The 52,967-nt window shown below is 70.2% G+C and carries 71 protein-coding genes and 4 pseudogenes (2 of these 75 cut by a window edge); 60 read left to right on the top strand and 15 right to left on the bottom strand.

Annotated elements, in window-relative coordinates:
• Both ACYVIP_RS01340 and ACYVIP_RS01335 read left to right on the top strand, forming a co-directional pair.
• A protein-coding gene (locus ACYVIP_RS01340) for an AurF N-oxygenase family protein (RefSeq protein WP_460391048.1) crosses the window boundary here: on the top strand, nt 1-742 show its 3' portion. The gene continues 155 nt to the left of window position 1, outside the view; 742 of the gene's 897 nt are visible here — the last part of the coding sequence; its start codon lies beyond the left edge, outside the window; its stop codon occupies nt 740-742.
• 21 nt (nt 743-763) lie between these two features.
• Entirely contained in the window at nt 764-1,783 is a 1,020-nt protein-coding gene (locus ACYVIP_RS01335; protein ID WP_460391046.1) for an RtcB family protein, read from the top strand.
• Nucleotides 1,784-1,826: 43 nt separating this feature from the next.
• Here ACYVIP_RS01335 and ACYVIP_RS01330 read toward each other — a convergent pair.
• Nucleotides 1,827-2,510 (bottom strand): annotated as a pseudogene (locus tag ACYVIP_RS01330) (tyrosine-type recombinase/integrase); the annotation flags it as partial.
• Nucleotides 2,511-2,997: 487 nt separating this feature from the next.
• Between ACYVIP_RS01330 and ACYVIP_RS01325 the strand changes: the two are divergent.
• A complete protein-coding gene (locus ACYVIP_RS01325; RefSeq protein WP_460391044.1) occupies nt 2,998-3,606 on the top strand; it encodes a hypothetical protein in 609 nt (202 codons plus the stop codon).
• Nucleotides 3,607-3,677: 71 nt separating this feature from the next.
• Here ACYVIP_RS01325 and ACYVIP_RS01320 read toward each other — a convergent pair whose 3' ends face one another.
• A complete protein-coding gene (locus ACYVIP_RS01320) occupies nt 3,678-4,091 on the bottom strand; it encodes a helix-turn-helix transcriptional regulator (RefSeq protein WP_460391042.1) in 414 nt (137 codons plus the stop codon).
• A gap of 177 nt (nt 4,092-4,268) precedes the next feature.
• Between ACYVIP_RS01320 and ACYVIP_RS01315 the strand changes: the two genes are divergently transcribed.
• From ACYVIP_RS01315 to ACYVIP_RS01070, 50 genes and pseudogenes are all read left to right on the top strand, one after another.
• A complete protein-coding gene (locus tag ACYVIP_RS01315) occupies nt 4,269-4,637 on the top strand; it encodes a helix-turn-helix domain-containing protein (RefSeq protein WP_460391040.1) in 369 nt (122 codons plus the stop codon).
• Nucleotides 4,634-4,852, top strand: a complete 219-nt coding sequence (locus ACYVIP_RS01310; RefSeq protein WP_460391038.1) for a helix-turn-helix domain-containing protein — start codon at nt 4,634-4,636, stop codon at nt 4,850-4,852. Before ACYVIP_RS01315 ends, ACYVIP_RS01310 begins: the two co-directional genes overlap by 4 nt.
• The gene (locus ACYVIP_RS01305) at nt 4,849-4,983 is read left to right on the top strand and encodes a hypothetical protein (RefSeq protein ID WP_460391036.1); all 135 of its coding nucleotides are present in this window, start codon (nt 4,849-4,851) and stop codon (nt 4,981-4,983) included. Before ACYVIP_RS01310 ends, ACYVIP_RS01305 begins: the two co-directional genes overlap by 4 nt.
• 74 nt (nt 4,984-5,057) lie before the next feature.
• Complete coding sequence (locus ACYVIP_RS01300) at nt 5,058-5,498, top strand: DUF732 domain-containing protein (RefSeq protein WP_460391034.1); 441 nt, start codon at nt 5,058-5,060, stop codon at nt 5,496-5,498.
• Nucleotides 5,498-5,701, top strand: coding sequence for a hypothetical protein (locus tag ACYVIP_RS01295; protein WP_460391032.1), 204 nt, complete (start codon nt 5,498-5,500; stop codon nt 5,699-5,701). Before ACYVIP_RS01300 ends, ACYVIP_RS01295 begins: the two co-directional genes overlap by 1 nt.
• Nucleotides 5,702-5,727: 26 nt before the next feature.
• Nucleotides 5,728-6,255, top strand: a complete 528-nt coding sequence (locus ACYVIP_RS01290) for a hypothetical protein (protein WP_460391030.1) — start codon at nt 5,728-5,730, stop codon at nt 6,253-6,255.
• Entirely contained in the window at nt 6,255-7,439 is a 1,185-nt protein-coding gene (locus ACYVIP_RS01285; protein WP_460391028.1) for a RapZ C-terminal domain-containing protein, read from the top strand. Before ACYVIP_RS01290 ends, ACYVIP_RS01285 begins: the two co-directional genes overlap by 1 nt.
• Complete coding sequence (locus tag ACYVIP_RS01280) at nt 7,436-7,627, top strand: hypothetical protein (protein WP_460391026.1); 192 nt, start codon at nt 7,436-7,438, stop codon at nt 7,625-7,627. Before ACYVIP_RS01285 ends, ACYVIP_RS01280 begins: the two co-directional genes overlap by 4 nt.
• A complete protein-coding gene (locus ACYVIP_RS01275) occupies nt 7,620-8,075 on the top strand; it encodes a hypothetical protein (protein WP_460391024.1) in 456 nt (151 codons plus the stop codon). The genes ACYVIP_RS01280 and ACYVIP_RS01275 overlap by 8 nt, the downstream gene beginning before the upstream one ends.
• Nucleotides 8,075-8,296, top strand: a complete 222-nt coding sequence (locus ACYVIP_RS01270; RefSeq protein WP_460391022.1) for a hypothetical protein — start codon at nt 8,075-8,077, stop codon at nt 8,294-8,296. The genes ACYVIP_RS01275 and ACYVIP_RS01270 overlap by 1 nt, the downstream gene beginning before the upstream one ends.
• 3 nt (nt 8,297-8,299) lie before the next feature.
• Nucleotides 8,300-8,722: pseudogene (locus tag ACYVIP_RS01265) on the top strand (putative metallopeptidase); the annotation flags it as partial.
• Nucleotides 8,723-8,974: 252 nt separating this feature from the next.
• Nucleotides 8,975-9,217: pseudogene (locus ACYVIP_RS01260) on the top strand (DNA translocase FtsK); the annotation flags it as partial.
• Nucleotides 9,218-9,354: 137 nt separating this feature from the next.
• The gene (locus ACYVIP_RS01255) at nt 9,355-9,582 is read left to right on the top strand and encodes a hypothetical protein (protein ID WP_460391020.1); all 228 of its coding nucleotides are present in this window, start codon (nt 9,355-9,357) and stop codon (nt 9,580-9,582) included.
• Nucleotides 9,567-9,929 (top strand): DUF4326 domain-containing protein, encoded by a 363-nt coding sequence (locus ACYVIP_RS01250; RefSeq protein WP_460391018.1) that lies wholly within the window; start codon nt 9,567-9,569, stop codon nt 9,927-9,929. The genes ACYVIP_RS01255 and ACYVIP_RS01250 overlap by 16 nt, the downstream gene beginning before the upstream one ends.
• Nucleotides 9,926-10,378, top strand: a complete 453-nt coding sequence (locus tag ACYVIP_RS01245) for an ASCH domain-containing protein (RefSeq protein WP_460391016.1) — start codon at nt 9,926-9,928, stop codon at nt 10,376-10,378. Before ACYVIP_RS01250 ends, ACYVIP_RS01245 begins: the two co-directional genes overlap by 4 nt.
• Nucleotides 10,375-10,938 (top strand): hypothetical protein, encoded by a 564-nt coding sequence (locus ACYVIP_RS01240; RefSeq protein ID WP_460391014.1) that lies wholly within the window; start codon nt 10,375-10,377, stop codon nt 10,936-10,938. Before ACYVIP_RS01245 ends, ACYVIP_RS01240 begins: the two co-directional genes overlap by 4 nt.
• 145 nt (nt 10,939-11,083) lie before the next feature.
• Nucleotides 11,084-11,683, top strand: a complete 600-nt coding sequence (locus ACYVIP_RS01235; RefSeq protein ID WP_460391012.1) for an HNH endonuclease — start codon at nt 11,084-11,086, stop codon at nt 11,681-11,683.
• Nucleotides 11,680-11,913, top strand: coding sequence for a hypothetical protein (locus tag ACYVIP_RS01230; RefSeq protein WP_460391010.1), 234 nt, complete (start codon nt 11,680-11,682; stop codon nt 11,911-11,913). The genes ACYVIP_RS01235 and ACYVIP_RS01230 overlap by 4 nt, the downstream gene beginning before the upstream one ends.
• Nucleotides 11,906-12,985, top strand: coding sequence for a DUF5131 family protein (locus ACYVIP_RS01225; protein ID WP_460391008.1), 1,080 nt, complete (start codon nt 11,906-11,908; stop codon nt 12,983-12,985). Before ACYVIP_RS01230 ends, ACYVIP_RS01225 begins: the two co-directional genes overlap by 8 nt.
• Nucleotides 12,982-13,143 carry a hypothetical protein gene (locus ACYVIP_RS01220; protein WP_460391006.1) on the top strand — a complete coding sequence of 54 codons (162 nt, stop codon included), beginning with the start codon at nt 12,982-12,984 and terminating at the stop codon, nt 13,141-13,143. Before ACYVIP_RS01225 ends, ACYVIP_RS01220 begins: the two co-directional genes overlap by 4 nt.
• Nucleotides 13,140-13,715, top strand: coding sequence for an RNA polymerase sigma factor (locus tag ACYVIP_RS01215; RefSeq protein WP_460391004.1), 576 nt, complete (start codon nt 13,140-13,142; stop codon nt 13,713-13,715). The genes ACYVIP_RS01220 and ACYVIP_RS01215 overlap by 4 nt, the downstream gene beginning before the upstream one ends.
• Complete coding sequence (locus tag ACYVIP_RS01210; RefSeq protein WP_460391002.1) at nt 13,712-14,188, top strand: hypothetical protein; 477 nt, start codon at nt 13,712-13,714, stop codon at nt 14,186-14,188. Before ACYVIP_RS01215 ends, ACYVIP_RS01210 begins: the two co-directional genes overlap by 4 nt.
• Before the next feature lie 5 nt (nt 14,189-14,193).
• Nucleotides 14,194-14,661: a DUF6248 family natural product biosynthesis protein gene (locus tag ACYVIP_RS01205; RefSeq protein WP_460391091.1), complete on the top strand. Its 468-nt coding sequence runs from the start codon at nt 14,194-14,196 to the stop codon at nt 14,659-14,661.
• 172 nt (nt 14,662-14,833) lie between these two features.
• Nucleotides 14,834-15,880 carry an HNH endonuclease gene (locus ACYVIP_RS01200; protein ID WP_460391000.1) on the top strand — a complete coding sequence of 349 codons (1,047 nt, stop codon included), beginning with the start codon at nt 14,834-14,836 and terminating at the stop codon, nt 15,878-15,880.
• Complete coding sequence (locus ACYVIP_RS01195; RefSeq protein WP_460390998.1) at nt 15,877-16,125, top strand: zinc finger domain-containing protein; 249 nt, start codon at nt 15,877-15,879, stop codon at nt 16,123-16,125. Before ACYVIP_RS01200 ends, ACYVIP_RS01195 begins: the two co-directional genes overlap by 4 nt.
• Nucleotides 16,118-16,705, top strand: coding sequence for a hypothetical protein (locus ACYVIP_RS01190; RefSeq protein ID WP_460390996.1), 588 nt, complete (start codon nt 16,118-16,120; stop codon nt 16,703-16,705). The genes ACYVIP_RS01195 and ACYVIP_RS01190 overlap by 8 nt, the downstream gene beginning before the upstream one ends.
• Nucleotides 16,702-17,613 (top strand): hypothetical protein, encoded by a 912-nt coding sequence (locus tag ACYVIP_RS01185; protein ID WP_460390994.1) that lies wholly within the window; start codon nt 16,702-16,704, stop codon nt 17,611-17,613. Before ACYVIP_RS01190 ends, ACYVIP_RS01185 begins: the two co-directional genes overlap by 4 nt.
• A gap of 146 nt (nt 17,614-17,759) precedes the next feature.
• The gene (locus ACYVIP_RS01180; protein ID WP_460390992.1) at nt 17,760-18,047 is read left to right on the top strand and encodes a hypothetical protein; all 288 of its coding nucleotides are present in this window, start codon (nt 17,760-17,762) and stop codon (nt 18,045-18,047) included.
• 203 nt (nt 18,048-18,250) lie between these two features.
• Nucleotides 18,251-18,511, top strand: coding sequence for a hypothetical protein (locus tag ACYVIP_RS01175; RefSeq protein WP_460390990.1), 261 nt, complete (start codon nt 18,251-18,253; stop codon nt 18,509-18,511).
• On the top strand, nt 18,508-18,837 hold the full coding sequence (locus ACYVIP_RS01170; RefSeq protein WP_460390988.1) for a hypothetical protein: 330 nt from the start codon (nt 18,508-18,510) through the stop codon (nt 18,835-18,837). Before ACYVIP_RS01175 ends, ACYVIP_RS01170 begins: the two co-directional genes overlap by 4 nt.
• Nucleotides 18,838-19,061: 224 nt before the next feature.
• Entirely contained in the window at nt 19,062-19,514 is a 453-nt protein-coding gene (locus tag ACYVIP_RS01165) for a hypothetical protein (RefSeq protein ID WP_460390986.1), read from the top strand.
• On the top strand, nt 19,465-21,093 hold the full coding sequence (locus tag ACYVIP_RS01160) for a hypothetical protein (RefSeq protein ID WP_460390984.1): 1,629 nt from the start codon (nt 19,465-19,467) through the stop codon (nt 21,091-21,093). The genes ACYVIP_RS01165 and ACYVIP_RS01160 overlap by 50 nt, the downstream gene beginning before the upstream one ends.
• 29 nt (nt 21,094-21,122) lie before the next feature.
• Nucleotides 21,123-21,389, top strand: coding sequence for a hypothetical protein (locus ACYVIP_RS01155; protein ID WP_460390982.1), 267 nt, complete (start codon nt 21,123-21,125; stop codon nt 21,387-21,389).
• Nucleotides 21,386-22,864, top strand: coding sequence for a hypothetical protein (locus ACYVIP_RS01150; protein WP_460390980.1), 1,479 nt, complete (start codon nt 21,386-21,388; stop codon nt 22,862-22,864). Before ACYVIP_RS01155 ends, ACYVIP_RS01150 begins: the two co-directional genes overlap by 4 nt.
• The gene (locus tag ACYVIP_RS01145; RefSeq protein WP_460390978.1) at nt 22,854-23,294 is read left to right on the top strand and encodes a hypothetical protein; all 441 of its coding nucleotides are present in this window, start codon (nt 22,854-22,856) and stop codon (nt 23,292-23,294) included. The genes ACYVIP_RS01150 and ACYVIP_RS01145 overlap by 11 nt, the downstream gene beginning before the upstream one ends.
• Nucleotides 23,295-23,404: 110 nt before the next feature.
• Complete coding sequence (locus ACYVIP_RS01140) at nt 23,405-25,990, top strand: phage major capsid protein (protein WP_460390976.1); 2,586 nt, start codon at nt 23,405-23,407, stop codon at nt 25,988-25,990.
• A 79-nt stretch (nt 25,991-26,069) separates the two neighbouring features.
• On the top strand, nt 26,070-26,477 hold the full coding sequence (locus tag ACYVIP_RS01135) for a hypothetical protein (RefSeq protein WP_460390974.1): 408 nt from the start codon (nt 26,070-26,072) through the stop codon (nt 26,475-26,477).
• The gene (locus ACYVIP_RS01130) at nt 26,477-26,755 is read left to right on the top strand and encodes a hypothetical protein (RefSeq protein ID WP_460390972.1); all 279 of its coding nucleotides are present in this window, start codon (nt 26,477-26,479) and stop codon (nt 26,753-26,755) included. The genes ACYVIP_RS01135 and ACYVIP_RS01130 overlap by 1 nt, the downstream gene beginning before the upstream one ends.
• Nucleotides 26,755-27,714 (top strand): hypothetical protein, encoded by a 960-nt coding sequence (locus ACYVIP_RS01125; protein WP_460390970.1) that lies wholly within the window; start codon nt 26,755-26,757, stop codon nt 27,712-27,714. The genes ACYVIP_RS01130 and ACYVIP_RS01125 overlap by 1 nt, the downstream gene beginning before the upstream one ends.
• Complete coding sequence (locus tag ACYVIP_RS01120; RefSeq protein WP_460390968.1) at nt 27,714-28,181, top strand: hypothetical protein; 468 nt, start codon at nt 27,714-27,716, stop codon at nt 28,179-28,181. The genes ACYVIP_RS01125 and ACYVIP_RS01120 overlap by 1 nt, the downstream gene beginning before the upstream one ends.
• Before the next feature lie 64 nt (nt 28,182-28,245).
• Nucleotides 28,246-28,686 carry a hypothetical protein gene (locus tag ACYVIP_RS01115; protein WP_460390966.1) on the top strand — a complete coding sequence of 147 codons (441 nt, stop codon included), beginning with the start codon at nt 28,246-28,248 and terminating at the stop codon, nt 28,684-28,686.
• Between the two features lies 1 nt (nt 28,687).
• A complete protein-coding gene (locus tag ACYVIP_RS01110) occupies nt 28,688-29,659 on the top strand; it encodes a phage tail tube protein (protein WP_460390964.1) in 972 nt (323 codons plus the stop codon).
• Nucleotides 29,660-29,677: 18 nt separating this feature from the next.
• Nucleotides 29,678-30,244 carry a hypothetical protein gene (locus ACYVIP_RS01105; protein ID WP_460390962.1) on the top strand — a complete coding sequence of 189 codons (567 nt, stop codon included), beginning with the start codon at nt 29,678-29,680 and terminating at the stop codon, nt 30,242-30,244.
• An 11-nt stretch (nt 30,245-30,255) separates the two neighbouring features.
• Nucleotides 30,256-30,642: a hypothetical protein gene (locus ACYVIP_RS01100; protein WP_460390960.1), complete on the top strand. Its 387-nt coding sequence runs from the start codon at nt 30,256-30,258 to the stop codon at nt 30,640-30,642.
• Between the two features lie 168 nt (nt 30,643-30,810).
• Nucleotides 30,811-33,219: a hypothetical protein gene (locus tag ACYVIP_RS01095; protein ID WP_460390958.1), complete on the top strand. Its 2,409-nt coding sequence runs from the start codon at nt 30,811-30,813 to the stop codon at nt 33,217-33,219.
• Nucleotides 33,219-35,762: a carbohydrate binding domain-containing protein gene (locus tag ACYVIP_RS01090; RefSeq protein WP_460390956.1), complete on the top strand. Its 2,544-nt coding sequence runs from the start codon at nt 33,219-33,221 to the stop codon at nt 35,760-35,762. Before ACYVIP_RS01095 ends, ACYVIP_RS01090 begins: the two co-directional genes overlap by 1 nt.
• A 75-nt stretch (nt 35,763-35,837) precedes the next feature.
• Nucleotides 35,838-36,284, top strand: a complete 447-nt coding sequence (locus tag ACYVIP_RS01085) for a hypothetical protein (protein WP_460390954.1) — start codon at nt 35,838-35,840, stop codon at nt 36,282-36,284.
• Nucleotides 36,284-36,553, top strand: coding sequence for a hypothetical protein (locus ACYVIP_RS01080; protein ID WP_460390952.1), 270 nt, complete (start codon nt 36,284-36,286; stop codon nt 36,551-36,553). The genes ACYVIP_RS01085 and ACYVIP_RS01080 overlap by 1 nt, the downstream gene beginning before the upstream one ends.
• A 2-nt stretch (nt 36,554-36,555) precedes the next feature.
• Nucleotides 36,556-37,455, top strand: a complete 900-nt coding sequence (locus ACYVIP_RS01075) for an N-acetylmuramoyl-L-alanine amidase (RefSeq protein WP_460390950.1) — start codon at nt 36,556-36,558, stop codon at nt 37,453-37,455.
• Between the two features lie 2 nt (nt 37,456-37,457).
• Nucleotides 37,458-37,805, top strand: coding sequence for a hypothetical protein (locus tag ACYVIP_RS01070; RefSeq protein ID WP_460390948.1), 348 nt, complete (start codon nt 37,458-37,460; stop codon nt 37,803-37,805).
• 303 nt (nt 37,806-38,108) lie between these two features.
• Here the strand turns inward: ACYVIP_RS01070 and ACYVIP_RS01065 are convergent, their stop codons facing one another.
• The 6 genes from ACYVIP_RS01065 to ACYVIP_RS01040 all read right to left on the bottom strand — a co-directional run bounded on the left by ACYVIP_RS01065 (nt 38,109) and on the right by ACYVIP_RS01040 (nt 40,359).
• Nucleotides 38,109-38,414 carry a helix-turn-helix domain-containing protein gene (locus ACYVIP_RS01065; RefSeq protein WP_460390946.1) on the bottom strand — a complete coding sequence of 102 codons (306 nt, stop codon included), beginning with the start codon at nt 38,412-38,414 and terminating at the stop codon, nt 38,109-38,111.
• A gap of 81 nt (nt 38,415-38,495) precedes the next feature.
• Nucleotides 38,496-39,101, bottom strand: a complete 606-nt coding sequence (locus ACYVIP_RS01060) for a hypothetical protein (RefSeq protein WP_460390944.1) — start codon at nt 39,099-39,101, stop codon at nt 38,496-38,498.
• Nucleotides 39,098-39,433 (bottom strand): hypothetical protein, encoded by a 336-nt coding sequence (locus ACYVIP_RS01055; RefSeq protein ID WP_460390942.1) that lies wholly within the window; start codon nt 39,431-39,433, stop codon nt 39,098-39,100. The genes ACYVIP_RS01060 and ACYVIP_RS01055 overlap by 4 nt, the downstream gene beginning before the upstream one ends.
• A 289-nt stretch (nt 39,434-39,722) precedes the next feature.
• Nucleotides 39,723-39,962, bottom strand: a complete 240-nt coding sequence (locus ACYVIP_RS01050; protein ID WP_460390940.1) for a hypothetical protein — start codon at nt 39,960-39,962, stop codon at nt 39,723-39,725.
• Entirely contained in the window at nt 39,959-40,159 is a 201-nt protein-coding gene (locus ACYVIP_RS01045) for a hypothetical protein (protein ID WP_460390938.1), read from the bottom strand. The genes ACYVIP_RS01050 and ACYVIP_RS01045 overlap by 4 nt, the downstream gene beginning before the upstream one ends.
• Before the next feature lie 5 nt (nt 40,160-40,164).
• Nucleotides 40,165-40,359: a hypothetical protein gene (locus ACYVIP_RS01040; protein ID WP_460390936.1), complete on the bottom strand. Its 195-nt coding sequence runs from the start codon at nt 40,357-40,359 to the stop codon at nt 40,165-40,167.
• A 155-nt stretch (nt 40,360-40,514) separates the two neighbouring features.
• Here ACYVIP_RS01040 and ACYVIP_RS01035 point away from each other — a divergent pair, with 155 nt between their 5' ends.
• Complete coding sequence (locus ACYVIP_RS01035) at nt 40,515-41,366, top strand: helix-turn-helix domain-containing protein (RefSeq protein ID WP_460390934.1); 852 nt, start codon at nt 40,515-40,517, stop codon at nt 41,364-41,366.
• Nucleotides 41,363-41,551, top strand: coding sequence for a DUF397 domain-containing protein (locus ACYVIP_RS01030; RefSeq protein ID WP_460390932.1), 189 nt, complete (start codon nt 41,363-41,365; stop codon nt 41,549-41,551). The genes ACYVIP_RS01035 and ACYVIP_RS01030 overlap by 4 nt, the downstream gene beginning before the upstream one ends.
• A gap of 46 nt (nt 41,552-41,597) precedes the next feature.
• Here the strand turns inward: ACYVIP_RS01030 and ACYVIP_RS01025 are convergent, their stop codons facing one another.
• Both ACYVIP_RS01025 and ACYVIP_RS01020 read right to left on the bottom strand, forming a co-directional pair.
• The gene (locus tag ACYVIP_RS01025; protein WP_460390930.1) at nt 41,598-41,930 is read right to left on the bottom strand and encodes a hypothetical protein; all 333 of its coding nucleotides are present in this window, start codon (nt 41,928-41,930) and stop codon (nt 41,598-41,600) included.
• Between the two features lie 65 nt (nt 41,931-41,995).
• Nucleotides 41,996-42,739, bottom strand: a complete 744-nt coding sequence (locus ACYVIP_RS01020; RefSeq protein ID WP_460390928.1) for an SGNH/GDSL hydrolase family protein — start codon at nt 42,737-42,739, stop codon at nt 41,996-41,998.
• Between the two features lie 330 nt (nt 42,740-43,069).
• On the opposite strand from ACYVIP_RS01020, the pseudogene ACYVIP_RS01015 reads away from it, so the two are divergent.
• Nucleotides 43,070-43,459 (top strand): annotated as a pseudogene (locus tag ACYVIP_RS01015) (RtcB family protein); the annotation flags it as partial.
• Nucleotides 43,460-43,525: 66 nt separating this feature from the next.
• Here ACYVIP_RS01015 and ACYVIP_RS01010 read toward each other — a convergent pair.
• The 4 genes from ACYVIP_RS01010 to ACYVIP_RS00995 are packed head-to-tail and all read right to left on the bottom strand — an operon-like array spanning nt 43,526 to nt 48,156.
• Nucleotides 43,526-46,165 (bottom strand): VIT domain-containing protein, encoded by a 2,640-nt coding sequence (locus ACYVIP_RS01010; protein ID WP_460390926.1) that lies wholly within the window; start codon nt 46,163-46,165, stop codon nt 43,526-43,528.
• Complete coding sequence (locus tag ACYVIP_RS01005) at nt 46,162-46,770, bottom strand: MerR family transcriptional regulator (protein ID WP_460390924.1); 609 nt, start codon at nt 46,768-46,770, stop codon at nt 46,162-46,164. Before ACYVIP_RS01005 ends, ACYVIP_RS01010 begins: the two co-directional genes overlap by 4 nt.
• Nucleotides 46,771-46,823: 53 nt before the next feature.
• A complete protein-coding gene (locus tag ACYVIP_RS01000; protein WP_460390922.1) occupies nt 46,824-47,174 on the bottom strand; it encodes a metallopeptidase family protein in 351 nt (116 codons plus the stop codon).
• 4 nt (nt 47,175-47,178) lie between these two features.
• On the bottom strand, nt 47,179-48,156 hold the full coding sequence (locus ACYVIP_RS00995; RefSeq protein WP_460390920.1) for a septum formation family protein: 978 nt from the start codon (nt 48,154-48,156) through the stop codon (nt 47,179-47,181).
• A 76-nt stretch (nt 48,157-48,232) separates the two neighbouring features.
• On the opposite strand from ACYVIP_RS00995, the gene serS reads away from it, so the two are divergent.
• On the top strand, nt 48,233-49,492 hold the full coding sequence (gene serS / locus ACYVIP_RS00990) for a serine--tRNA ligase (RefSeq protein ID WP_460390918.1): 1,260 nt from the start codon (nt 48,233-48,235) through the stop codon (nt 49,490-49,492).
• A 201-nt stretch (nt 49,493-49,693) separates the two neighbouring features.
• Nucleotides 49,694-50,632: a DMT family transporter gene (locus ACYVIP_RS00985; protein ID WP_460390916.1), complete on the top strand. Its 939-nt coding sequence runs from the start codon at nt 49,694-49,696 to the stop codon at nt 50,630-50,632.
• Here ACYVIP_RS00985 and lhgO read toward each other — a convergent pair.
• On the bottom strand, nt 50,629-51,807 hold the full coding sequence (gene lhgO / locus ACYVIP_RS00980; RefSeq protein WP_460390914.1) for an L-2-hydroxyglutarate oxidase: 1,179 nt from the start codon (nt 51,805-51,807) through the stop codon (nt 50,629-50,631). The two genes, ACYVIP_RS00985 and lhgO, sit on opposite strands and share 4 nt — an antisense overlap.
• A gap of 234 nt (nt 51,808-52,041) precedes the next feature.
• Between lhgO and ACYVIP_RS00975 the strand changes: the two genes are divergently transcribed.
• Nucleotides 52,042-52,200, top strand: coding sequence for a hypothetical protein (locus ACYVIP_RS00975; RefSeq protein ID WP_460390912.1), 159 nt, complete (start codon nt 52,042-52,044; stop codon nt 52,198-52,200).
• A 71-nt stretch (nt 52,201-52,271) separates the two neighbouring features.
• On the top strand, nt 52,272-52,967 hold the 5' portion of the coding sequence (locus ACYVIP_RS00970; RefSeq protein WP_460390910.1) for a lipopolysaccharide biosynthesis protein. The gene runs 612 nt beyond the window's last position; the window shows 696 of its 1,308 coding nt (coding positions 1-696); the start codon lies at nt 52,272-52,274; its stop codon lies off the right edge, out of view.

Genomic DNA, 52,967 nt, shown 5'->3' with positions numbered 1-52,967 from the left:
GTATGGCACGGAGTTGTGGGAGCGGCTCACGCCGGAGCAGCGGATCGAGTTGTCGAAGCACGAGATCGCGAGCATGGCCAGCGTGGGGTTGTGGTTCGAGATCGTGCTGATGCAGTTGTTGGCGCGCTACATCTATGACCTCGACCCGACGACCGCGCACGCGCAGTACGCGCTGACGGAGTTGGGGGACGAGACCCGGCACTCGATCATGTTCGCCAAGGCGGTCAAGAAGACCGGTGCTCCGGCATACGGGCCGAACAGGGTGGTCCGGGCGTTGGGCCGGGTCTTCGGCGGGGTTGCCGGCGGGCCGCCTATGTTCGCCTCGGTGCTGGTCGCCGAGGAGACAACCGACCGGGTGCAGCGGTCGATGATGGATGACCCGGAGATCCAGCCGATGATCCGGATGGTGAATCGGATCCACGTGATCGAGGAGGCTCGGCACGTGCGGTTCGCCCGCGAGGAGGTCGTGCGCGGGTTGGCGGGTGTCGGGCGCGTTCGGCTGGAGTTCTACCGGTTGGTCACCGCGGTGACGGCCTACGCGGTCGTGGACTGCATGGTGCACCCGAAGGTCTACGCGGCCGTGGGTATCGATCCGCGCGAAGGGCGTCGAGTGGCGTTGGCGAACCCGCATCACCAGGAGCATCGCCGGTGGATGTCGGAGAAGGTGGTCGAGTTCCTGACCGAGGTGGGACTGATCGGCGGTCCGTCGAAGGCGATCTGGAAACACGGATATATGATTTGAGTTCGCTTCTAGGGTGGAACCATGCCATCCACGACGGTTTCCGGCCAGCACGTTGATATTCGGCTGTGGACTCGACCCGAGTCGGTCGAGCCGGAGGCGATGCGGCAACTGCGCAATATCTCGGCCCTGCCGTGGACGTTCAAGCACGTTGCCGTGATGCCGGATGTGCATTACGGCAAGGGCGCGACCGTCGGCTCGGTGATCGCCATGCGTGATGCGGTGTCGCCGGCGGCGGTCGGCGTTGACATCGGTTGCGGCATGACCGCGGTCCGGACGTCGTTGCGCGCTGAGGACCTGCCGAGCGACCTGAGCCGGCTGCGGTCCACTGTGGAGCGTGTGGTCCCGGTGGGGCGCGGCCAGCACAAGACGACGGCGTTCACTACCCGGGATGCCGGTGACTGGGATGCCTTCTGGCGCCAGTTCGAGGAGTTGACGCCGACCGTTCGGGCCACCGCCGGCCGTGCCCTGCACCAGATGGGCACGCTGGGCGGGGGCAACCACTTCATTGAGATCTGCCTCGACACGCAGGGGCAGGTCTGGGTGATGCTGCACTCCGGCTCGCGCGGGATCGGGAACATCCTTGCCCAGCACCACATCGAGGTGGCGCAGGGGCTCGCGCACAACAGCTCGCTGCCGGACCCGGACCTCGCGGTGTTCCTGGCCGGCACGCCGCAGATGGCCGCGTACCGGCATGACCTGTACTGGGCCCAGGACTATGCGCGGCGCAACCGGGCGGTGATGTTGCGGCTGGTGTGCGACGTGCTGCGTCGGCAGTTCCCGGTGGTGTCCTTCGATGAGCCGATCTCGGCCCACCACAACTATGTTCGGTGGAGCGCGCGACCTGCATGTTTGTCGATTGCTGAGGATATCGGCGGATTGCGGCGAGTCGTTACATGTGCACTGGTCAGGTGGCGTTTCGGACGGACTGGATCACGGCGCCTCTCGGCGGCTGTTTTTTCAAGGCTGCCCCATCGGTTGCCCCATGATCTTGGTTCTGCCCCAGGCCGCCGTCGAGCATCACCAGCTGCGGGTACTGGCTGAGGGCTGCGGACAACTTCACCCGCGCGGCTGGCGTCTGCTGCACGTACTCCTGCGCCTGGGTGAGCGTGGCGTGACCGAGGATCTCGGCGATCTGAAAGGCGTCCAGCCCGCCCTCGGCGGCCCGTGTGGCGAATCCACGGCGCCCGGTGTACGGGCTCCGTCGCTCGATTCCGGCGCGCTCGGCAGCGTTCTTCATGTGGTACGCGATCGTGTCCGGGTGCATGATGCGCCGGCGTTCGGTGAGAAACACGACGGTGCTGTTACAGGATGAACCGTCGCTGTGCGGCACGTTGCATCCGGCGCCAAGGTCGCGTCCATGAAGGCGTCGCTTCGCGATCTCGATTGCCTTGTCGGTCAGGGGGACCATCCGGACATCCTCATCCTTGGGGTACGACCTGATGATCCGCCGACCCGGGACGAACACTTCCGCTACGAGCATCCAACCGCGCTCGAGGTCGAGTCTGTCGGCGTGCAGGCCGGCCAGTTCGCTTGGCCGCAGGCCGGTCTCGAGGGTGTAGTCGATCGCGTCGGCGACGTCGGCACGTAACTTGCCAGTCTCGCGGTAGGCGGTCGCGGTGGTGGGCGACAGGTAGGGCTTGGGCTTCTTGGGCCGCTTCGGAAGCTTGATGCCCGCGCAGGGTGACGCTTCGAGAACTCCCTCTGTCAGTGCGGCCTTGATCGATACGTTGAACACCGAGAAGATCCGGTGTACGTACCCGGGGGACATTCCAATGCGCACACGAAGTTCGCCTTCGTTTACCCACTCGTCGAGCTTCTGGAACGTGATCTTGTTGAGGGGAACGGAACCCCACTTCGGCCGGAGGTACACGGCGACAATGTTCCGCTCGGTGGCGGCGGTGTCGCTGTCAGGGAACGTGCGTTTCGCGGACAGCAGGTCCCACCACTCGCCCCACTTGATGGTCGCGGGCAACGCGCCGGCCGCGGCCGCCGCCCGCCGCCTGGCGGAGGATTCTTTTTCGGCGCCGGCATGCCGAGCATCGGTCTTGCGGCTGTAATTGACGGTGCGACCGTCAGCGTCCTTGACGTAACACTTCTTCCCGCCGGAGTCCCGATAGCCGGCTCGGTATCCCCCGCCGGGGAGCGGGTCAGCCCATGCCATGGCGGCCTCCCTGCTGGGTTAGACGGGCTCGTGGCCACCGACGCAGAGGTCGAGGATCCATGGGACCTCGATCGCGATCAGGCAGGCGCTGCTGGTGCCCGTGGTCGTCGACGTGGTGGTGGTCGAGCTGGTCGGCGCGTTGCTGCTCGTCGGCCTGGTGGTCGACGTGGCTCCGCCACCTGACGGTGAGGTGGTAGGCAGACCACGGTCGACCGGGCCAGGGCTGACGGGCGGCGTCCTGGTCGACCGCGCGCTGGTGGTGTTGACCGGCGGTCGAACCGGCGTGGGCGCCGAGGACGGCCCAGGCGGTGGCGCCGGTGTGATCGACCGATGGGGTGACGCCGGCGGCGGGCTGGGCATCGCGTTGTCGGCCGGCTGGTTGGTGGACAGCAGCGCTGCGAGCGCGATCCCGCTGGCCGCGGCCACTGTGGCGGCGGCCGGGGCTGGGTGCGTCTTTGCCCAACTGATCAGCGCCGTTGCTACGCCTACGAGCGTCGCTACTGCTGGCACGATTCGTAGGTGTCGACGCCGGTGGTCGTTCGGGGCGTCGCTGTCCTCGGCGCCGTTCTGGATCATCTTCTTGAGCTCGTTGTGTGCAGCCGCCCGCTTGCGTGCAGACTCCCGGATCTGGGCCTTGAGTCTCTTGGTTGTTCGGGCCTGCAGGATCACTGCTGCCCCCAACGCAAGCGCTACGACCGCGTAAATGACGTCGCGCATTCCGGCATGCTGGCGTGTGCACGTGCATATGCCGGTGATTTGTAACCCGATCGAGTCTCATTTCGTGGCCGAATCACCCTGGTGGACTATGCGGATTTCGTTCTGCTTCCGCTTGTACTCCCTGCGTAGCTGTAGGTGTTCGTTGATCTCCTCGGCGGTGTACTCGGCGTCGATCATGAATTCGGCGAAGCGGCGTTCGTCGTCGTTGCGCACCTGGATTCCGCGCTCGGGAGCGGACGGGATGATCAGTTCCTGTCCGGCCCGAAGTCGGTCCAGGCTGCCGATGGGCCAGCCGAACAGTTTCTCGACGGCCGCTTCGATGCCTTCGTCGATGGCGATGCCGGTCTCGAGTTTCCCGATGGTGTTGCGCACGGCCCCGACGGCATCAGCGACGTCTTTCTGGGTCATGTCGCGCTCGTTGCGCGCCGCCCGTAGGTACTTCCGTACCAGTGGATGCCTCACTGTGCCCATGGGGACACAGTGGGCGACGTCGGCGGTGGTCGCCAAATGGCCATTGCGGGCGCTCGTGTGCTTACGCGAGCGTCGCTGTGCTCTCGTGTGCATTGCCCTCATGTGACCAATAGTGCCTGACGTTGACCAATACGGCAAGTGACTGGCATTTGTTGACATTGATGGGCATTTGTGGGCATGATGTTCGTCATGGAAGAGGTGACCCCACTACGGGTGCGAGGAAGGGCCATCCGCGAGGCCTACGCGCGGATGGGTCTCACCCGGGCTGAGTTCGCGAACAAGGCAGGCATCCGAGCTCGAACGCTGACGAACGTGACCAACGTCGTCGGCCGACCAACCGCCTGCTCGCTGGCCAACGCGGCCAAGATCGCCAACGCGCTGGGCTGGACCGTCGAGGACGTACTGGACAGAAGTGGACAGCCCCGGCCGACGGAGCGCGACGACCAGGAGCGACCACAGGACACCCGTCCGGCCGACAAGCCCAAGGCCCCGCCGTCGCCCCCCAAGGGGCCCAGGCGGGACACCGAGGCGAGGCCGAGTCAGTGAGCGCCCCGACGGGCTGGCTGACCCTCGACCAGGCGGCGGAGTACACGGGTCGCCACCGGGAGACCGTCCGCCGCGCGGCCGTCCAGTTCGACCGTGACCCGACCAAGGGCCTGCGCGGGTTTCAGCGCAAGTCGAGTGCCTGCTGGCGGTTCAAGGTCGAGGACCTGGACCGCTGGGTGATGGGCCAGGCGCCGAAACGGGTGCGCGCGGCGTGACCGTGATCGACCCGGATGACCCGGAAGTCCAGCGAGTGATTCGCGAGGCGGCTCGGCGCGCGCGGGTGCAGGACGCCCCTGCTCAGCCGGTGGTGGATGACCTGCGGGAGCAGCTCGAGCAGGGCGAGTGATCAAGAAAGAGAAGTGCGGGCCGGCGCTTTCCCCGCCGACCCGCGTGACCACCAGAGAACCCAAGGAGTCCTGAATGATCGAGTCCAAGAGTAACCGCCGGTGGGCGGTGATCGGTGCGGTGGTGACGCTGGCGCTGGTCGTCGTCCTCGGCCTGGTGTCGGGCGAAGACGGCGGGTCGGTGCCGGGCGCGGCGGGATCGGCGCTGAACCTGACGGCGGCGGTGGATCCGTCGACGGACCAGCTGGACAGCACGCCGCCACTGGGGGCGCCGCTGGGGGCGGAGGAGTCGTTCCTGGAAGCGACCAGCTCGGAGGTGGACTACCTCGACCGGCTCGACAACCGCGGCGTCGACGTCACCCCGTGGGAAAGCCTGATCGGGCGCGGTTACGACACGTGTGCCACGGACATGCTCACCGCGATCGCCGACCTGCGCGCGTTGGGCTACTCCCACCGTGACGCCGGCTCGATCCAGGCCGCGGCCGCCGCGACGCTGTGCCGGGCGGGCGGTCGGTGATGGCGAAGAAGAAGGCGCCGGCGTGGGACTCCCGCGCGATGCAGCGGGCGATCAGCAAGCACGACAAGAAGTACGCCAAGGCGCACGGCCTGCCGCGCCCGCCCAAGCCACCGAAGCGCTCCCGCAGTTGCCTGCCGGTGGTGCTGGTGCAGCCCGCCGTGCCGACCGTGGCGGCGCTCGCGGCCGCGAAGGGCTGGGGCTGATGATGATCGAGACCAGGAGTGGTCGTGTGCCACCAGTCATCGCCCGTGATGCGGTGGAGCAGTACTGGCCGTACGACGGCCCGCACACCGACGACTCGCTGTCGGGTGCGGCCGAGGCGGTGGAGCGCCTGACCCGTTACCTGGCCAACGCGACGTGGTCGCCGCGGCTGGAGCACCCGGGCCCGGCACTGTTCCGCGCGGTGTCGAACCTGGCGGGGGCGATGTCCCACCTGGACCAGGTGCTGCACCAGGTGAGCGTGTACGCGTCCGGTCCGCTGGCCGGCGACGCGTCGCTGTACGACGACCGGCGCGACCGGCCGGCGGCGGACACCGCGAGCGACATGGCGGTGTCCCTGGAGTTGGCCCGCGAGGCGGCCCGGCAGGTCGCCGCCCGGCTGGCTCTGGCCTGCCGCGCCGGTGTCCACCTCGGCCACGACGAGTCGCCGGCCCGCCGGCGTCCGCGCGTGCACGAGGGCCTGGTCACCTACCGCACCCCGGCGGATCGCCGGTGGCGGACGCGCCCGGTCCGCGAGGCCGGTCAGGCGGTGGCGTGATGAGGACACAGGACTACGTGCGCGAGTTCGCGGTCAGGCAGGGCTGGTCGTGGTCGGAGGCCGACGGGGAGGTCACGATCACCAAGCCGGGGTATGAGGCTGTGGTCCGGTTCGCGCACGGGGGCGCGATTCGGTCGGCGCGGACCTCGGCCGGCGAGATCACCGCTTCGGCCAAGCGGGACCAGCTGATCGCGTGGCTGCGGTCCCCATCCCGGTCGGTGGCCGTACGGGACACGATCACGATCACGTCGTTCGGGTACCGCCACGGCGGCCCGCCGGCCGACTCGGTGGCGGTCGACGTGCGCGAGGGTCTGTTGGACCCGCACATCGACCCGGCGCTGCGGGAGCTGACCGGTCACGACGAGGCCGTGCAGGAGAGGGTCCACGCGACCCGGGGCGTGGACCAGGTGGTCCGCGCGGTGGCGACGCTGGCGGCGAACCTGGTGGGTGTCGGTGTCGGTGTCGCGGTGTCGGTCGGGTGCGCGGGCGGTCGGCATCGGTCGGTGGTGATCGCCGAGGCGGTCGCTGCTCTGCTGCGCACCTGCGGTCAGGCCGTGGTCGTGGCGCACCGCGATGTGCACCTCCCGGTCGTCCAGCGGGACGTCGCCGGGCCGGTTGCCGAGCGGGAGAGCACCGCGTTGCCGGACCGGCGCCCGCTGACCGTCGCCGACCGCGAGCGGCACCTGGTGGAGATGACCGAGCGCGAAGCGGACGCCCGCTGGCTGGTCGCCGAGGCCCAGTGGCACCGGCAGCTGGCCGAGGGCGCGCTCGACGTCGCGCTGCTCACCTCCCGCGACCGGGAGGTGGCCGACCTGACCGCCGCCCGGGACCGGGCGGTCGCCGAGGCGGTGCGGCTGGCGGAGCTGGCGCACGCCCGGCACCTGGTGTCGCGCCGAATCTATGACGACCTGGTGGTCGCGTTGCAACGCGCCGAGATCGAGCACGGCGAGGCGGTGCGCGCGATCGCCGCGCTCGAGGCCTGCCGGCGGGAACGCGACGAGATGGCCGAGAGCTGGCTGACGACGAAGGACGTCGCCGAGTACGCGCTGCTCCACGAGAAGACGGCGCTGAAGCTGCTGATGAGTGGCGAGATCGTCGGTTCGCAGCCGACCGGCGAGAACGGCAGATGGTACGCCCGCAGGTCTGATGTGGACCGGTGGATCAAGGGCGAGGTGCCCAGGTGAGCGCGGCGGCGCGCCGGGAGGCGCTGCGTCTGCTGGTGCTGTCGGCGATCCCTCGGACCCTGCGCGGGACCCGTCGCGTGGTGTTCGTCCTGGCTGCCGTGGCTGTGGTCGCGGTGGCCGGGGTCGGCATGTACGCGCTGGCCTACCTGATGGTGTCGACGGCAACCGGAGGTGGTCCCCGTGGCTGAGCGTGAGCACTTCACCGACGACGTGACCGAGGCGATGATCGACGACGGTGTGGCGGCGATCGAGTCGGTGACCGTGGGGCTGTACCTGGGTCTGGATCGCATGGTGGTCGACGGCCAGCCGGCCAAGCGGGTGTTGGTGTACGAGGCGATCTCCGGCGTGGTGCGCGGCCGGCGGATCGTCGAGCTGCCGGCGCCCGACGAGGCGCACGACAACGAGACGTTCGTGTGGCGGGTGTCCGGTGAGGATCGGTGGTCGTCGACGGTCGAGGCCTACGTGGACGAGGTCGGTCCGGTCGTGGTCTGCGACCGCGGCGAGCTGGGCGCGGTGAACGCCCGCGCGCTCGGCCTGGCGCTGCTGGCCGCCGCCGAGCGCGCCGAGGACCTGGTCGCCGAGTCGCCCGACGCCGGAGCCGACGCACCGGAGTCGACGTCGGGTGGTGCCCGGTGATGGACCCGGTGCTGACGGTCCGGGTCCACCCGGCCGACGACCCTGCCTCGCCGACGGCCCGGCGGGTGGTGCGGACGAACCGCTCGTCGCACCCGTGGTTGGTGCTGACCGCACCCTCGCTGGACCCGCGGTTGTCCCGGACGGACGCCGAGGTGCGGGCGTGGCCGGTGCAGCCGTTGGCCGAGGCGCAGCGCGCGGTGACCGTCGAGATGGAGGGCTGACCCTTGGCCAGGACTGAGTACTGGCGCGCTCCCGAGGTGGCGAAGATCGCCGACGGGCTGATCGTCAAGCACCACAAGGATCTCAACCGCACCGACGTCACGATCCGGTACCTGTTCCGTGATCCGCCAGCGAAGTCCCGTGGCCGGGTGGTGCTCGGCAAGGCCCGCAAGATCAGTGGCCTGTACGCCGCCCTGGTCGGCCTGGAGCACGCCGACCGGCTCGGTGACGAGCCGGCCGACTTCTTCGTCGTCGAGATCGCCCACGGCCCGTGGGTCGGGATGACCGAGCGGCAGCGCGTCGCGCTGGTCGACCACGAGCTGAGCCACCTGGACGTCGAGCTGTCGGAGGACGACGACCGCGTGCTGGTCACCAGGGGCCACGATGTCGAAGAGTTCGCCGCGGTGGTGAAGCGCCACGGCCTGTGGCGCGAGTCGATCGCCGAGTTCGCCGCGGTGGCCAAATCGGCCCAGCTCGCGTTCCCGATCAACGCCGGCTCGGCGGGCGACAAGCTGCGCCACGGTCGCGGCGTCCTGATCGGCCACGCCGGCAACCTGGCCGAGGACCTGAACGCGCGGACCGACGAGCACGACCCGCTGGCCGCCGAGAACATCGTGGCCACGGTCGCCGACATGCAGACCGACCTGGCCGTCGAGCACGGCCTGATCAAGGTGCCCGACGACCCGACCCCACTGGACGACCTGGAGCTGCTGGCGCAGGCGGCCGAGCTGGTGGTGGCGTCGCAGTTCGCGTCGACGTCGATGCTGCAGCGCAAGCTGTGGGTGGGGTTCGCCAAGGCTGCCCGGCTGATGGACCACCTCGAGCAGCTCGGCGTGGTCGGCCCCCAGGAGGGCACCAAGGCGCGCGACTGCCTGGTGGCCCCTGAGCAGCTTGCCGGCGTCCTGCAGCGGATCCGGACCGGGGCCGCCGTGTGCTGCGACCTCCACACCGCCACCTGCGAGCCGCCGGCCGAGCTGTGCTGTGAGCACTGCACCGAGGCGCGGCACCCCGAGCACCCGGACGGCGTCGACTGCGTGCTGGTCGCCGAGGGGGGCCTGTGATGGCGAAGAAGTCCGACCCGCCGAAGCCCGATCCCTACGCGGACCAGCGACACAACCACGTCCCCGGCTGCTACCGGATCCTCCTCGCCTGCGCCAAAACCGAGCACGCGCATGTCGACGGCGTCGCCTGCTACAAGAAGGACGGCACCCTCAAATGCCACATGACCGAGCACCGACACCACCAGGTCAACTGCTACGGCACGAGCCTGAAGTGCGGCTACCTGTGACCCCGGCCCGGATCCAGCGTCGCCGTACCCGGGGGTGGCGGATGCCGGCCGGCGCGGTCGCGGTGGACCGGACGACGCGGTTCGGCAACCCGTTCTCGGTCGCCGACGCGGTGGAGGCGGGGTACGAGAACCCGCAGCGGGCGGTCGTGTCTCACTTCCGCGCCTGGGTCAGGGGGAGCGGGGACTACCCGGACGCCTTCCAGGTGAAGGGTCGCCTGCTGAGCCGGAAGTGGATCCGCGAGCACCTCGGCGACCTGGCCGGCAAGGACGTCGCCTGCTGGTGCGGCCCGGATGACCCGTGCCACGCCGACGTCCTGCTCGAGCTGGCCAACGGCGGTGCGTCGTGAAGGCGCTGACGATTCGCCAGCCGATGGCGTGGGCCATCGCGACCGGCTACAAGGCCGAGGAGAACCGCACCTGGGCGACTTCTCACCGCGGCCTGCTGGCGATCCATGCCGGCAAGTGGGACCCGGCCTACGCCCGTGCGGTGCGGGAGGTCCTGGTCGACAAGGGCGTGCTGGCGTCGATGGACGCCCAGGTGACCGAGCGCCGCGACCTGCTCGTCACGGGCGCGGTCGTCGCGGTGGTCAACCTGGCCGGCATCTGCAGCATCGGTGACTCCGCGCGCTGCCGGTGCGGGGCGTTCGCGGCGATCGGTCAGCACCACTGGCGGCTGCGCGACGTCGAGCCGCTCGCCGACCCGGTCCCTGCCAAGGGCCGCCTGCAGCTGTGGGACATCGACCTCCCGGGCTACGAGCTGGCCGACCGTGAGCGGGCAAGGGGGCGAGTCCGGTGACGACGTGGGTACGCGTGCCGAAGTACGCGCGCGAGTTGGCGCTCGGGGACCGGCTGGAGGACTGCCCGGACGGGTGCCAATGCTCGGGCGGCGGCTGGCAGATCCAGCACCTGCGCATCGACCATCGTCATCACGACGGCCAGCCGCGGAGCCCGGATGGCGGCCGCGTGGTCGTCGAGCCGTGCACGGATCTGCCGGCGCGTGAGTGGCGCCTGGGTGACGTGGTCACCACGTTGGTCGACGTCGACCGGATCGCGCCGATCCGGTCGCACGCGGCCCGGATCACGTCCTCGGAACTACGGGTGCAGGGCTGGTACCGCCGGTACACCCGGCACGACGTGGCCTGTTCGTGCGGGTGGCACGCCGACGAGTCGCCGATCGTGGTGATGGGCGCGGCGTTCGCGCGCCAGCTGTGGATGGAGCACCGGGCGTCGGCGATCAGCGCGCTGCTCGCCCCGCAGCGCGAGAGCTGGGGGCTGCCCAGCTCGGCGGCGGTGCTGCGGGAGACCGACCCCGGCGCCCGCTGGCCGCACCGTGTCGCGATGAGGCGGGCCCGGTGAGGCGCCGCCTGCTCGCCCGCTGGCGCTGCCACCGCTCCCTGAGGTGCTGCCAGTACGTCGATGACCCGCAGTGCAACAGCTGGAACGACCCTCACCCGCGCGCCCGCGCCCGGTTTCGTCGACCGGCTCGGCGGGGGTGGCGGCCGTGAAGCGTTCGCCGATGTCGCACCGGCGCACCGTCCTGCGCTCTGGTGACCCGCTGAAGCGACGGAAGAACCTGGCGCGTCGGTCGGCCGGGCTGCGGGCGCGGGCGACCAAGCCGGGTCTGCGCGCAGTCGAGCGGGCGGCCCGGCAGGCGGTGTACGCGCGGTCGGGCCGGCTGTGCGAGGGCCCGTGCGGGGCACGCCGGGCGCTGGACTGGCACCACCGGCAGCGCGACGGCCAGGGCGGCGCGTGGAGCCCGCAGAACGGGATGCACTTGTGCAGGCCGTGTCACCGGTGGATCACCGAGCACCCGGCCGAGGCGCGTGCCCGGGGCTGGCACGTCTGGTCGCACGAGAACCCGGCCGACGTGCCGGTGTGGCGCCGGCAGGACGCCTGGGTTCGCCTGACGCCCGCCGGCGGCCTGGCCGAGGTCGAGGACTACCCGGGCAGCACCGACCGGCAGTGCTTCGCGCTGATCAGCTGCTTGGACGACATCTTGCGCTGCGAGCGCGGCGAACTGCACGACGGGGACCACATCAACGGGCTGGTGCGCCGGCCTGTCACGGACGAGGAGCGGATGGCATGGCGGATCACGGCGTGACGGAAGAGATGATCGGCAGGGCGGCCGAGGCGATCAGGCTGCGGTGCGCGGCCGACGAAGAGTTCGTGCTGACCTGGGTCCCGCTGGTCGCGCCCGACGACGGCATGATCGTCGCCGAGGGTGAGCCGGTCGAGATCCCGCTGAACGAGCACTGGGTGCTGCCCGGCGGTGAGGCGATCGGCGAGTTCCGTCTGTCCACCCGGGAGGCGCCGGGGATGTCCGGTGGCTGACCGCAGCGGTATCGAGTGGACGGACGCCACCTGGTCGCCGACGCTGGGGTGCGCCAGGGTGTCTCCGGGCTGCGACAACTGTTACGCGATCCGGACCGTGCATCGCTTGGCGCACAACCCAAACCCGAAGATCGAGGCGGCCGCCGAGGGTCTGACCGCGTACCGGCCGGGTGTCGGTCTGATGTGGACCGGCGCGGTGCGCACGCTGCCGGCCCGGCTCGACCTCCCACTGTCATGGCGCAAGCCGCGCATGATCTTCGTGGACTCCCAGAGCGACCTGTTCCACGACCACGTCCCGGACGAGTTCATCGCCCGTGTGTTCGCGGTGATGTCCCAGGCGCCCCAGCACACCTTCCAGATCCTCACCAAGCGACACGGGCGAATGCGGTCCCTGCTGTCCAGCGAGGACTTCCGGAGCGACGCCCACTCCCGCGCGATCGACCTGGTGCAGAACCGGACAGTCGAGCACGCGTTCCGCTGGCCGCTCCCGAACGTCTGGATCGGCGTCAGTGTCGAAGACCAGCAGAGGGCGAACCTCCGGATCCAGACCCTGCTGGACACCCCGGCCGCCGTGCGGTGGCTGTCCTGCGAACCGCTGCTCGGCCCCGTCGACCTGAAGCGCACGGCAGCGCTCGGCGGCGACGTGCTGACCGATCTCGGCGTGCCAGGGACCACGAAAGTCGACTGGGTGGTGGCCGGCGGCGAGTCCGGTCCGGGTGCTCGCCCGATGCACCCGGCCTGGGCGCGCTCGCTGCGCGACCAGTGCGTGGGCGCGAGGGTGCCGTTCCACTTCAAGCAGTGGGGCGCGTGGGCGCCGATCGGCCCGCTCTACGGCGAGGGCGACGAGGTCGAGGACGCGCACATGGAGGCGGTGCACCTCGAGGTGCACGGGCGCCGCCAGGTCGCCCAGGTGGAGCCGGACGGCACGGTCGTCGACCCGCGCGAGTACCAGCCGGGCGCGGGCACGTGGCTGATGGCCAGGGTCGGCAAGGGCAAGGCCGGCAGGCAGTTGGACGGCCGCACCTGGGATGAGTACCCCTCGGTCTCCGCAGGGGCGGGCGGTGCCGGATGACGCTGCCGCTGTTCGACATCGACCTGAGGTGGCACGGCACGAGCGTCGGCCTGGCGCGGCACGAGCTGGCCGGCGAGGAACTGTGCTGGGCGTGTCGCGAGTGGCGCGACGAGCTCGTGGCCGCGGGCGTCGTGGTGCAGCTGGCGGTGAGCGAGTGACCGATCTGGACATGGACATCCTGCACCGCGCGGTGGCCGGCGACCACCGGGCGCTGGCCGAGCTGCTGGTCTGGCTGCGCCCGGTGGTCGGTCGGTACTGCGCCCGGCGGATCCCTCGGTGGGGTGACGTCGCCGTCGACGACGTCGTGCAGGAGTCCCTCGTGTCCATCGTCGGCTCACTGCCGAAGTTCGAGCCCCGCGCGGTGGAGCACTTCCTGGGCTGGGTGTGGGTGATCGTCCGGTGTCGGGTGTACGACGCGTACCGCGGCCAGCCGCCGGAGACGCCGGTGGCGGACCTGGACGACGTGGCGACCCACGTGGTGGCGACCCACGTGTCGCCGGAGCGGCTGCACGAGGGTCGAGAGGAGCTCGCCGAGCTGGCAAAGGTATTGGGTCGGCTGAAGCCGACCCAGCGCGCGGTTGTCCGCCTGCGGGCCGAGGGCCTGTCGGTCAGCGAGAGCGCGGCCGCGCTCGGCATGACCACGGCGTCGGTGCGGGTGACTCATCACCGGGCGATGACGGTGCTGCGGGCGTGGCGGCGGGCGACCGAGGGCGAGGTGGGCGCGCCATGAGCGCGGCTGTGGGCCGGTCACGCAAAGGGCCCCGGCAGCTCACGCCTGACGAGCTCGTCAGGCTGCGCCTGGCGGTCGGTGTCCCGCCCGAAGGTCCCACATCGGCCCAGCGGAAGACGTGGGCTGTCGAGAACCGCGGCGACCGCAACGACATCAAGCCGGTCGTCGAACCGGCCGATGTAGAACCGACCGCCGATCGCCTGCGTGAGGCCAAGCAGCCGAGCGCCGCCCTGAAGAAGGCGCGCGACGACCGCGACTCGGCACGGGCCCAAGTGTCCGCCCTGCAGACCGAGCTGGACCGGTGGGCCTGGGCGCTCGTTGACGCCAACAGCCAGATCGTTGATCTCGCCGCGCGCCTCGAGCTGGCCGAGCGCGAGCGCGACCAGGCCGCCGCGCGCATCGCCGACACCGCCGACCGCTGGAACGACGTGTGGCCGCGCGTGCGGGCCGAGCTGGACGGGTGGGGCATGTGATCACCATGTCGCCGACCGAGGCCGAGTGGGTCCGCGAGCACGTCTGGCCGAAGGTCATGCGCCAGGCGTACAAGCAGACACCCGCCTACTTCCACGACTGCGCGTGCAAGTGGGGCATGTGCGGGAACTGCGCACGCGGCGACTGCAAGCACGGCGGCCAGCGCTCCTGCACACACCAGCCCCCACGCGGATACGCGCCGTTCCCGTCCTACGAGTGCACCATCACCAACCGCAAGTGGCAGGTACTCGCCCTGCCTGACCCGTTCCACCACCCGCACCGGACCGCGATCGGCTGGCACCGCACCCACGCGGCCATGGTGTGGCTCGCCGACCGCCGCTGCATCTGGTCCTGCCCGTGCCCGTGCCGCACGGGCCCGGCCGCGCCGCAACCGGTCGTGCTGGTGGCCACGCGTCCGCCACGCGTCCCGCCGGATCAGCTGTCCATGTTCGACGTGATCGCCGGGGCCGGGTGATGCCACAGCCCCGTACACCACGGCCGCCGCGAGACATGATCTTGGTCTCGCGGCGCTGCCGTATGTGCCACCAGCGGTCTGCGGTGTCCTGCGAGCCAGGCCCTGCAGTCGGGTCGGCGCGGGCCCGATCCGTTGGTATGGCTGGACATGCGCACCGTGGCGGGTGGTGCTGATGCCGTACTCGCTGATCGCCGACCAGCTTGGCCGCGACCCTCGGTGGGGCGCGATGGCTGACGGCAAGAGGGCGCTGCGGGACGCCCTGGGCTGGTCCTACGTCCGCATGATGTGCGAGACCGCGTCCCACGTGGACGACGGGTATCTGACCCATGAGCAGGCGCTGTCGTGCTGCGACGGCCGCCGCCAGGTCCTCGAGCTGCTGACGACCCCGATGCTCGGCAGGCCGCCGATGCTGCACCGGCCGGGTCAGCAGTGCGCGGCGAAGAACTGCCTCGACAGCTCCCCGCCGTGGGTGGCCGGCTACGCCTACCGCCTGTGCGGATACTTGAAGCGGAACCCGAGCAAGGCGGAGAAGGACCGCAGCGACGCCCAGAAGGCCGACAGCCGAGACGCCGTGCTGCGCCGGGCCGTCTACGAACGCGACGGCGGCTGCTGCCGCTACTGCCGATCTGGGCCGCTCGCGCTGAAGGGCATGGGTCGGGCGAAGGACCGCCGTCGCGCGCTGCAGTTCGACCACCCCGACCCGGACCGGGCCGCCGAGGGCGGCGACAACTACCTGACCGCCTGCGCCCGCTGCAACGAGGAGAAGGGCCACCGCACGCCGGCCGAGGCCGGCATGCGCCGGCTGCCCGCCCCGACACCCGTCCAGGCCGCATGGTGGGCCGAGCGCGGCGAGCAGCTGTTCGACAGGCCCGAGGACGGCCAGGAGAGCCCCGCCGACAACGCGCCCGACAACCCGCCGGACAACCACCACGACAACGCCCCGGACAACCAACAAGGCGTTGTCGACAGCGTTGTCCACACGGTTGTCCGCAACACACCCAGTGGTGTGCACGCACATGTTGAAACGCCTGGTCAGGGACAAGACAACGGCCAGGACAACCCGCCGGAAGGGTCCGGGTCGGGTCGGGTCGGGCAGCACGCTGTCGGTGGCTCCCTCGGCCCCGGCGGGCAGCCAGTACGCGACGCCTCGAGCCCAGACATCTACCACCGCCGGTCCCGCGCACCCGTAGGCCATGACCAGCCCCGGGGGTCGCCATGACCAAGCGCACCCCGCTGCAGCGCTGGAAGGAGGACCGGCTCGCCGACCGGATCGACCTCCGGGACCTGGCCCAGGAAGTGCCGTGCTCGTACTGCCAGGCCGAGATCGGCGAGCCCTGCGTGTACCCGGCCGGCAGCTGGCGAGGCATGCCACTCGGGCGGATGGATCACCCGTGCCGGATCGACGAGGCACGACGACAGCGTGCGGCCAGAACGGCCGCGACGGAAGGGGACGAGGATGGATGAGGTACGCCCGCCGGGCGAACCATCAGCGGCGGACGTGGTGGAGTTCGCCGAGGAACGCGGGTTCGAGCTCAACGACTGGCAGCGCCAAGCGATCCGTGCGCTGTACGACGGTCAACCGTCCGGCCGGATCGCGTTCCGGCGTGAGCGCGCGATCGTCTCGTCGATCCCGCGGGCGACCTTGGGGTCGGACCGGGTGATCCTCGACGAGATCACGAAGTGGGCCGAGCTGCTGCCGGACGAGCCTGCGACCGCTCGGCCGGTGGAACTCACCCGGGCCGAGTTCGATGCGCTGAGGGCGAGCAACCCGCCGATCGGGCGCCCGTGGTCGCCGGCGCTGAACGTGCTCGCGGGCCTGCCGATCGTGCTGGTGTGTGCGCGGCCCGGCTGCCGCAAGCGGTTGGTCGACTGGCTCGACCGGGAGTACTGCTCGGTCGAACATCGAGAGGCGGCCACGGCCTGCATGCCGTTCCGCGGCTTCACCGCGCATCTGGTGATCGTCGACGAACTCGCCGAGTTCGGGGCTGCCCCGCCGTCCCGGCGCGGGTGGCTGCGTCGGGCGATCGGCCGGGTGATCAGGTGAGCGACCGGATCGAGCGGCCGTGCTCGGCACCGGGCTGCGGCCACGTGCACGAGCTGCAGTGCGCGCTGATGTCCATCGCATCGGGAGGTCTCCGTAGGGTCGGCAATCTGCGACGGACGGCGCCGTACGGGTGGCCCGGTGTGGAGATCCTCGACGAGGCGTTCCACGAGCGGGCCGGGCTCTGGGACGAGCTGCAGACCACGCTGGCTCGACTGAGCAGGTCGACCGGCTCGTCGTCGCCTGTCGGCAAGGCCAGCGAGACCCCGATCCTGTACCACGCCCAAGCGTCGGCGGTGGCGCACCGGCTGCGCAACGAGCTGTCGACGTGGGCCCGGTCCCTGGCCGAGGATGATCCGGACCTGGTGCTGCCAGCCGACCATCCGCCGGCGGTCGCGCGCTGGCTCGCGGACCAGCTCGGCGGCTCGTTCGTCTCGGCCGAGATGGCCAGTGGGATCCGCGCGGCGGTCCGGGACGCTAGGCGAGTGATCGATCGAGCACCCGACCGGGTGTATGCAGGCCCGTGCCTGGAGCCGCTCGAGGACGACGTCGCCGAGGATGTCGAGCCACCGCGGTGCCAGGGTCAGTTGTACGCGCTGATGGGCAAGGGAACGGTCCGATGCCACAGCTGCGGCGCGGTGCACAACGTGGAAGTCCGGCAGGAGTGGCTTTCTCGCACGCTCGGGGAGCAGCTGGTGTCGGCGGCCGAGGCGGCGCCGGTGTTGTCCTGGTTGTTGGGCAAGGAGATCACCCGGAACAACATCGCGGCCTGGAAGAGGGACGGCCGGGTCGAGGTGCACGATGGCCGGTGGCCGTACCGGTTCAGTGACCTGCTGGTGCTTGGCCGGGAGATGCGAGCTCGGCGACGACACCCCGGTCGGGAGGTGCCTGCCGTGACGTCACCGCCGTGATCGCTTATCATCGCGATCAGCAGGCGGATGATCTCTGCCCGCACCCTCGATCTACGAAGCCAGTCAGCTGGAGATCGGCACCAGCACGGTGGCCCTGGGTCCTCGAGACCCGGGGCCACCGTCATGCCCGGGGGAGGTGACTCCCGGTGCCACGTCGAGGTACCACCACCGAGCGCGGGTACGGCGCTGAGCACCAGCAGTTGCGCGCCGAGCTGCTGCCCTGGGCCTATGGCCGGCCGTGCCCCCGGTGCGGTGACCTGATGCACGAGGGCCAAGAGCTGGACCTCGGCCATGACGACGAGGACCGCGCCGAGTACCAGGGCATGGAGCACGCGACCTGCAACCGCAGTGCCGGGGCGGCCAAGGGCAATCGGCAGCGGGGGCAGGCACGACCTGCTCGTCGACAACTGAGCGTGAGCGCCTACGACCTGTAAGTGCGCTCGGGCGTTCAAGTCGGGGCTCGAGACCATGATCAACTCTTGATCAACATGTGGGTCCCACTGAAAGTCCCTCCCACCTGCGGCTTCCTGACCCCGGGGCCAGGCGCCTTTTTTCCCCCCGTGACAACCGGCCAGGCTGACTGGCCAGGTAGACGATCTTGATCGAGCTTGTTTATGCAGGCCAGAAGGGGTGTTAGGTGCGCGCAGGTCTGATCCCGAGCGACGAGATCCCGGCGGGTGCTCACCGGATCGTCATGGCCCCGCCCGACGGCGACCTCACCAGGACCGACATCGCGGCTGCGGAGATGCTCGTCGTGCGCGGCCTGCACGGGCTGGAGTACTCCGCGCGGATGATGCTCGAGCCCGCTGAGCGTGAGGCGATCGCCGCCGGCGCCCCGGTGTGGCTGACCTTCGTCGGCAGCGTGCCGCCGTTCGCGGCCGAAGTGGCGGAGCAGTGACCACCCAGGACGAGGTGGCGGTCGTCGTGCTGGAGGCGATCGTCCGGGTCGACGCCCTGCAGCTCTATGTCCGGCAGCTCGAGGTTTACGCCGCGCGGACGCGGGTCGAACTCGCCGACGCACGCGCCGAGCTGGCGGAGCTGGCGGCACAGATCGCCGGGGTCGATCCGTGTGAGGTGTGCGGTCGGCCGCGCACGGTGCACGTGTGCGGCGGCTGCTCGCCGAACCCGATCACCCCCGGCAAGGGGTGCGACAACTGCCGGCACACAGGCTGGAACCAGACGCCGTGCCTCCCGCTGTCGGGGTCGTCGACGAGGTCCTCGTGAGCAAGGGCGAGAGCACCGGCCGGACCCGCCGGTACCGAGAGCGGCTGGCGAAGTGCGAGGACGGCGACCACTCGCTATGCGGCCCTCGGACCCGGTGCCCGAAGGTCGGCAAGCCGGCCGCCGGTGGCCAGTCGGCAGGCCCGGTGACGGGTGCTGGTGACGTGACGGGCGACGTCACAACTCCCTCCAGCGATCGAGTCACAGACCTACTGCCACCAGCAGGTTTGGGTGCTCGCGGGTCACGGCTCTGGGCGGAGTGGAGCGGCCACCGGTGGGCGCCCGGCCACCTGATCACGCTCGAGGAAGCGTGCCGTGCGGCGGACCTCCTCGAGCGCCTACACCTGCTGCTCGCCCAGGACGGGACCGCGTGGCTCGAGCTGGCCCGCAACGATGCCGAGTCCGACGAGGACACCACCGAGCTGCGCGTGGTGGTCAACGGGCTGATGGTCGAGATCCGTCAGCAGCAGGCCAACTTCCGCCAGCTCGTCGCCGAGCTGCGCCTGTCGGGCCGGTCCGGGTCGACGACCAACCAGCCCGCCGTGCCGACCGCGGGCGCCGAGCCGGCCGGGGTCGAGCCCGGCGACGGATCGGCGGTGACCGCGCCGGCCGCCGACGAGGGAGGCCTGGGTGACCTCATCGACGCTGCTGACCGATTCTCGCCCGCGTCCGAGGGTTGAGGGCTACCCCGAATTCAGGGCGAGCAAGGGTGAGCTGGCGGTCAAGCTCGCCGCCCGGGCCGGGCTGATCCTCGACCCCTGGCAGCAGGAGTCGCTGCGGATCATGATGGCCGTCCGCCCGGACGGCCGCTGGGTGTGCCGGCACTACTGCGAGTGGGTACCGCGGCAGAACGGCAAGGGCGCGATCATTGAAGCCCGGACGCTGGCCGGGTTCCTGCTGCTCGGCGAGCAGGAGATCGTCTGGTCGGCGCACGAGTTCAAGACGGCGAACAAGGAGTTCGTCCGTCTGAAGAAGCTGGTCAGGAAGCTCGGCACCGAGGTGCGGCCGGGAGACCCGAGCCTGCTGGACATCCCGATCCGGCCTGGACAGCCGCCGATCAGGGTCAAGGTCTCGTCGGGTAACGACAACAAGGGGTTCACCCGGCTCGACACGGGCGCGACGATCCTGTTCGTCGCCCGTAGCGACGGCAGCGGCCGCGGCTTCAGCGGTGACTTGATCGTGTTGGACGAGTCGTTCGCGCTCACCCCCGAGCACCAGGACGCGATGCAGCCGACCATGCGCGCCCGCCCGAACCCCCAGGTCGTCTACGTGTCGACCCCGCCGTTGAACGGCAATTCCGGCGAGATCATGTTCGAGATGCGGGCCCGCGCGGAGGCGGAGGACTTCAAGCGTCTCGGCTACCGGGACTGGGGTGCCGCCGGCGACCTGGACCACCTCGAGCAGATCGACCTCGACGACCGGGCGCTGTGGGCGGCGACGAACCCGGCCTACGGGATCCGGATCGACGATGAGGACGTCGAGGACGACCGCCGGACCATGACGTCGCGGGGTGGCAGGGGGTTCGCCCGGGAGTGCTTGGGCATCTGGCCATTGCCGGTCGGTGTGGCCGGCGGCTCGATCGCGAAGGCGGACTGGGAGACGCTGCTCGATCCGATGTCGACCCGGGACCGCAGCGCCGGCCTGGCCATCGGCGTGGACCTGTCGCTGCACCGGGACTACGCCGCGATCTTCCTGTTCGGGCGCCAGCCGGACGGGCGTGGCCACGCCAGGATCGTCGACTATGTGGCCGGCACCGACTGGGTTGTGCCCCGTCTCGAGGTGCTCGCCGAGCTGCACGAGCCGGTCACCATCGCGATGGGCCGCAACACGTTCACGTTCCTCAAGACGCAGCTGACGGCGGCGAAATTCACCGAGCCGGTCGACCCGAAGAAGCCGAAGAGGGGCGATCTCGCGGTGATGACCGCGGCCGACCAGGCGGCCGCCTGCACCCAGCTGATCCAGGCGACCCGCCTGCACACGTTCCGGGTGAAGCCGGACGAGGAACTCCCGGAGATCCTCAACGACGCCGTCGCCGGCGCGAAGACGCGACGCACGGGCGAGACGATCGCTTGGGCGCACAAGTCCGAGGACGACGAGACGTCCCCGGTCGGCGCGATGACCGCGGCCCGGTGGGGCTTCTACGAGCGCATCGGCGCCGTCAAGGACTACGGCCCGGCCACGGCGCCGTCACCACCGCCGACGACCGCCGGCACCGACGTCCGCGAGATCTTCCGCCCGATCGGGCGGCTGAACATCTAGCGCCTGAACATCTGAGGAGGTGGTCCCCCGTGGCCGCGAGTGAGATCCGGATCAGGGTGCCGCACCCGTCCAGTGCGCTGCTGAACAACATGCTCGGCGCGCTCGGCCTGGTCGCGATGGTGATCGCGGTCGGCGGGCTGGCCGGCTGGCTGTGGGGCCTGCTCGCCAGCGGGATCGTCGCCGTCACGATCAGCCTGGTCGGCTCCACCTACGCCGCGCCCGAGCTGGCCGCCGCCGAGGAGTCTGATGCGGTCGAGCCGGCGTCGCCGGTCGCCGCGGTGCCGAGGTCGGCGTGAGGCCTCTGCTGCTGCCCCGTCGGGCCGCGCCGGCGCGTGTGGCGCGGGCGACGGAGGCGACTCCCGCTCAGGTGGTGGCGGTCGGTGCGTCGGGTGCCGGCATGTACGGGGATCCGGTCGACAACGACGGCGGTCCGTGGCGGCCGTTGGGTAGCCGTGGACGGGAGATCCCGTACTGGACGCAGGAGAAGGCGCGGACCTACTCGGTCGCGGCGTACCGGCTCAACCCCATGGCTAAGGCGATCATCGACACCTACACCTCGTTCTGCGTCGGCGACAGTGGGGTCAAGTTGGACGTCACCAACCCGCTGGTCGACGTGATCGCCCAGGAGTTCTGGAAGGACCCGATCAACAACGTCGGACTGGCCGAGAAGCAGACGTTGGGTCTGCGGTCGATGATGCTGCTCGGCGAGACCCTGCGGAAGTTCATGGTCGGGCCGGTGTCCGGTGTCGTGCGCTACGCCCCGCACGACCCGACTGTGATCACCGAGGTGTTCAACCGTGACGGCAACGCGGCGTGGCCGGAAGGGGTCGGCATCGGGACCGACACCGTGTGGACGGTGGCCGGCCTGGACGAGCGCACGGGGCTGCGCGACGGGGAGTGCGCGTGGTGGACCCCGTTCAAGGCGATCGAGACCGACGAGAGGTCGCAACCGTTCCTCAGCACGGTGTCGGACTGGTTGGACGCCTACGACAGCGTGCTGTCGAGCCTGGTGGACCGCACGGCGCTGATGCGCTACCTCGTGTGGGACGTCACCGTCGACGGTGACGACGATGCGGTGCAGGCGTTCATCAAGGCGCGCGGTGGTCTGCACGTACCGCGGTCTGGCGGGGTCGAGGTCCACAACGACAAGGTCAAGTGGGAGCCCAAGATGGCCACCACCGGCGCCTATGAGGACTCGGCCGCGGCCAAGTCGGTGCTCACCCTGGTGGCTGGCGGCGCAGGCCTGTCCAAGGTGTGGCTGGCCGAACCGGAGGATGCCAACCGGGCGACGTCGCTGACGATGGCTGAGCCGGTGCGCCGCCGGATCCAGGGCGTACAGGGCGCCTGGGTGGGCTACCAAGCCGAGATGGTGCGCTACGCCGTCGACCGCGCGGTCGCAGCGAAGCGCCTGCCGGCCAAGGTCGAGCGGATCGACCCGAAGACCGGCACGAAGACGATGGTGGCGGCCGCCGACACGGTCACCGTGACCGGCCCGTCGATCGCTGCGGCCGACTCGCAGATCACCGCCAAGGTGTTGCTGTCCCTGTCCGCCGCGCTCGAGCGGTTCCAGAAGATCGGCGCGCTTACCCCCGAGGCGGCGCAGGTCGCCGCGAAGAAGGCGTGGGAGGACTACATGGGCGTGCCCTACAGCGCCGACCTCGGCAAGCCGGACTCGAACCCGGACGACATCGCCGGCGAGGTCGAGAAAGCCAACAAGCCCAAGCTGCGTGCCGTCGGCGCGCACCAAGGAGGAGTCACCGATGCTCGATGAGGTTCGCACCTGGGCCAGCTGGGCGCTCGGCATGAAGCCCAGCGAGGTGGTCGATGCCGCCGAGGTGCCCGACGCTGACCCGCCCGCCGTGGTGGTGCAGACCCACGACGGCCAACGCACCCTTGTCACGGTGCACGCCGACGACGCCGTCGAGGTCGCGCCCTACGACGGCCCGATGCCCAGCGGCACGACCGAAGGCGCCCAGGACAACGCGGATAACGGCGAGGACGGCGAGGCGGGCGATCAGTCGGACGGCGACCCGAGCGCCGTCGACGAGGTGCCGGTGCCGGACGGCAACGCCGAGATCGTGCTCGCCTGGGTCGACCAGGACGCCGCCCGCGCCGCGCGGGCGCTCGAGGTCGAGCGAGCGGGCAAGGGCCGCACGACGCTGATCGCCCAGCTCGAGAAGCTGGCCGACCCGCCGGCATGACCCCTACGCGCTGGCCGTTGACGTGCGCGGACCCGACGTGCGCGACCTGTGCCCAGGACCGCGCCACGGCCGGGTTCCGCGGCGAACAGATCGAGGAGGTGGCGGGACGGATGACAACCTGCCCGAAGTGCGAGCACCAGTTCGACCCCGCTCCGGTGCGCGTCACTGAGTCGGTAACCGCGGTGCCTGTCGGCCGGGCGGTGTTCGCCGACCCGGCGCACCGGTTCCCGATCGGCACCGAGGTTGAGACCAGGGCGTCGTGGGCCCGGATCGCGGAGGCGGACCGGCTGACTCGGGCCCGGATCAAGGCGGCCCTGCGCCGCCTGGACATCCCGGTCAGCGAGAACGCCGTGACCGAGGCGCTGGTCAACGGCAAGCGCTCGTTCGGCGACATCCGCGACCTGGTGCGGCGCGCTGTGCGGACACTGGTCATCTCGCACGACCCGTACTGCTGGCCCTACATCGTCGACCTCACCGACACCGATGTGGTGTATGAGACCGGCGAGCAGCTGTACCAGTGCACCTACACGCTGTCCGGTGACACGGTGGAGCTCGGCGAACCGGTCGAGGTCGCCCGCACCTACGTGCCGGTCACGACACCGGCCGCCGACGAGGCGGCGGCGGGTGCGGCCGAGTCGGCGCGCGGGACGCGGGTGGAGATCGGCAGCTCGGCGCGGGTGCTCGAGGCAAAGGGCACCGACGCCAGCGGAGCCCGGATCTTCCGGGTGCGGATCATCGCCTACGGGGACAGCAAGAACGGCCGCCGCTACCCGGAGAGCGTCCTGCGCGAGGCTGCGCACCTGTACGAGGGTGCGAAGGCCTTCGACCACCACCGCGGCGAGGTGGAGATGACCTCGGGGACTATCCAGGGCCTGGTCGGCTACTACGGCGATGTCACGGCCGAAGCGCAGGGCCTTGAGGCGAACCTCACGCTGCTGCCGTCCGCGACCCATGCCGCCGAGGCGCTCGACGCGGCGCTCGCGCTGGAGGGTGCTGACCCGCTCGTGGGCATCTCCCATGACGCGTACGCGCTGTTCCGCCCGATTCGGGAGGCCGGCCTGCACCTGCAGGAGGCCACCCAGATCACGTCCGTCAACTCGGCGGACATCGTCGCCCACCCCGCCGCCGGCGGACAGGCCACCCGCGTGGTCGCCGGCGGCGTCGACACCAACCCGGCCGGCGAGTCCGCCGGCCAGAGCACGAAGGAGTCAGAAGTGCCACCGACCAAGGAGGAGATCCTCGCCGTGCTGCGGGAGGCCACCGACGGCGAACTCGCCGCGGTCGGCCTGGCACGGCCGACCACCGAGGGCGCGCCGGCCGGCGAGTCCACCAAGGAGGGCACGCCGGCTGGCGGTGTGCCGATGCCCACGACCGAGACTCTCGAGCCGAAGGGCTCGTTCTTGGCTCGGATGTTGATCAGGTCCAAGGTCGAGGAGGCCGACCTGCCGGCGACGATGGTCGAGTCCATCACGGCCGCGCTGCCGGACCGGATCAGCGAGTCCCTTGTGGACGCGCAGATCGCGTCGCTGAAGTCGGCGGTCGCCGGGCTGGAGCGCGCCGGCCTGACGGCGCCGGCGACGGCGAAGGTGACCAAGGAGGCCACCGAGAAGAAGGTTGGCGCGCTGGACGCGTTCTGGGCCGGCAACTATCGGGAGGGTTACCGCTCGCTGAAGCACGCGTTCCAGGACTTCACGGGTCGCCGGTTCGCCTTCGACGAGGACGACAACAAGGTCATCCTGCGGGAGTCCATCGGCCGGTTCGACTCCGGCGACCGCCGCTCGACCGAGTCGCTCGAGTCGGGCAGTTGGGACCAGGCGCTCGGTGACTCGATCCACCGCCGGATGATCGCGCTCTACTCGCAGCCGTCGCTGCAGACGTGGCGTCAGATTGTGTCCGACATCGTGCCGGTGAACGACTTCCGCGACCAGAAGCGAGAGCGGATCGGCGGCTACGGGGTGCTGCCGGAGGTCAACCAGGGCGCCCCATACCAGCCGCTGACCTCGCCGACGGATGAGGAAGCCCTGTACCGGGTGATCAAGCGCGGTGGCACGGAGGACCTCACGCTGGAGATGATCGCGAACGACGACATCGGTGCGGTCCGCCAGATCCCGCGTCTCCTCGGCCTCGCCGCAGCGATCACTCTGTACCGGTTCGTGTGGGACATCCTGGTCACCAACGCTGCCACGAGCTACGACAACACGGCGCTGTTCCACGCGAACCACAACAACACCGCGACGACGGCGTTGTCGCAGACGGCGCTCGACGCTGCGTGGGTGCGGATGCGGCAGCAGGCCGGCTACGGCGACACGAAGAACGTCCTCAGCCTCGAGCCGAAGACGCTGATCGTGCCGACCACCATGGGCCCGCTGGGCTACCAGCTGACCCAGAGCGCGGTGGCGATCCCGTCCAGCGGCAACGATCCGGCCGACCGTCCGAACATGTACCGGGGCATGAGCCTGATCGTGATCGACTACTGGACAGACCAGAACGACTGGTTCCTGGCCGCCGACCCGGCCATGTGCCCGACGATCGAGGTCGGGTTCTATCAGGGTCGCGAGGACCCGGAACTGTTCACGCAGTCCGACCCGGCCGTGGGCTCGATGTTCGACGCCGACAAGGTCACCTACAAGATCAGGCACATCTACCACGGCACCCCGGTCGAGCACCGCGGGCTGCAGCGCAACACCGTCACCTGATCCAACCCCCCAGTCCCACCGGCCGGACGCCATACGGCGTCCGGCCGGTGCCCCTGTCCTGATCTAGGAGAGCCCCACAATGCCTTTGTTCAAGGAACTGCGCGGCGACCTGGTGTTCACCGCGAACATCCCGCCGACCGCGGCCGACACCGACATCGAGGTGCCGATCGTCGAGCTGCCGTTCGACGTCACGGTCACCGGAGTGCTGTGGGTGCCGGGCGCGGCGATGACCGCCAGCGGCACCAACTACGTCGATCTGAACGTGAAGAACCGGGAGGCCGGTGCCGGCACCACAGTTGTCGCGGGCCCGAGGTCGTGGTCGGCCACGAACTCGGTCGCCAACACGCCCGAGGCCGTGACCCTGTCCGCCACCGCCGCGAACCTTGACGCGGACGAGGGTGACTTGCTCACCGCGCACTTCACCAACACTGCGTCAGGTCTCGCCGTCCCGGCGGGCCTGGTCCAGGTGACGGTCCAGGTTCGCTGATGACCGCGCCGGCATCACCGAGGAACGTGACAGCGGCCGGTGTGGTGAACGCGGGCCCCTGCACGTTCCGCGGGCTGTCCCTTCGGGACAGCACCTCGGCGGCCAACGTGGTCACGTTGTACGACAACGCGTCGGCGGCATCGGGCACGGTGGTGGCCACGGTCGTGCTCGCCGAGGACGGCGACGGTCAGGTCAGCGTGCCGGACGGGCTGCACTGCGCGAACGGCCTCTACCTCGAGGCGACCGGCGCGGTCGTCGGCAGCGTCTGGGTGGGCTGATGCTGACCCGCGTCCTGCGCACCGCGGCGGCCACGCTCGAGCACACGTTCGTGGTCGGCGAGGCCCTGACGGACTCGACCGAGACGGTGACGGTGACGATCACCGACGCGGCCGGCACCGCTGTCCAGTCCGGCGACGCCACGTCGGCGGGCGTGGGCACCGGCCGGTACACGGTCGGCCTGGATCCGCAGGCACAGCTCAGCATGCTGACCGTGGCGTGGTCGGCGACCATCGCCGGCGCCGCGGTCGTCGAGGTCGACCAGGTGGAGGTTGTCGGCGGCCGGTTCTTCACGCTGGCCGAGGGTCGCGCCGCTGACCCCAACCTGGCCGACACGGTGAAGTACCCGACGGCGCGACTAGCAGCCGCGCTGCTGGAGACCGAGGTCGAGTGCGAGGAGATCTGTGACCGCAGCTTCTTCCCGCGCTATCGCCGAGAGGTCCTCGACGGCACGGGCACACCGGAGCTGATGCTCCCGGGCCACGACATCCGCTCGGTGCGTGCGGTCAAGGTGGCGCCCCGGGTCGGGCTGCCGTTCGTGGCGTTGACCGTCGACGAGCTGGCGGCGCTCACGGTCACCGATGACGGCCGGCTGCTGCGCGTCACCGGCGCCACGTGGACCGAGGGTCGCGACAACGTCGTCGTCGAGTACGAGGTTGGCTTGGCCGCGCCGCCGCCGGACCTGGTGCTGGCAGCCAAGGTGCGGTTCCGGTCGCGGCTGAACCTGATCAGGACCGGCATCCCGGACCGGGCGATCAGCTACCAGACCTCCGATGGCGCGAACTACCGGCTCGACCAGCCGGGCGCGTTCAAGATCGGTATCTCGGAGGTGGACGCCGCCTACGCCCGCTACTCGAGGCGCGACGGCGCCGGCGGCGAGGACGGCCGGTCGGTGCCGGTGTCGCGCCAGCTCGACTACAACCCGCAGCGATACTCGCTGTTCCACGGCGGGATCCGCTGATGCCCACGGCGTCCAACGCGGTCGCGGCGAAGCGGGCATTGATCGCGCTCGTCGCCGACCTCGGGCTGACCGGCGTCGGCGACGAGCCGGTCACCGTCGCCTACTCCTACCGCGGCTCGGACCACCAGGCCACGCGCGAGCTCGTGCACGGCGGCCTGGTCGAGGGCCCGCAGTCCTACCCCGTCTCGGGTGGTGGCCGCGCCCGCCATCCACGCGACGAGACGCTGACCATCAAGCTCCACATCGTGGTCCGGATCGTCGGCGGCGACCAGGAGGACGCCGAGGCGCGCTGCGTCGAGATCGGCAAGCCGATCGAGGAGGGCATCGCCGCGACGGCGACCCTGTCCGGCCTGACCGGCGTGATCTCCGTCGGCATCACCAACCTGGAGCTCGACGGCGACCTCGACGACGACGCCGCGATGGCGGTCCTCACCTACGACGTCGCCGTCCACTCCCGCCTCACCTGATCCCTGCACCGCGCACCCGCATCGGCGGGTCTGTCGTCGTGCCCGAAACCCCCGAGGAGTCGCTGTGCGTGTCACCTACACCGGCCCGTTCGATGGCGTCGAGATCGCCGCTCTCGGCGTCGTCGTCGAGCGCGGGAAGTCCGTCGAGGTCGACGACGACATCGGCGTCACCCTGCTCGACCAGGCCGGCTGGGACGCCGAGCCGGCGGTCATTGCCGCCTGGGTCGGACATGACCCGGAGCGCGCCGCCCGGCTGCTGACCGCCGAGAAGAACGGCGCTCAGCGTGCCGACCTGATCGCGCGCCTCGAACTGATCGTCGACCCGCCGACCGATCTCGACGTGCCGCCGACCGGCACCGCCGAGGAAGTCCTGGCCTGGGTCGACACTGATCCGTCCACCGTCGTCGCCCGCGCCAACCGCGCGCTGATGGCCGAGTTGTCCGGAAAGAACCGCAGCACGCTGATCGCCCAGTTGGAGCGCCTCAGCACGAACGGGGGCGAGTGACGTGGCCATTCCTTCAGGTCTGGACGCCCAGCTGGGCACCGCCGAGGAGTCGACCTACGGCACCCCGGTGACGGTCGACCGTCACTACGAGTTCCGTAGCGAGTCACTGGCGCTGTCGATCGAGCGGATCGAGTCCCAGGGCCTGCGTCCCGGCCGGCGGATCCTGCCGTCCGCGAGGTGGGCGGCGGGCCAGAGGTCTGTCGGTGGCGACGTCACGATGGAGCTCGTCAACAAGGGCATGGGCCGCTGGTGGAAGCACGCTCTCGGCGGCGTCGCGACCAGCCAGCCGGACGACGAGAACTCGCCGACGGTGTACCTGCACACCTTCACGCCGGGGACGATCCCGACGGGCCTGACGGTGCAGGTCGGTCGTCCGGATGTGACCGGCACGGTGCGCGCGTTCACCTACCACGGCTGCAAGGTGGCGTCGTGGGGGCTGGAGTGCGCGGTCGGTGAGATCGCGACGTTCACCGCGACGCTGCTCGGCGAGGACGAGGACACGGGCACGGCGCTGGCGACCGCGACCTACCCGGCGGACCTGGCGTTGATGACGTTCGTCGAGGGCACGCTCACGCTCGGTGGGTCGGCGCAGGACGTGAAGTCCTTCAGCTTGACCGGCGCCAACGGCCTGTCGGAGGACCGCTATTTCCTGGGCTCCCGGCTGCGCAAGCAGCCGCTGGAGGCGGCGCTGCGCGAGATCACCGCGACGGCGGAGACGGAGTTCGAGTCGCTGACGAACTACACCCGTTTCGTCGCCGGTACCGAGGCTGAGCTGGTGCTCACGTTCGCGGCTGGCGTCATCGAGGACGCGCTTCCATTCCAGACCGTGATCACCGCGAACGTGCGGTTCGACGGCGAGACGCCTGGAGTGTCCGGCGCGGGGCACGTGATGCAGAACGTGCCGTGCAAGGTGATCGACGACGGCACCTTGTCGATCAAGGTCGAGTACCAGACCACCGACGCGACACCGTAGGGCGGGGGGTATCTGGTCATGCCGGCACGCGTGGAGATTCGCGGCACCGCCGAGTTCCGGGAGACCGCGGCGAAACTGAAGGCGGCCGGCGACGGGAGGCTGCGCCGGGAGATGACACGCAACATGCGCGAGGCGGCGCAGCCGGTGATCGGCAACATGCGCCGCGCGGTGCTCGGCACCAGTGCCGCCGGTACGCGTGGTGGCGGCGGGCAGGCGCGTCGCGAGTATCTGCTGAGCCGCGCGCGCAAGCGCAGTGAGCTGATCCAGCGCCGCGCCTACGAGGGGCGTGGCCTGAGGGCCAGCGCGGCCGCGACGGTGAAGGCGAAGGTGGCGACGAGCGCCACGTCGGCGAGCGTGCGGATCAAGTCGCAGGCGTCGCTGATGCCGCCAGATCAGCGGAAGCTGCCGCGCGCGATGAACAAGGGCAAGTGGCGACACCCCGTGTTTGGAAGTCGGAACCGGTGGGCGGGGCAGACCGTGACCCCCGTCGCCTGGTTCGACCGGCCGGCCGCGATCGGTGGCCCTCGGGTCCGCGACAAGGCCGTGAAGGTCGTCGACGAGATCAACCGCAAGATCGTGTCGTAAAGGGGAGAGCAGTGGAAAAGCGCTTGGAGTACCGCTATTTCGTCGGCGAGAGATCGTGGACGCTGGACTTCTTCGATGTGGCGATGTCCGACTGGATCTTGCTGGAGAGGGCTACTGGCTGGTCCTACGCCAAGTTGCTTGTCGAGCACGACCGGGCGTCGATGCTGGCCACCCTGGCGATGCTGTGGATGGCCCGCCGGCGCGCGGGCGAGCCGCACCTGCAGTTCGACGACAAGTCGCTGCAGTCGCTCACGCTGCGGGACCTGCGACGCGAAACCGTCCACGACGGCATGGAGACCGCCGCCGAGGACACGGGCGGGAAGGGGTCTGGCCGGAAGGCGGCCCGCCCTACCCGGGCGCCCCGCGCGCCCAAGAACCCGCCCTCAGCGTCCAGCTAGCGAACCTCAAGCCGTGGCTGCTCGAGCTGTGGAACATCCCGCCCTACGACGCCGGGCGGTTGACCCTGGCCGACTTCAAGACCTGCGAGAAGCAGGTCGAGGAGCACAAGCGCGAGCAGCGAGAGCGGCAACAGCAGCAGGCTCGACGGAGAGGGCGGTGATGATCAGATGGCGGCCAAGGACCTGATCTTCACCGTCCTGGGCATCGACCGCGCGTCGGACACGTTCGACAAGGTCGGCGGCTCCATGGACAAGATGTCCAGGGTCGGCACGAAGTCGATGGCCGCGCTGCTCGGCGCGAGCCTGGGATCCTCGGCCGGCATCGCCGCGGCGGTCTCCGGCATCGGTGTGGTGTTCGCCGCGACGGCCGCGGTGGCGCTGAGCGGGAACGCGGAGGTCGCCCAGTCCTACCGGGACCTCGGGGCCACGATCAAGACCGATCTGGCGGCCGACGCCGCGGTGCTGCAGGACGAGTTCGTCGGCGCGGCCGACCAGATCAACGCGTCGTTCCAGTCGCTGCGCCCGCAGATGCAGGACGCGTTCAGCGCTGCCCAGCCCCACATCGAGTCTCTTGTGGACGGTGTGACGGGGTTCGCCGAGGAGGCCATGCCCGGCATGGTCACGGCCGTCGAACGCGCCGGACCGGTGTTCGACGGGCTTGAGGACTTCCTCGAGTCCAGTGGGCGCGCGACGGGCGACTTCTTCACGGTCATCTCGGAGGGATCGCCGGCGGCGGGGATGGCACTGTCGTCGCTCGGCGACCTGATGGAGGGCGTGCTCCCCAACGTCGGCCAGATGCTGGTCAACCTGTCCGGGCTGTGGGCCGACAACGGCGACCAGACCGTGCGGGTGATCAACGACATCATCAGCGTGGTCACCGAGCTGTCCAGTGGTGCGCTGCCGGTCGTGAGCGACGCGTTCGGGATCGCGCTCGACGTGCTCGAGGCCGTGCTGAACGTGATCCAGCCGATCACTGACCAGCTCGGTCCCATGATCGGCATGTGGCTGTCGCTGTCGCTGGCGATGCGCGCGGTCGACGGGGTGCGCGGCGTGGCCGACCGGGTCGGCAGCTCGGTCGGCAAGATGAGTGACCGGATGTCGGGCGTGCAGGGAGCGGGCCAGAAGATGGCCACGGGTGTCGGCGGCATCCTGAATCTGCTCGGCGGACCGTGGGCGTTCGCGGTGGCCGGCGCGACGGCGGTGCTCGCGCTGTTTGGACAGGAGTCACAGCGCAACGCGCAGGACCAGAAGTCACTGGCGCAAAGCCTGCTCGAGTCCAACGGCGCGTTCGACACGCAGGCTCGCCAGGTTCTCCGGGATTCGCAGCAGTATCAGGACCTGTCTCGCTACATCAAGGACGTTGGCCTGTCGGAGCGCGAGTACCTGGACGCGGTGATCCAGGGCGGTCCAGCGCTGGATGCTCAGCAGCAGCGCCTGGCCGATCTCGCCCACGGGCAGCGGGTGGCGAGCGCGACGTCGCAGGAGGCCCGGGACAAGGCGATCGACCAGGCCGAGGCCGCCAAGCAGCTGCACTACCGCACCGAGAACCTGGTGGGGATGATCTCCGCCGCGCGTGCCGAGTTCGAGCGGGAGCAGGAGGTGATCGGCGGGGTCACCGCGTCGATGGCCGGCGCCGAGCCGGGCGCGGACGCGCTGGCCGAGGCCATGAAGGTCCTCGGCGACGAGACCGCCTCGACCGCGGACCGGGCGAACGCGCTCAACACCGCGTGGATGCGGCTGCTCGGCATCCCGGTGTCGCTGGAGGAGGCCACCTCCGGGTTCGAGGAGGGCCTGGACGCCATCCGCACGCACCTGGATCAGGTGAAGGCGGGCACCGACAACTGGAAGGGCGCGTTGCTCGCGGCGGACGGTCAGGTGATCCTGTCGACCGAGCAGGGGCGGCAGCTGTCGACGGCGCTGATCGGGCAGGGCAACGACTATCGGACGCTGGCGCAGACCGTGTACGACACGACCCTGCAGCGGACCGGCAGCGAACAGGCCGCGACGGCGGCGGTGCGCGCGGCGGCGACGGATCGGCGCGGGCAGTTCATCGCCGAGATGAGACAGATGGGCTTCAACGCGGGGGAGGCTCAACGGCTGGCGAATCGCTACCTCGGTCTGCCCGACGATGTCCTCACGCTGATCCGGGCGACCGCCGGCGGCGCCCAGGCAGTGGTCGATGGGTTCGTGAACCGCAACGACGGCCGCACGATTTCCATGACGCTCACGATCGATCAGATCCCGTCGGGACGGTCACCGTGGGCACGCGCGCTGGGTGGTCCGATCAAGCCCTACGAGATGTACGAGGTCGGCGAGCACGGTCGCGAGCTGTTCATCTCCGACCAGGCGGGCATGATCATCCCGCACAACGCGACCGAGCGGTTCTTGAGCAGCGTGCGCGACGGCAACGCCACGCCGATGAGCCTGGGCGGTGGCTCGATGCCGCGCGCGGGCGGTGCCGGCCGGGGAGGCCGGGTCGTGGTGGAGTTCCGCGGGAGTCTCGCTCAGCTGCTCCGCAACCAGGCGCGGGTGATCGCCGGCGGCGATGTCCAGCTCGCGTTCGGTGGGTCCCGCTGATGGCGTTCCCGGCTGATCCGCTCGACGTCACGGTCGAGCTGCTGCTCGGCGACACCTGGACGGACATCACCGAGTGGGTCGAGATCGAAGAGAGCCTGATCGGCATCTCGCGCGGTCGTGGCGATGAGGCGTCCCGGGTCGACCCCAGTTCGTGCACCTTCGTGGTGGACAACCGCGACGGCCGGTTCAGCCCTGACAACCCGATGGGCCCGTGGTACGGGCTGATCACCCGCAACACACCGCAGCGCGTCACCGTCGAGGGTGCGCGCCGGTATGTCGGCGAGGTCCCGGACTGGCGGACGCGGCTGGATGACACGGGCGCGGACCCGGCCATGCCGGGTGCGGTCGCCGCGACCGGGATCCTGCGTCGGATCAACCAAGGTGCGACGCCGCTGCGGTCGGTGATGTACCGGGAACTGCTGCAGCTCGGCCACGTGCAGGCGCCGATCGCGTACTGGCCCTGCGAGGACGGCTCCGACACGACCGCGCTGTGGTCGGCGCTGCCGAACCGTCGGCCGATGACGATCGCCGACGGCCTGCAGCCCTCGAGCTACTCGGGGTTCGCCTGCTCGGAGTCGATCCCGGTGCTCGCCGACACCCAGTTCTTCGGCAACGTCCGCGGCTACGACACCTCGGCCGGGGTGATCACCGCGCTGTGCCTCGTGCACCTGCCCGACGACGGGCTGGCCGAGGACGGCTCGTCGCTGATGGTGTGCAACGGCACCGGATCCGGGTCCTACTGGCGCGTGCAGGCCAATGTGGACAGAACGGTCCGGCTGCAGGTCGCCGACGACGAGGGCACGGTGCTGTCGACCTCGGGCAACAGCACGTTCACGATCGGCACGGCCGGCGCCCTGGTCATCCTGCGTCTCATCCAGAGCGGTGCGAACACGTTCTACGGCGTCCGGGTCTACAACGTCGGCGCGGACGCCGTGGAGTCTCTCACCGGCACGCTGTCCAACCGCACGTTCGGGAGGATCAACCGGATCACCATCGGCGCGACCCACAACCTCGGCCAGACCGCGGTCGGGCACGTGGCCCTGTTCACTGGCCAGATCGCCGACGCCCGATACATGACGGCGGTCAACGCGCACCTCGGCGAGGCAGCGGGCCGGCGGATCGAACGGATCTGCCTCGAGGAGGGCATCCCGCTCGGTGTGGTCGGCGACCTCGACGACACCCACCCGATGGGTCCGCAGCGCGCACGTCCGGCGACCGAGCTCCTGCACGAGGGGGCCGCGGTGGACCGCGGCATCCTGCACGAGCCGGTCGAGGTGTCCCGCGACCTCGGAACGTTCGAGACCAGCGGCAGCACCGACGGCTGGGTCGGCGCCGGCGACGACCCGCCCGCGGTGGCCGGCTCGACGACCCGGGCGCACACCGGCACCAGATCGATGCTGATCACCTGGGCCGGCGGGTCCGACACCCAGATCGTGCGCCAAGACTCCCAACCGGAGATGTTCATCCCCGGCCACTCCTACACCTGGTCGTGCTGGGTATGGGTGCCCACCGGCGACAGCGCCGTCGCCGTCGCGGTCGGCGGCATCGGGATCGGCGAGTCGAGCACCCTGACCGACACCTGGGAGCAGCTGTCCTACACCTGGGTGGCGACCGCGACCGACAACCAGCCGCAGCTGTGGGCGGTCGTCCCGGCCGGCGCGGGCGACCAGGTCTGGGTCGACGACATCACCATCACCACCGACCGCCCCGGCCTGGCCTATCGAACCGGCCGAGGCCTCTATCTCCAGAGTGCATCGCTCGACCTCGACTTCCAGCTAGGGCACCTCGCGCCCGCGCTGGAGCCGGTCAGCGACGACCAGCACCTCGCCAACGACGTCAGCATCACCCGCACCAGCGCGGCCACAGCACGTGCCGTCGTCGAGGACGGGCCGATGTCCGTCCGCGAGCACCCGAACGGCGTCGGCCGGTACACCTACTCGGAGACGGTCAACCTGCTGACCGACGAGCAGGCCGAGCAGCTCGCCGCCTGGGAGGCCTACCTCGGCACCCGCGGCGAGCCCCGCTACCGCGAGCTGGTGGTGGACCTGGTCGGCACCCCGGAGCTGATCCCGCAGGTTCTCGACACCGACATCGGCGACCGGATCACGGTGGCCAACCCCCCGATACAGATCACGCCGTGGCCGATCGACCAGCTCGCGCAGGGCTACGACGAGACCATCGGCAACTTCGACTGGACCGTCGCCTACACCTGCACCCCGGCGCGGCCCTACGACGTCGCGACGGTCGACGCCAGGCGCTGCGACTCCCTGTACTCGACCCTCGACGCCGGTATCGACGAGGACGACACCACCCTCCCGGTCGCCGTCGAGACCGGTCGGGCGGCGTGGACCACCGACGTGATGCAGTTCCCGATCGACATCACCGTCGGCGGCGAGGACATGAGCGTCACGGCTATTGGCGAACCGGTCGGCGGGGTGCAGGAGTTCACGGTGGTCCGGTCGGTCAACGGGGTGATCAAGTCGCACGGCGCGAGCACGGAGGTTCGGCTCGCGTTCACCCAACGAGCCTACGTAGCGAGGTGACCAGTGGCGTTTCCCGACTGGGATGCGGGCCAGCTCATCACGGCCGATGAGCTCAACGACAGACAGCCCAGATCCGTGTACAAGACGGCACAGGAGTCCCGGATCAGCGACACCGTCCTCTCGGACGACGACGAACTCAGTGTGCCGTGCCGGGCGGGCTTTATTTACACGCTTCGCGCGGTGATCTTCTACTCCAGCGGTGTCGACACCGGGGACCTGAAGTACGGCTGGACCGCGCCAGCGGACTCGTCGATGTGGTGGGGCAACTTCGGCCTGGACATCGGGTCGACCACCCAAAGCGGCTCGCTCAACACCCACTTCAACACCGACCCCGACGGCAACGGCAACAGGCAAGTCGGCGCCGTGTCCGAAGGTCCGGTCGAGATGAGCATGGATGGCCTGCTCACCCCCGGCGCCGACGGGAACCTCACCTTCCAATGGGCACAGGGCACATCGTCGGCGACCGCGACCATCGTGCGCGAGACCTCCCACGTGATCCTCTCCCCGATCAGGCGGTTCTGATGACGACCGAGGTGATCGTCGCGCTGATCTCCAGTCCTGTCCTGGTTGCGGTGCTCGGGCTGCTGCGGGAGACAAGAAAAACCAGGCGGGACAACGAAACCGAGCATCGGGTAGTGGCCACGAAGGTCGACGAGCTCGCGAAGGACACGACCGAGATGCGGGCAGATGTGAAAGACATCCGAACCGAGCAGAACCGGCAGGGCCAGCAGCTGGCCACGTTGCAGGCGCGGTTCGACGATCACCTGCTCGAGCGGACAAGGGGACGGTGAGCATGGACATCATCAGCAGAGGGCGTTGGGGAGCGCGCTACCAGCGCGGGTTCGGGCCGGCGCCGTTGCCGGCACAGGAGGTGTGGCTGCACCACTCGGTGACCGGCGCACCAGCCGCCGATCTCGTCCTCGAGGCGGCCGCGATGCGCACCCTGGAGGACATCGGGCAGCAGCGGTTCGGCGGGGGCATCAGCTACACGTTCGCGGTCATGCCCTCTGGCCGGGTCTACGAGGGCCACGGCGTGGACCGGCAGGGCGCGCACACCGCCAACCGCAACAGTATCGCCCGCGCGATCGTGCTGGCCGGCAACTACGACGCCGAGCCGGTCACCGAGGCCCAGGTACGCGCGGTCGCTGAGCTGCTCCAGCACGGCCACGCGGCCGGCTGGTGGCGTGCGGCCCGGCTCACCGGCGGCCACCAGCAGGCACCCGGCGCGGAGACGGCCTGTCCGGGCCGGCACGCCATGGCCGTGATCCCGAACATCAACAGGCTCGCCGGCGGCGGGCTCATCGAGGAGGACGACATGCCCACCCCCAAGGACCTGCTCAACTGGCCGGTCGCCCGGCAGGGCTCGAAGCTCGGCGGCCGGACCACGCTCGGCGCGGTGGTCGCGAACATCGACCGCGCGTGGGAGATGCAGACCGCCCGCGACGCCGCGATCCTCGCGGCCGTCACCACGATCAGCCGTGACCCGGGGATCACGCCCGGCCAGCTCGCGGCCGTGGTCGACCAGGCGGTCGCCGGGCACACCCCGACCGCCGAGCAGATCGCCGCCGCGTCTCGACCCGCGATCGCGGACGCGGTGGCCGCCGCGCTCGGCGCCGACAACGAGGGCCAGGCCGACGCGATCGTGGACGCGATCGTCGACCGGCTCGCCAACACCAACACCGAGGAGAACTGACGATGTCCGACCGTCTCACCGCGTGGGTGCGCACTGTCGTGCCCACCGCCTGGTCCGCGCTGGTGGCGTGGCTGGTGTCGCTCGGCCTGCCGGCGGCGGTCACCGACGCGGTCGCCGGCCTGGCCGACACGCTGATCGTGCCCGTCGTCCTGGCCGCCGTGTACGCGCTGCTGCGCTGGGTCGAGCCGCGGCTACCACGGTGGCTGGCGGTGCTGCTGCTCGGGTCGTCGCGGCCGCCGGTCTACGACCCGGTGGCCGCGACGACTGCCGGCAACCTGGCGGTGCTGGACTCGATGGCCCACTGGGGACGCGACGCCGAGGAGCACGCGAAGATCCTGCGCTCCACCTGATCGGGACTCAGCGGCCGAAGCCGTCGGCCAGCACGTCGTCGATCTTGTCCGCGATGCTGACGCCGTCGCCGGGCGCGGAGGCGAAGAACGCAGGCAGCGGCGGTGGCTCGTCGTCCACACCTACACCGTAAACCTGACTCCCGCCCTGGTGTCCACCTAACGCCCTGGCGGGCCGCGCCCCCCACGCCACGACCGGCGTCACCCCCTTCGCCGGTCGTGGAGTGGGGGGCGTTTTCGCGCGCCCGGTTCAGACGACCCTCAGCGTCTCCAGCCGGTCGCCCCGCCGGACCAGCACGTCGTTGGTCATGGCTCCTCCTCGTTGGGGACCGAGCCGGCGCCCTGACACGTCGGGCACGGGCCGGTCGGGTGGACTCGTCGCCGTGCCCGCGTCAGCAGGTCGCCCGCGTCGATGCTGAGCGCGTCGCACACGTCAACCAGCCTGTCGATCGAGATCGCGCGCACGCCGGTCTCCCAGCCGGCCAACGTGTTGACCGGCACGCGACGCCGCAGCCGCTCGATGAGCTGGGGGCGGGACAGGCCGGCGGCACCCCGTGCTAGGCGTACCTCGATGCCGGCGGCCCGTGCCACAGCCGCTGTCGAGTCAGGCATGGCGTGTCGCCTCGCCGTCCTGTCGCAGTTGGGCGATTGCGTCCAGGATGCGGGTCTCCTCGTCAGCGTCCTTGGGGGTTGTCATCCTCCCCGGCCTCTGAGAAGCGGCGAGGTATCGGCCACCACCTGACGCACGACTGGGCCACCTGGTGGCCGGATCGTGGCACCTGTCCGGATCAGGGCACGGGCCACCGCCCGGTCGGTCAGCTCGTACACCTCGGACAGCACAGCCATGCTGTCGCCGCGCTCGTACCGCTCACGCAGTTCCTGGTCCATCTTGGGGTTCGTCGTGGACCGTCGGGGCGTTCTGATCGTCGCTCCGGCGGCGACCAGCGCGTCGCGCACGGTATTCGGTGTGGTCAGGTACTGGTCGGCGAGCTCGAGTGCGCTGGCGCCCTCCTCGTACCGGCGCCGCATCTCGCGCGCCTGCGGCATAGTCCACGCGCTGCTCTTCGCCACTCCTATGCGCCCACGAACGACGGTGATCTTCTCGTTGCCGGCGGCGCGCCGGATCAGCACCTCGTCACCATCGGTTCGGATCGTGCGGTACATGAGGGTGCCCGCGGCGACCAGCCGCCGCAGCGCCTCAGGGTGGGATACGCGCTCGCGGTCCGCGTAGTCCGTCACGGCGCTAGCCATGGCAGGGGTGAGGTCGACAGATAAGCGTGATGGCACCGCCACCGTCACCGCCCTCCGGCGTCGCCGATGTCGCCGAGCTGGCGGTCCAGCCGCAGCAGCTCCTGCCGCCGCGCCTCCCCGGCAGCCGCGGTGAGCAGGTCCGCGATCGGACCCCAGTCGTACGGCATGCCACCCATCACCTGCGCGACGTGCCGGTCGACGATCGGCGTCAGCTGCCGCAGGCCCGCGACGAGATCGAGCTCCTCGCCGGTCGGGCCGGTGATCACCTGCTGCGGCACCGACCGCGCCACGGTGCGCATCACCCGCGAACCCACCTGGTGGGGCGTACCCGTCGCGGCCAGCTCTCCCGTGGGGACCGGGTCGTCAGCGTCGGTCATCATCACTTAACCCTCCGTTGGGGACCGGGGACTGGGGACTGGTGGGTGCGACCGTGCACGGTCGCACCCACCAGTGGTACGGGGTCCCCGGCGGGCACGGGGGCGTGCGGTGTGCCCGCCGGGGACCGGGGCGGGGGTGAACACCAAGGGGCCCCCGCCCCGGGGCCGGGGGGAGCACAGCCACACGCATCCCTCGCGGGCGTGCTCGACCCCCGGCCCCACCTGTCGACAGCACCGATGGGGATCTCCCTGGCTGTCGACGACTCATCGCACGGCGCCAGGCCGTGGGCGATCATCCCTGCCTCCGCTGCTTCATCGCCAGATGCAGCGACTGCCAGGCGCGGACCATGCCTGCGCACTCAGACTCCGACACCTGCACGGTGCCGGAGGCGACCAGGTGGCCGTCCATGCGGCGGAACGTGACCGTCCCTCGGCCGTCCACTCCGATGCCGACCACGTAGGACAACTCCCGGTCCTCCGAGTCCCAGGCCTCGCCCTCGATCTGCAGGCCGTCGAACGGCTCCACTGTCATCTCGCTCCCGTCCCTGCCTCGCTGGTGATCTCCGTGCACGCCGGGCACCGTCGCGCGGTCGGGTCGTCCACGCACGACGACGTCCGGCCGACGTGCGCGCACACGGCTGTCGAGGTCAGCTCGCCGAGCCCGGCGTACGCGTGCCGTTGGCCATCCCAGGACCGACGCCAGAGCACCTGGGATGCGCGTGGATGCATGGTGATCACCACGCCCCACGTCGTCGGATGGCCTCGATCTGGGCGTCAGTCAGCCCCTGCTTCATCGCATCGATCACGCGCGGCTCGAGGATGGCGACCTCGCCGGGCGGCGCAGCGAGTACGACATCGTGCTGCGCGGAGATGAAGATCCGGAACTTCTTCTCGCGACCCGCGCCGTCTCGGCAGCTGACCTCGCGCACCCATGGGTCTGGCATGCTGCCCTCCCGCTACCCTCGCGGCACGGTCCGTTGCATATTGGCACGTTCCATAATGAGTGGAACGTTCCAACTACGCAAGGCTCGGATGGGGGAAAGGTTGCGTGGCCGCCTGTAACGGCTCGGCTAGGGTGACGTCCATGGCGACCGGCTCTCACCGCACACGGCAGCTCGCTGCTGTCCTCCGTGACATGCTGGAACGCTCGCCGGCAAGTGCCCGCGAGGTCGGGAGGCAGCTCGGTATCTCCCACACCAAGGTGAACCGCTGGCTGAGCAGTGAGACCACGCCGGATGCCGAGGACGTGTCGGCGCTACTTGCCGTTCTCGGCGTGACCGGCGACGAACGCGACCGCGTGCTGTCGATGGCACGTGCCAGCGAGACGGACTGGCTGGTGTCCGGGCCACCCGGTATCCAGCCCCAACTGGCCAGCGTGATGGAGTGCGAGCGCGACGCCGAGCGCATCACCGAGTGGGCGCCCCTGGTGATCCCGGGCCTACTGCAGACAAGCGACTACGCCCGCAGCGTCATCGGCCGTGGCGGTGACCTTTCGGTGCAGGAGGTCGAGACGCGGGTGATGGTCCGGATCACGCGCCGCGACGCACTAACGCGCCGCCGGCCGGTGACACTGGACGCGCTCATCGGTGTGCCGGCGATCCGCGGCGGCATCGGCGGCCCTGAGGTGATGGCCGACCAGCTTGCGCACGTCGCCGACATGGCGCAGCGTGACAACGTCACTGTGCAGGCGTTCGACTTGGGTGGCGAGTGGTCGCCTGCGCACGTCGGGCCGTTCATCATCTACGAGTTCGCGGACATGCCTCCGACCGTCTACCTCGAACACTTTCGGTCCGGCGCGTTCCTTGTTGACCAGGACGATGTCGCCGCTTACCAGACCGCGGCGGAAGAGATCCGCCGGGCGGCGATGAGCCCCGACGTGACAGCCGGGCTCATCGCCGATGCCGACCCCAGCGACAGCATGGAGACGACAGAATGACCGTACCTCAGCAGGATCAGCGGTGGCGGAAGTCAAGCCGCAGCCAGAACGAGGGTGCCTGCGTCGAGATCGCTGGCACCCTCGACGCCGTGCGGGACAGCAAAAGCCCATCCGGCCCGATCCTTACGGCGGATCTCCGATGCCTGGTCCGCGCGGTGACGACCGGCTGGCTGGATCAAGCCTGACCCTCTCGCACGTGCCCCCGGCTCGTCGGCCGGGGGCGCGGCCGTGTCAGGTCGCAGTGCCTGGCGCAGCTTTTCTGCGCGTCGACACGATGAGGCCGACGAGTCCTATGCCGGCCAACGGGCCCGCCCAGAGGCGGCGGCCGCTGATCTCCTCGGCGCACTGCTCTGCAGCCGATTGGCCGCCGACCGTGCTGGACCGGGGAAACATCTCGTCGGCAAGGGCGGCGTTCTCCACCTCGTCGCTGGTTCCCCAGAGGCCACCCCCACAGGTGACCTCGGCGTACGTGGCGTTGGAGATCGTGATCGGCAGCAGCAGCGCGAGCGTCGCGACGACGAGCACGGCGCCCGCTGCGAACCTCAGGGCCAGCATCTTGGGCATGGCGGAAACCTCCGGCATCGACGGGCGCCCTCGGTGAAGGTGTCGTCCGCAGCCGTGTTCGCGTATCAGCATGAGAACAGCCAGGTCCAGAACGCCGCGGCGACCACGAGGTGCGAGTGGTCGAGCAGGTGGATCCTGTCGGGGTGGTAGAACTTCGCCCAGTCCGGGTCGCTCGCGGATGGCAGGTACTGGCGTAGGTCCACCATGGCGGTGATCTCGGAGACCGCGACCGCCTGGATTCGTTGCTTGTACTGCTCCCACGAGTAGGTCGGCGACGGCACGCGGGCGGTCCACTGGACGGCGAGCAGGATCGCGGTGCGCGGACTGATGGTCTGGATGTCGTCGACCAGCTGGCGAAGGTTCGCCTCGAACACCCCAGGCTGAACCTGGGCAAGGTACTCGTTGGTGCCGAGCGAGATGATGGCCAGGGCTGGCTGATGAGCGCCGATGTCGGCGACGGCGCCGGTGGTGCTCGGCCACCGGCCGCCTGGCAGGTAGCTGGCCGCCGAGGCGCCGTTGCGGGAGTAGTTGTACGACTCGGCACCCCAAGCGGAGTCGGCGCGCTCGGCGACCCGCTTCCACCACCCGTAGGTCGTGGGGTCGTAGGTGCCGTCGGCGCTGGAGTAGCCAGCGGTCAGGTAGCCAGTGCCGGATGACCCGCCCAGCAGGGCGAGGCTGTCCTTGTACGCGCACCAGGTTGAGTTGCTGAGCGGGGCCGCCTCGGCGCGGCGGGGTTCACCGCTGGCCAGCAGGATGGTGACGAGCAGGATGGCGAGCGCGGCCGCGGCCGCGCGCACGGCTGTGCGCATGAGGTTCTCCCTGGGGTACGGATACTCCCCGGCACCCGGACGGGCCCGGGGGTGCTCTTAGGAGTGGGGCCCGGCCGTCGGGATGCGCAGAAGGCCGGAGAGGTGGCGCCGCCAGAACGGGCTACGCGCGTGTCGCGGGCGGCGTCGCCTGCGCGTCGCGACCGTGGCGAGTGGCCCCGGTCGACGAGCGCGCGGAGTTCGTCGTACAGCTCGTGGACGGCGGCGGAGATGATCTCGGCTGGGTCGATGGTGGCGGTGGTTGACATGCGGTCTGCCCCATATCTGCCCCATGATCTTGGGCATCCGGGCAGGTCAGCGCATTTTCTTCACCACCACAACTATGTCGCCGAGGAGATTCATTTCGGTGAGGAGGTTCTGGTGACTCGCAAGGGTGCCATCCGAGCGGGTTTGGGTGAGCTGGGCATCATTCCGGGCTCCATGGGGACGGGGTCGTACATCGTGCGCGGGCTTGGTAACCCGGATTCGTTCGAGTCGGCGTCGCATGGCGCCGGTCGGCGGATGTCGCGGACCAAGGCCCGCAAGCAGTTCACCGAGGCGGACCTGGCGGCGCAGACGGCGGGCGTGGAGTGTCGTAAGGACGCGGGCGTCGTGGACGAGATTCCTGGTGCGTACAAGGACATCGACGAGGTGATCGGTAACCAGACCGACCTGGTGGAGATCGTCGCGAAGCTCAAGCAGGTGGTCTGCGTCAAGGGCTGAGGGGTCGGCGCGCGCCGGCCGGTCATCCGGTCGGACCGGCGCGCGCCGTTTTCCTGGACGGGTTGGTCAGCGCTTCCAGAAGAAGCTGCGCGGCGGCGGTTTCGGCTTGGACACCGTTTCCAGCGTGGTCAACGCCATGAACCAGAGCGAGTCGGCCATGTTGGGGTTGTCGGACGGGTCCGCGATGTCGTTGGCCAGGATCGTCATCGAGTCGACGGCGGTACTGCGTTCACCTGTCGCGCGCCAGTGGGCCAGCAGCGGCTTGATGCGTGCGGACAGGGCGACCAGGAGGGCCGCACGTTCCCAGACATTGAGGTCTTTGGTGTCGATGAGATGGTTGCGCTCCTTGATGGCGAAGGCGGCCAACGTCGGGAGCGGACCAGGCGCGGTGGGGAACTGCGGATCGTCAGCCGGCGTGTCTGCCGGCGACGTGCCAGTTGACGCGGTTTCGGCCAGCCATGAAGGTGAATCCGACGCCTTCGGCCCGGTCGCGGGTGGGCCTGCCGGCGGGCTGGGTGCCGGTGGGACAGCGGGTCGTCGCCCCAGCGATCGTGCCTTAGGAGCGGGACGTTCGTACTGGTTGGGCGCCCTTTCCGCAGTGAACCCGTCGGTGCCGAGCCCCGCGAAGCCGGAGCCGAAACTCATGGTCCTGTCGACGCCGTGCGCGCTCGCCGGCGCGGCACCCATCCGACGCGCCGACCCGTACGACATCCCCTGAGCAGCCACCGGCGCTGATTCGGCGAAGCCCGCTGGGGATTCCCAGCCACTGGGGAGATCGACCGGCTGGGTGACGCGATGGACTCTGCCGGACTCGTTGACCACCCGTTCATCGATGGCCACGAACGCGGTGAACCGGGACAGGACCCCGTACCTCAGCGACGTACTGACGATGCGCTTCTCCAACTCGGCCGGGTCGCTCCCGCCCACGACGTAGTTGTCCTCAAGATCACGGATCCGTGCTCGGGCCCACAACGCCGCCAGGCCTGGGTTGTCGCTCGCGCTGGCGGTGACCGTCGTGCGCCAGCTGCCGGTGCCGACACCCGAACCCGAGTCGGCGGTGGCGCCGGTGCCGGAGACGGTGAGACCACCGGTCGGCCGCCCGGTGTAGCGGCCGGTGACCACCGTCGGCGCACCCTCGAACAGGTCGGGAAGCGCTGCCGGCGCGAGGGAGCCGGCATCGATCTTCAGGTCGTGCGGCGCCAGGCGCAGCCCGGTGACCACCGCCGCCGCGATCCTGCGGTGAATGTGCTGCATCGCCTCGTCCAGCCGGTCCTCGGACTCGACCAGTTCGTAGCGTCCGCTCGATCCGGCTAGACGCTGCAGGAATGCCTCGTTGACCGCTCGGTCGATGCCGATCGTGTGGACGCGGACGCCGCTCAGCGCGGGCCGCAGTTGGCGCAGCAGCTGGTCCTCGTTGCCCACCTGACCGTCGGTGACCAACACCAGCACCCGATCGCGGTCGGTATCGGCACCCAGCATGCCCGCGGCCGAGGTCAACGGCCCCAGCATCTGGGTGCCACCGTTGGCATCCAGGCCGGCCAGAAACTCGACCGCCCGGAACCTGTGGTGATCAGTCGCGGCCACCAGGCCTTCCGGCAGCGTCGGTGGCGTGCTGACGATGTGGTCGAACGCCAACACCGCGAACCGGTCGGTGCTACTCAGCGTGTCGACGATGCGCGCTGCCGCCCGGCGGGCGGCGACCATCTTCCACCCGCCCATCGATCCCGAGCGGTCCAGGACGAGCACGACGTCCCGAGGGCGCGGCGGGGCCGACCGCACCGGGGGCAGCACGGTCAGTGCGAACGTGCCGCCCGCGGCCTCGTTGTCCGTGTCGTCGTTCGTGTCGTCGTCCGTGTCGTCGTTCGTGGCGTCGGGTCGGATCGCGAGCGACGTGCGGATCGCGGGCTCGTCGGCGAAGTTGAGGCGGAGCAGGAAATCCCGATCCGCGCGCTCACCGGGCTCGAGGCGGACCCGAAGGCCCGTCGGACTGTCCTCGGTGGTCGCCGTGGCATGCAGGCTGGTCGAGACACCCGTCAGCGGCAGACCGGCCGGGTCCACGTCGACCGCGACGGACAGCCTGATCGGATTGGGGAAGCCGGGCAGCAGGACCGGCGGGCTGATCCGGGACGCGTCGGGGACCGCGTCGGTGTCCGGTGCCACACCGTCGCCGACCTGACCGCCGGGAAGCGGCTCACCGGGGATGAAGCGCGGCGCGACCACCAACGGGAACCGGAACGTCGCCGCACCGTCCTCATAGGACAGCGCGCCGGCGAGCGTCACGTGCACCCGGACTCGCTCACCCGGCATGATGTTGCCCACCCGCATGGTGAACACCCCGGGCCGCTCCTCCTCGGCGATCGAGGCGCGCTTGCCGTCGGTCACCGCGCGGTCGTAGTCGGCCCTGGCCTGCTCCCGCTCCTTCAGCACGCCCTCGACGGTCCGGCCGTCCGCCTCCATGCGCAGCGCGGTGACCGCGGCGCGCGGTGGCAGCGGGAAGATGTAGGTCGCCTCCAGCGGGGTTGGGTGCGGGTTGTGGAAGCCCTGGGTGAGTTCGATGTGCGAGGCGAGTCCGGTGACCATCGCCCGGACATCGATCGAGTCGAGCGGCAGGTTGCCCTCGTCGGTCACGAGGCAGCCAAGGCCGTCGTCCTCAGCCGGACGAGACGGAACCTCGGTCGGGTCCATGAGGTCGACGCGCGGGTTCATCGGTTTTCCTTTCGGGGAGAGTGCGCGAGGCCGATGCGGTCCAGCAGTTCGAGCAGCGGTGCCGCGGCGGCCTGTATCGCGGCGAGCTCGTCGGCGTCCGGCGGCCTGGTGGCGGCGTCCAGCGTGACAGTGACACTGTCACCCAGACGGATGGCGTGGATGAGTTCGGCCCCCGGCTGACTGTCACTGTCGGCGACACTGTCATCCTGGGGGGTGTCATTCGTGTGGGCGGTGGCTCGCCAGAAGTCGTCGACGCGGACCTGCTGGGGGGACCAGGCCACGTCCATCCGCGGTACCTTGGCGAGGTCGGCCAGCCGTTCGTTGGTGGCGCCGAGGAGTTGTTCCTGGATCTCGGCGAGCGTCCGGCCAGCCGCCTGCAGCCGCTTCACGGCGGCTAGTTGTAGCAGGTGGCGAGTGCCGTAGAGGGCACTGCGGCCACGCGTGCCCACCGGCCGGTCCACCAGTCCGATGGTGGTGTACCACCGGATGGTCCGGCCGTTGGGCAACTCCCGCACCCGGCCGTTGGACTGGCCTTCGTAGCCGTCCGACAGTAGGTCGGCCACGCGGTCCGGGAGCTGCTCGAGGGTCCACAGCTCGTCGTTCATGCTGGCATCTTGACAGTTTTTGATGACAGTGTCAATGTTGCAGTATGAACGCCTCAGCCCCAGCCGAGCTCGTGCAGCCGCGCGTCATCGATCCCGAAGTGATGGGCGATTTCGTGGACGACCGTGATGGCGACCTCCTCCACCACGTCCTCCTCGTTCTCGCAGATGTCGAGGATCGCCTCGCGGTAGATGGTGATCCGGTCCGGCAGCACGCCGCCGTAGTTCGAGGTCCGTTCCGTGAGCGCGACCCCGTGATAGAGGCCGAGCAGCGACGGTTGCTCCAGGTCCCGGTCCTCCACCAGCACCACGACGTTGTCCATCGCGGCGGCGAACTCCTTGGGGATCAGGTCCAGCGCGTCGCCGACCAGTTCCTCGAACCGCTGGCGGCCCATCTCCACGCGCACCGGGTCACCGGCCAGGGCTCGAGGGCGGTGGCGCGGTGGACGAGGGCAGCGGAGCTGCCTGGACGCTGCCGCGGACCGGGCGCAGTTGCCCGTTGGCCTCACGGGCGCCGACCTTGCAGTTCACCAGATGTGAGCCCGCGGTCCAGCTCTCCTGCTTCAGCGTGTCCGAGTAGAGAGACAGCTTGCTCGCCTGCAGGTTGGCGTTGCCGGTGTACTTGTTGGCCACGGGCGGGCAGAGGTCAACGAGCTTCTCGCGTTGAGCCGCTTCGCTCGGGTATGTCTTGGGGTCGAACGCGGTACTCAGGTCGACCTCGCCCACCACCTCGTAGGCGTGGGCGTTCTCGCAGGGGACTGGGTCGCCGACCTGGCCTTCGATCAGTGCGAAGCAGGTACCTGCCTCATGCACGTTCGACTGGTCCTGTTCGGCGGCGGCGCCGGTCGTTGGCAGGAGTCGTTCGCCGGATGGGGTGACGCGTTGGATGCCGCAGCGCAGTCGCCGGTCGCCGTTGCTCCACTGCTCGGCGCTGGGCTTCAGCGCGCCTGCCGTGTACCTGCCGAACGGGTCGAGAGTGCCACCCAGGTACTTCGTCGCCTCGGCGGTGCATCGCTCGGTGACGATCTGCTGCCACTCCTGCTCAGCCGGCGGCTTGGTCTTGCTGCCGTACTCGCCGCCGATCTCGACGTTGCTGGTCACCTCGAAGGTGTGGTCCTTGTCGCACGCCACTCGACGCATGTTCTGTGGCTTGTCGTGCGGCCAGTCCAGACATGTGCCGCTCGGCGAGTCGAACGCCTCGGCTGCCTCCTGCGCGGTTGTGTCCGCCTTGCCTTCGACCGACACCGGCCAAGAGAACAGCATGCTCCCGCTGAGCACGGCCAACGCGCCGATAAACGCACCGGCCATGACCAAGCGGGTACGCATGGTGCTCCCCCGAGAGCCCATCGATTTGCCTCGTCCCGTCTTGCTGCCCATGACGGCGTCCATAATGCCAGCGTTGGTGGTGTGCGCAGGCGCCGAATCACATTGTCGGCACAAACCGGTTCCCGGATACGCTCCCGTGATGATCGACCTGAGGACACTGCGTGATGATCCGGAGGCGGTTCGCGCATCTCAGCGCGCCCGTGGTGAAGACGAAGGGCTGGTCGACGCGCTGCGTTCCGCGGACGAGCGGCGCCGGACGTCCGTAGCCAAGGCGGACGGTCTTCGGGCGGAGCAGAAGCAACTCGGCAAACAGGTCGGGCGCGCCAGGGGCGAGGAGCGTGATCAACTGCTCGCCCGGGGTAAGGAACTGGCCGCGGCGGTCCGGGCCGCCGAGGCCGAACAGACCGCGGCGGAGGCCGAGCTGGCCGAGCGGCACTCGCTCGTGCCCAACCTGATTCATCCGGACGCGCCTGCCGGTGGCGAGGACGACTACGTGTTGCTCAAGGAGGTTGGTACCCCGCCCACGTTCGACTTCGACCCAGCCGACCATCTCGACCTCGGCGTGCGGCTCGGTGCGCTGGACACCGAACGCGGGGCGAAGGTGTCCGGTGCCCGGTTCTACTTCCTGACCGGCATCGGCGCCCAGTTGCAGCTGGGCCTGCTCAACCTGGCCGCCGCCCAGGCCACCGCGAACGGCTTCACCCTGGTGATCCCGCCGGTCCTGGTCCGTCCGGAGATCATGGCCGGCACCGGTTTCCTCGGCGCGCACTCCAGCGAGGTCTACCGGCTCGCCGAGGACGACCTGTACCTGGTCGGCACCTCGGAGGTACCGCTCGCCGGGTATCACGCGGGCGAGATCCTCGACCTGTCGGCCGGACCGCGCCGGTACGCCGGGTGGTCGTCCTGCTTCCGCCGTGAGGCCGGGTCCTATGGCAAGGACACTCGCGGGATCATCCGCGTGCACCAGTTCGACAAGGTCGAGATGTTCGTCTACTGCAAGCCGCAGGACGCCGAGGCCGAGCATGCCCGGCTGCTTGCCTGGGAGGAGGAGATGCTCGCGAAGATCGAGGTGCCGTACCGGGTGATCGACGTCGCCGGTGGTGACCTCGGGACAAGCGCGGCCCGCAAGTTCGACTGCGAGGCGTGGGTTCCGAGCCAACGGCGGTACCGCGAACTCACCTCGACCTCCAACTGCACCACCTTCCAGGCCAGGCGTCTGTCCGTGCGCTATCGCGACGAGGACAACCGCCCGCAGGTCGCCGCCACCCTCAACGGCACGTTGGCCACCACCCGCTGGATCGTCGCGATCCTGGAGAACCACCAGCAGGCCGACGGCTCGGTCCGGGTGCCGACCGCGCTACAACCGTTCCTCGGCCGCGACGTGCTCACCCCAGGGTGACCCACAAATCGGTTGGGGTGGACGAGGTGTGCGTCGTAGCCTGCCGGGCGTGCATCGGACCTTCCCGATAACCCCACCACCCCGCTCCTGAGCGGGGTGTCGCTGACGGCGTGGCTGGTGGCCACGCCTACTTGACGCTGCTCGGGCGAACGCCCCGCGGACGAGGACAGCACATTCCTCCGACGCCTGGGAGCGTTCACCTTGACCATCCTGTCCAACAATCCCGCGCGCTCGTCCGCGCTCCTGCTGGCAGTCGCCGGCATCCTCTGGGGGACCGGCGGACTCGCCGGCGATCTGCTGCAAACCGCCGGTGACCTGCACCCTGTTCCGGTCGCGGCCTATCGGCTGCTGGTCGGCGGGCTGGTCGCGACCATCGTCGCGGCGGGGCTGGGGCAGCTTCGGCACCTGCGTGGCCGGGTCGCCGCGCGGCGGCTGGCGGCCACCGGCCTCCTGTTGGCCGAGTTCCAGGCGGCCTACCAGGTAGCCGTCGAACGGATCTCGGTCAGTTTGGCCACCCTCATCACGATCGGGTGCGTGCCGGTGTTTGTCGCCGGGTTCACCGCCGTGCGGGAACGGCGGCTCCCGGCGCCGCGCACCATCGCGGCCATCGTCGCGTCGGTTGGTGGGCTCGTGTTGCTGTCGGGGGCGCCGGGCGGGGGCGCTGATGGGTGGCGGACGGCGGTCGGTGTGTTCACGTCGCTGCTGGCCGGGGCTGGGTTCGCGACGTTGACGCTGGTCAGTGCGCGTCCGGTGCCGGGGCAGGGGGCGGTCATCTCGGGTGGGCTGCTGCTGGGTGGTGTGCTGTTGACGCCGTTCGCCGCGGGGTACGGGATGGCGCCGGCGGTGACCGGGGAGGTGTTCTGGCTGATTGCCTATCTCGGGATCGTGCCTACCGCGGTCGCCTACGGTGCCTACCTCCTCGGGCTGCGGCAGGTGACCGCGACGGCGGCGGCGTTGGCCACGATGCTGGAACCGTTGACCGCGACCGTGCTCGCGGTCGCCTTCCATGGCGAACGGCTCACCGTCGCCGGGGTGATCGGCGCACTGCTGATCGCTGGGGCGCTGGCCCTGCCGTCGCGGAGCGCACACCGCGACGGCGACGTGCTGCGCGGTGGCGACGTGCTGCGCGGTGGGAGCTAGCCGACCTGGTCGGCCACGTGCCGGGCGATCTCCAGTGCGCTGGTCGCCGCCGGGGACGGGGCGTTGAGCACGTGCACCTGGTTCGGCGCGGTCTCGATCAGGAAGTCGTTGACCAGCCCGCCGTCGGGCATCAGGGCCTGGGCGCGGACACCGGCATGTGCGCGCACCAGGTCCTCGCGGCCCACCGCCGGCACCAGCCTGGCCAGGCTCTCGGCGAACCGTCGACGGGACAGCGACCGCAGCACCTCGTCGGCGGCGGTCCGCGGATACCTGCGCGCGAGGCGCCACAGACCGGGAAAACGGGCCGACTCCGCCACGTCGCGCACCGACACGTCCCGCCACCGGTAGCCCTCGCGGCGCAGCGCCAGCACCGCGTTGGGCCCGGCATGCACCGAGCCGTCCAGCATCCTCGTCAGGTGCACGCCGAGGAACGGCAGTGTCGGATCCGGTACCGGGTAGATCAGGCCGCGTACCAGGTGCGCCACTTCGGGCCGCAACGTGAAGTACTCACCGCGGAAAGGCACGATCCTGGCCTTGGGCACCACGCCGGCCAGCCGCGCCACCCGGTCACTGTGCAGACCGGCGCAGTTCACCAACGCGTCCGCGCGCACGACATCGGTACCGGTCGCCAGCTCCACGCCACCGCCACGGCCGCGGCGGATCGCGAGCACCGGGGTGTTCAGGCGCAACTCCGCCGCGCGCACCGCCAGCTCACCGACCATCGCGGCGCACACCGCCGGGAAGTCGATGATCGCGGTCGACTCCACCCGCAACGCCGCCACGCACGCCACCTCGGGCTCGTAGCGGTGCGCCTCCTCGGGCTGGATCAGCTTGGCCGGCACGCCGTTGGCCTCCGCGCGTGCCGCCAGGGTCCGCAGGTCGGGCACCTCGGCCGCGCTGGTCGCGACCACCAACTTGCCGCACACCGACACCGGCACGCCGTGCGCCCGCGCATAGTCCACAATGGACCGGTTGCCGGCGACCGACATCCGTGCCTTGAACGAGCCTGGCTCGTAGTACAGCCCGGCGTGCACGACATTCGAGTTGTGGCCGGTCTGGTGCGCGGCCCACCGGTCTTCCTTCTCCAGCACGGTCACCCGGTCGCCTCGAGCCGTCAGCTCCCTGGCCACCGCGAGCCCGAGAATCCCGCCGCCCACCACCGCCACGTGTCGCACGGTCAGTGAGGCTACTGCCGACCGAGCCCCAGCGTGCTGCTCATCGGCAGCATTCCCGTCCCGACCACGGCCATCGTCACCGGCATCGCCAGCTGGGCCAGCCGGCCGAGCGCCTCGAGTATCCCTCCCACTTCGAGGTCATGTTCCGGCCAGAGCTGTGCCATCCCGACGACCCCACCCTGGCCGCCGCCAGGACCCGCACCGGCGACCTGCTGCGCGCGGCCATCGCCGGCGATGGCCCGCGACGCCGACCACGGCCTGCTGGCCGTCTGGTCGATCGCGCACGGGTTCGCCACCCTGCGCCGCACCGGCAACCTCGACCAACTCCTCGCCGGCCGGGACCCGGAGACCGAGTTCGCGACGATGGCCCGCCAGCTGACGCCGCCGCACTGACGCTGCCGCACTGAAGCTGCCGCACTGACTCCGCCGAAGGGCCGATCTACCGCGTTCTCTACCGTTGGCGCGTGGCCAGCCTGCAACAGCGATTCGGTCCGGCGCTCTACATGGGCGGGGGGCTCGCACTCGTCGGCATCGCCGGCTTCGGGTTCGTCTCCCTCGCCGGGCACACGCTGCCAGCGGCGGAGTTCGCCGCGATCACCAACTTCTACCTGATGGTCAACATCATCGGCCCCGGGCTCTTCTCCGCGCTGGAGCAGGAGACCAGCCGCTCGGTCTCGGCCGGGCTCGCCGCCGGCCGAGGGCTCGGGACCGTCGTCCAGCACGCCTGGAAGCTCGCCGCCGGGCTGCTGGCCGCCGTGCTCGTCGTCCTGCTCGCGGTCTCCGGGCCGATCACCGACAAGACCCTCGCCGGCCAGTGGGGACTCATCGCCGCCGTGTTGCTCAGCGTGGCGACCTCGGCCGCGGTCTACCTCGTCCGGGGGGTGCTTGGCGGGACCCAGCGGTTCACCGGCTACGCGGCCACGCTGGGTGGCGAGGGCATCGCCCGGATCCTGCCGTGCGTCGTGATCGCGCTCTCCGGCATTCCGGACGCGGTCGGGTACGCGCTCTTCTTCGCCGCCGGGTCCGGGTTCGGTGCCATCGCCGGGCTGCTGTGGCTGCGGCGGCCGGCACAACCGGCGGCCGACGTGGTCGCGGCCGAGCCGCTGCCCGGGACCGGCCGGGAGATGGCGCGTGGCTTCTCCTTCCTCGTCGGCGGCACC

The sequence above is a fragment of the Actinophytocola sediminis genome (assembly GCF_054779715.1).
This window is presented reverse-complemented; position numbering and strand designations above follow the sequence as displayed.

Excerpts from the sequence above, each read along its gene's own strand:
- ACYVIP_RS01335 (WP_460391046.1), top strand. The coding sequence starts at position 764 with ATGCCATCCACGACGGTTTCCGGCCAGCACGTTGATATTCGGCTGTGG.
- ACYVIP_RS01090 (WP_460390956.1), top strand. The coding sequence starts at position 33,219 with ATGGCGTTCCCGGCTGATCCGCTCGACGTCACGGTCGAGCTGCTGCTC.
- ACYVIP_RS01270 (WP_460391022.1), top strand. The coding sequence starts at position 8,075 with ATGGACCCGGTGCTGACGGTCCGGGTCCACCCGGCCGACGACCCTGCC.
- ACYVIP_RS00995 (WP_460390920.1), bottom strand. The coding sequence starts at position 48,156 with ATGGACGCCGTCATGGGCAGCAAGACGGGACGAGGCAAATCGATGGGC.
- ACYVIP_RS01070 (WP_460390948.1), top strand. The coding sequence starts at position 37,458 with ATGTCCGACCGTCTCACCGCGTGGGTGCGCACTGTCGTGCCCACCGCC.
- ACYVIP_RS01190 (WP_460390996.1), top strand. The coding sequence starts at position 16,118 with ATGGATGAGGTACGCCCGCCGGGCGAACCATCAGCGGCGGACGTGGTG.
- serS (WP_460390918.1), top strand. The coding sequence starts at position 48,233 with ATGATCGACCTGAGGACACTGCGTGATGATCCGGAGGCGGTTCGCGCA.
- ACYVIP_RS01315 (WP_460391040.1), top strand. The coding sequence starts at position 4,269 with ATGATGTTCGTCATGGAAGAGGTGACCCCACTACGGGTGCGAGGAAGG.
- ACYVIP_RS01210 (WP_460391002.1), top strand. The coding sequence starts at position 13,712 with ATGAGCGCGGCTGTGGGCCGGTCACGCAAAGGGCCCCGGCAGCTCACG.
- ACYVIP_RS01220 (WP_460391006.1), top strand. The coding sequence starts at position 12,982 with ATGACGCTGCCGCTGTTCGACATCGACCTGAGGTGGCACGGCACGAGC.
- ACYVIP_RS01105 (WP_460390962.1), top strand. The coding sequence starts at position 29,678 with ATGCCGGCACGCGTGGAGATTCGCGGCACCGCCGAGTTCCGGGAGACC.
- ACYVIP_RS01120 (WP_460390968.1), top strand. The coding sequence starts at position 27,714 with ATGCCCACGGCGTCCAACGCGGTCGCGGCGAAGCGGGCATTGATCGCG.
- ACYVIP_RS01005 (WP_460390924.1), bottom strand. The coding sequence starts at position 46,770 with ATGAACGACGAGCTGTGGACCCTCGAGCAGCTCCCGGACCGCGTGGCC.
- ACYVIP_RS01145 (WP_460390978.1), top strand. The coding sequence starts at position 22,854 with ATGCTCGATGAGGTTCGCACCTGGGCCAGCTGGGCGCTCGGCATGAAG.
- ACYVIP_RS01095 (WP_460390958.1), top strand. The coding sequence starts at position 30,811 with ATGGCGGCCAAGGACCTGATCTTCACCGTCCTGGGCATCGACCGCGCG.
- ACYVIP_RS01320 (WP_460391042.1), bottom strand. The coding sequence starts at position 4,091 with ATGGGCACAGTGAGGCATCCACTGGTACGGAAGTACCTACGGGCGGCG.
- ACYVIP_RS01045 (WP_460390938.1), bottom strand. The coding sequence starts at position 40,159 with ATGCATCCACGCGCATCCCAGGTGCTCTGGCGTCGGTCCTGGGATGGC.
- ACYVIP_RS01295 (WP_460391032.1), top strand. The coding sequence starts at position 5,498 with ATGGCGAAGAAGAAGGCGCCGGCGTGGGACTCCCGCGCGATGCAGCGG.
- ACYVIP_RS01195 (WP_460390998.1), top strand. The coding sequence starts at position 15,877 with ATGACCAAGCGCACCCCGCTGCAGCGCTGGAAGGAGGACCGGCTCGCC.
- ACYVIP_RS01020 (WP_460390928.1), bottom strand. The coding sequence starts at position 42,739 with ATGCGCACAGCCGTGCGCGCGGCCGCGGCCGCGCTCGCCATCCTGCTC.
- ACYVIP_RS01025 (WP_460390930.1), bottom strand. The coding sequence starts at position 41,930 with ATGCCCAAGATGCTGGCCCTGAGGTTCGCAGCGGGCGCCGTGCTCGTC.
- ACYVIP_RS01130 (WP_460390972.1), top strand. The coding sequence starts at position 26,477 with ATGACCGCGCCGGCATCACCGAGGAACGTGACAGCGGCCGGTGTGGTG.
- ACYVIP_RS00975 (WP_460390912.1), top strand. The coding sequence starts at position 52,042 with ATGGCCCGCGACGCCGACCACGGCCTGCTGGCCGTCTGGTCGATCGCG.
- ACYVIP_RS01135 (WP_460390974.1), top strand. The coding sequence starts at position 26,070 with ATGCCTTTGTTCAAGGAACTGCGCGGCGACCTGGTGTTCACCGCGAAC.
- ACYVIP_RS01285 (WP_460391028.1), top strand. The coding sequence starts at position 6,255 with ATGAGGACACAGGACTACGTGCGCGAGTTCGCGGTCAGGCAGGGCTGG.
- ACYVIP_RS01205 (WP_460391091.1), top strand. The coding sequence starts at position 14,194 with ATGTCGCCGACCGAGGCCGAGTGGGTCCGCGAGCACGTCTGGCCGAAG.
- ACYVIP_RS01125 (WP_460390970.1), top strand. The coding sequence starts at position 26,755 with ATGCTGACCCGCGTCCTGCGCACCGCGGCGGCCACGCTCGAGCACACG.
- ACYVIP_RS01050 (WP_460390940.1), bottom strand. The coding sequence starts at position 39,962 with ATGACAGTGGAGCCGTTCGACGGCCTGCAGATCGAGGGCGAGGCCTGG.
- ACYVIP_RS01030 (WP_460390932.1), top strand. The coding sequence starts at position 41,363 with ATGACCGTACCTCAGCAGGATCAGCGGTGGCGGAAGTCAAGCCGCAGC.
- ACYVIP_RS01055 (WP_460390942.1), bottom strand. The coding sequence starts at position 39,433 with ATGATGACCGACGCTGACGACCCGGTCCCCACGGGAGAGCTGGCCGCG.
- ACYVIP_RS01255 (WP_460391020.1), top strand. The coding sequence starts at position 9,355 with ATGGCGAAGAAGTCCGACCCGCCGAAGCCCGATCCCTACGCGGACCAG.
- ACYVIP_RS01065 (WP_460390946.1), bottom strand. The coding sequence starts at position 38,414 with ATGCCTGACTCGACAGCGGCTGTGGCACGGGCCGCCGGCATCGAGGTA.
- ACYVIP_RS01010 (WP_460390926.1), bottom strand. The coding sequence starts at position 46,165 with ATGAACCCGCGCGTCGACCTCATGGACCCGACCGAGGTTCCGTCTCGT.
- ACYVIP_RS01300 (WP_460391034.1), top strand. The coding sequence starts at position 5,058 with ATGATCGAGTCCAAGAGTAACCGCCGGTGGGCGGTGATCGGTGCGGTG.
- ACYVIP_RS01035 (WP_460390934.1), top strand. The coding sequence starts at position 40,515 with ATGGCGACCGGCTCTCACCGCACACGGCAGCTCGCTGCTGTCCTCCGT.
- ACYVIP_RS01200 (WP_460391000.1), top strand. The coding sequence starts at position 14,834 with ATGCCGTACTCGCTGATCGCCGACCAGCTTGGCCGCGACCCTCGGTGG.
- ACYVIP_RS01075 (WP_460390950.1), top strand. The coding sequence starts at position 36,556 with ATGGACATCATCAGCAGAGGGCGTTGGGGAGCGCGCTACCAGCGCGGG.
- ACYVIP_RS01140 (WP_460390976.1), top strand. The coding sequence starts at position 23,405 with ATGACAACCTGCCCGAAGTGCGAGCACCAGTTCGACCCCGCTCCGGTG.
- ACYVIP_RS01080 (WP_460390952.1), top strand. The coding sequence starts at position 36,284 with ATGACGACCGAGGTGATCGTCGCGCTGATCTCCAGTCCTGTCCTGGTT.